This is a genomic window from Labrenzia sp. ATLA3 (assembly GCF_057180185.1).
Genome location: NZ_JBXUKV010000012.1, coordinates 1 through 57,671 on the forward strand (window position 1 = coordinate 1; position 57,671 = coordinate 57,671).

At 59.3% G+C, this 57,671-nt stretch carries 47 protein-coding genes and 1 pseudogene (1 of these 48 running past the window's edge); 19 read left to right on the forward strand and 29 right to left on the reverse strand.

All coding sequences use genetic code 11. The features are described from left to right. Window positions 1-180: 180 nt before the first annotated feature. The 7 genes from AC2A6O_RS27125 to AC2A6O_RS27155 form a co-directional block, all read right to left on the reverse strand. Window positions 181-936: an SDR family oxidoreductase gene (locus AC2A6O_RS27125; protein WP_498931821.1), complete on the reverse strand. Its 756-nt coding sequence runs from the start codon at window positions 934-936 to the stop codon at window positions 181-183. 75 nt (window positions 937-1,011) lie between these two features. Next, window positions 1,012-1,896, reverse strand: a complete 885-nt coding sequence (locus tag AC2A6O_RS27130; protein WP_498931823.1) for a dihydropteroate synthase — start codon at window positions 1,894-1,896, stop codon at window positions 1,012-1,014. Between the two features lie 101 nt (window positions 1,897-1,997). Further along, entirely contained in the window at window positions 1,998-2,396 is a 399-nt protein-coding gene (locus AC2A6O_RS27135) for a dihydroneopterin aldolase (RefSeq protein ID WP_148583178.1), read from the reverse strand. Between the two features lie 130 nt (window positions 2,397-2,526). Further along, window positions 2,527-3,708: a mannonate dehydratase gene (uxuA, locus tag AC2A6O_RS27140; protein ID WP_498931825.1), complete on the reverse strand. Its 1,182-nt coding sequence runs from the start codon at window positions 3,706-3,708 to the stop codon at window positions 2,527-2,529. Window positions 3,709-3,792: 84 nt separating this feature from the next. Continuing rightward, window positions 3,793-4,533 (reverse strand): FCD domain-containing protein, encoded by a 741-nt coding sequence (locus AC2A6O_RS27145; protein WP_498931827.1) that lies wholly within the window; start codon window positions 4,531-4,533, stop codon window positions 3,793-3,795. Beyond that, the gene (locus AC2A6O_RS27150; RefSeq protein WP_498931829.1) at window positions 4,530-6,350 is read right to left on the reverse strand and encodes a glycoside hydrolase family 2 protein; all 1,821 of its coding nucleotides are present in this window, start codon (window positions 6,348-6,350) and stop codon (window positions 4,530-4,532) included. Before AC2A6O_RS27150 ends, AC2A6O_RS27145 begins: the two co-directional genes overlap by 4 nt. Before the next feature lie 40 nt (window positions 6,351-6,390). Beyond that, window positions 6,391-7,371 (reverse strand): TRAP transporter substrate-binding protein, encoded by a 981-nt coding sequence (locus AC2A6O_RS27155; protein WP_498931831.1) that lies wholly within the window; start codon window positions 7,369-7,371, stop codon window positions 6,391-6,393. A 248-nt stretch (window positions 7,372-7,619) separates the two neighbouring features. Between AC2A6O_RS27155 and AC2A6O_RS27160 the strand changes: the two genes are divergently transcribed. From AC2A6O_RS27160 to AC2A6O_RS27180, 5 genes and pseudogenes are all read left to right on the forward strand, one after another. Beyond that, complete coding sequence (locus AC2A6O_RS27160; protein WP_148583173.1) at window positions 7,620-8,144, forward strand: TRAP transporter small permease; 525 nt, start codon at window positions 7,620-7,622, stop codon at window positions 8,142-8,144. 25 nt (window positions 8,145-8,169) lie between these two features. Beyond that, window positions 8,170-9,471, forward strand: coding sequence for a TRAP transporter large permease (locus tag AC2A6O_RS27165; protein WP_148583172.1), 1,302 nt, complete (start codon window positions 8,170-8,172; stop codon window positions 9,469-9,471). 8 nt (window positions 9,472-9,479) lie between these two features. After that, complete coding sequence (locus AC2A6O_RS27170) at window positions 9,480-11,870, forward strand: glycoside hydrolase family 31 protein (RefSeq protein ID WP_498931834.1); 2,391 nt, start codon at window positions 9,480-9,482, stop codon at window positions 11,868-11,870. Continuing rightward, on the forward strand, window positions 11,867-13,303 hold the full coding sequence (locus AC2A6O_RS27175; RefSeq protein WP_498931836.1) for a mannitol dehydrogenase family protein: 1,437 nt from the start codon (window positions 11,867-11,869) through the stop codon (window positions 13,301-13,303). Before AC2A6O_RS27170 ends, AC2A6O_RS27175 begins: the two co-directional genes overlap by 4 nt. A 195-nt stretch (window positions 13,304-13,498) precedes the next feature. After that, window positions 13,499-13,693: pseudogene (locus AC2A6O_RS27180) on the forward strand (DUF6471 domain-containing protein); the annotation flags it as partial. Here AC2A6O_RS27180 and AC2A6O_RS27185 read toward each other — a convergent pair. The 6 genes from AC2A6O_RS27185 to AC2A6O_RS27210 all read right to left on the reverse strand — a co-directional run bounded on the left by AC2A6O_RS27185 (window position 13,667) and on the right by AC2A6O_RS27210 (window position 18,983). Further along, window positions 13,667-14,218 carry a PIN domain-containing protein gene (locus AC2A6O_RS27185; RefSeq protein WP_498931838.1) on the reverse strand — a complete coding sequence of 184 codons (552 nt, stop codon included), beginning with the start codon at window positions 14,216-14,218 and terminating at the stop codon, window positions 13,667-13,669. The pseudogene AC2A6O_RS27180 and the gene AC2A6O_RS27185 sit on opposite strands and share 27 nt — an antisense overlap. Before the next feature lie 22 nt (window positions 14,219-14,240). Beyond that, entirely contained in the window at window positions 14,241-14,687 is a 447-nt protein-coding gene (locus tag AC2A6O_RS27190; RefSeq protein WP_498931840.1) for an excisionase family DNA-binding protein, read from the reverse strand. Window positions 14,688-14,924: 237 nt separating this feature from the next. Next, a complete protein-coding gene (locus tag AC2A6O_RS27195; RefSeq protein WP_498931842.1) occupies window positions 14,925-15,950 on the reverse strand; it encodes a trans-3-hydroxy-L-proline dehydratase in 1,026 nt (341 codons plus the stop codon). 24 nt (window positions 15,951-15,974) lie between these two features. After that, window positions 15,975-17,078, reverse strand: a complete 1,104-nt coding sequence (locus AC2A6O_RS27200; protein ID WP_498931844.1) for a cis-3-hydroxy-L-proline dehydratase — start codon at window positions 17,076-17,078, stop codon at window positions 15,975-15,977. Between the two features lie 22 nt (window positions 17,079-17,100). Next, window positions 17,101-18,033, reverse strand: coding sequence for a 4-hydroxyproline epimerase (locus AC2A6O_RS27205; protein ID WP_498931846.1), 933 nt, complete (start codon window positions 18,031-18,033; stop codon window positions 17,101-17,103). Continuing rightward, on the reverse strand, window positions 18,024-18,983 hold the full coding sequence (locus AC2A6O_RS27210; RefSeq protein WP_498931943.1) for a dihydrodipicolinate synthase family protein: 960 nt from the start codon (window positions 18,981-18,983) through the stop codon (window positions 18,024-18,026). The genes AC2A6O_RS27205 and AC2A6O_RS27210 overlap by 10 nt, the downstream gene beginning before the upstream one ends. A gap of 541 nt (window positions 18,984-19,524) precedes the next feature. Between AC2A6O_RS27210 and AC2A6O_RS27215 the strand changes: the two genes are divergently transcribed. Then, window positions 19,525-20,184 (forward strand): GntR family transcriptional regulator, encoded by a 660-nt coding sequence (locus AC2A6O_RS27215; protein WP_498931848.1) that lies wholly within the window; start codon window positions 19,525-19,527, stop codon window positions 20,182-20,184. Window positions 20,185-20,201: 17 nt separating this feature from the next. On the opposite strand, the gene AC2A6O_RS27220 is transcribed toward AC2A6O_RS27215, so the two are convergent. The 4 genes from AC2A6O_RS27220 to AC2A6O_RS27235 form a co-directional block, all read right to left on the reverse strand. Beyond that, window positions 20,202-20,528: a hypothetical protein gene (locus AC2A6O_RS27220; RefSeq protein ID WP_148583163.1), complete on the reverse strand. Its 327-nt coding sequence runs from the start codon at window positions 20,526-20,528 to the stop codon at window positions 20,202-20,204. 33 nt (window positions 20,529-20,561) lie between these two features. Beyond that, entirely contained in the window at window positions 20,562-21,242 is a 681-nt protein-coding gene (locus AC2A6O_RS27225) for a L,D-transpeptidase (protein WP_498931850.1), read from the reverse strand. Further along, on the reverse strand, window positions 21,239-22,168 hold the full coding sequence (locus AC2A6O_RS27230) for an ABC transporter substrate-binding protein (protein ID WP_498931852.1): 930 nt from the start codon (window positions 22,166-22,168) through the stop codon (window positions 21,239-21,241). The genes AC2A6O_RS27225 and AC2A6O_RS27230 overlap by 4 nt, the downstream gene beginning before the upstream one ends. A 144-nt stretch (window positions 22,169-22,312) precedes the next feature. Next, window positions 22,313-23,677, reverse strand: a complete 1,365-nt coding sequence (locus AC2A6O_RS27235) for an MBL fold metallo-hydrolase (RefSeq protein ID WP_498931854.1) — start codon at window positions 23,675-23,677, stop codon at window positions 22,313-22,315. 388 nt (window positions 23,678-24,065) lie between these two features. Here AC2A6O_RS27235 and AC2A6O_RS27240 point away from each other — a divergent pair, with 388 nt between their 5' ends. Further along, a complete protein-coding gene (locus AC2A6O_RS27240) occupies window positions 24,066-25,229 on the forward strand; it encodes a patatin-like phospholipase family protein (protein ID WP_498931856.1) in 1,164 nt (387 codons plus the stop codon). 18 nt (window positions 25,230-25,247) lie between these two features. Here the strand turns inward: AC2A6O_RS27240 and AC2A6O_RS27245 are convergent, their stop codons facing one another. Then, entirely contained in the window at window positions 25,248-25,937 is a 690-nt protein-coding gene (locus tag AC2A6O_RS27245; RefSeq protein WP_498931858.1) for a TetR/AcrR family transcriptional regulator, read from the reverse strand. Window positions 25,938-26,147: 210 nt separating this feature from the next. Here AC2A6O_RS27245 and AC2A6O_RS27250 point away from each other — a divergent pair, with 210 nt between their 5' ends. Genes AC2A6O_RS27250 through AC2A6O_RS27260 form a run of 3 tightly spaced genes read left to right on the forward strand, consistent with a single transcriptional unit; the run spans window position 26,148 to window position 31,961 of the window. Next, window positions 26,148-27,308 carry an efflux RND transporter periplasmic adaptor subunit gene (locus AC2A6O_RS27250; protein WP_498931860.1) on the forward strand — a complete coding sequence of 387 codons (1,161 nt, stop codon included), beginning with the start codon at window positions 26,148-26,150 and terminating at the stop codon, window positions 27,306-27,308. Further along, window positions 27,308-30,445, forward strand: a complete 3,138-nt coding sequence (locus AC2A6O_RS27255; RefSeq protein ID WP_148583157.1) for an efflux RND transporter permease subunit — start codon at window positions 27,308-27,310, stop codon at window positions 30,443-30,445. The genes AC2A6O_RS27250 and AC2A6O_RS27255 overlap by 1 nt, the downstream gene beginning before the upstream one ends. Before the next feature lie 10 nt (window positions 30,446-30,455). Next, window positions 30,456-31,961 (forward strand): efflux transporter outer membrane subunit, encoded by a 1,506-nt coding sequence (locus tag AC2A6O_RS27260; protein WP_498931862.1) that lies wholly within the window; start codon window positions 30,456-30,458, stop codon window positions 31,959-31,961. A 103-nt stretch (window positions 31,962-32,064) separates the two neighbouring features. Here the strand turns inward: AC2A6O_RS27260 and AC2A6O_RS27265 are convergent, their stop codons facing one another. Next, complete coding sequence (locus AC2A6O_RS27265) at window positions 32,065-32,955, reverse strand: LysR family transcriptional regulator (RefSeq protein ID WP_498931945.1); 891 nt, start codon at window positions 32,953-32,955, stop codon at window positions 32,065-32,067. Between the two features lie 99 nt (window positions 32,956-33,054). Between AC2A6O_RS27265 and AC2A6O_RS27270 the strand changes: the two genes are divergently transcribed. The 3 genes from AC2A6O_RS27270 to AC2A6O_RS27280 all read left to right on the forward strand — a co-directional run bounded on the left by AC2A6O_RS27270 (window position 33,055) and on the right by AC2A6O_RS27280 (window position 37,386). Further along, window positions 33,055-34,617, forward strand: a complete 1,563-nt coding sequence (locus AC2A6O_RS27270) for a proton-conducting transporter transmembrane domain-containing protein (protein WP_498931864.1) — start codon at window positions 33,055-33,057, stop codon at window positions 34,615-34,617. 15 nt (window positions 34,618-34,632) lie between these two features. Continuing rightward, window positions 34,633-36,987: a YbcC family protein gene (locus AC2A6O_RS27275; protein WP_498931866.1), complete on the forward strand. Its 2,355-nt coding sequence runs from the start codon at window positions 34,633-34,635 to the stop codon at window positions 36,985-36,987. 105 nt (window positions 36,988-37,092) lie between these two features. After that, complete coding sequence (locus AC2A6O_RS27280; RefSeq protein ID WP_498931868.1) at window positions 37,093-37,386, forward strand: hypothetical protein; 294 nt, start codon at window positions 37,093-37,095, stop codon at window positions 37,384-37,386. A gap of 22 nt (window positions 37,387-37,408) precedes the next feature. Here the strand turns inward: AC2A6O_RS27280 and AC2A6O_RS27285 are convergent, their stop codons facing one another. From AC2A6O_RS27285 to AC2A6O_RS27315, 7 genes are all read right to left on the reverse strand, one after another. Continuing rightward, the gene (locus AC2A6O_RS27285) at window positions 37,409-38,095 is read right to left on the reverse strand and encodes a hypothetical protein (protein WP_498931870.1); all 687 of its coding nucleotides are present in this window, start codon (window positions 38,093-38,095) and stop codon (window positions 37,409-37,411) included. Window positions 38,096-38,404: 309 nt separating this feature from the next. Next, window positions 38,405-39,955, reverse strand: a complete 1,551-nt coding sequence (locus AC2A6O_RS27290) for a caspase family protein (RefSeq protein WP_498931872.1) — start codon at window positions 39,953-39,955, stop codon at window positions 38,405-38,407. Window positions 39,956-40,276: 321 nt separating this feature from the next. After that, complete coding sequence (locus AC2A6O_RS27295; RefSeq protein ID WP_148583150.1) at window positions 40,277-41,617, reverse strand: HlyD family type I secretion periplasmic adaptor subunit; 1,341 nt, start codon at window positions 41,615-41,617, stop codon at window positions 40,277-40,279. A 42-nt stretch (window positions 41,618-41,659) separates the two neighbouring features. After that, window positions 41,660-43,606, reverse strand: coding sequence for a type I secretion system permease/ATPase (locus AC2A6O_RS27300; RefSeq protein ID WP_498931874.1), 1,947 nt, complete (start codon window positions 43,604-43,606; stop codon window positions 41,660-41,662). 12 nt (window positions 43,607-43,618) lie between these two features. Continuing rightward, window positions 43,619-45,643, reverse strand: a complete 2,025-nt coding sequence (locus AC2A6O_RS27305; protein ID WP_498931876.1) for a hypothetical protein — start codon at window positions 45,641-45,643, stop codon at window positions 43,619-43,621. A gap of 151 nt (window positions 45,644-45,794) precedes the next feature. After that, window positions 45,795-46,550 (reverse strand): hypothetical protein, encoded by a 756-nt coding sequence (locus AC2A6O_RS27310; RefSeq protein ID WP_498931878.1) that lies wholly within the window; start codon window positions 46,548-46,550, stop codon window positions 45,795-45,797. 127 nt (window positions 46,551-46,677) lie between these two features. Further along, a complete protein-coding gene (locus AC2A6O_RS27315; protein WP_498931880.1) occupies window positions 46,678-47,391 on the reverse strand; it encodes a hypothetical protein in 714 nt (237 codons plus the stop codon). Between the two features lie 729 nt (window positions 47,392-48,120). Here AC2A6O_RS27315 and AC2A6O_RS27320 point away from each other — a divergent pair. Both AC2A6O_RS27320 and AC2A6O_RS27325 read left to right on the forward strand, forming a co-directional pair. Next, window positions 48,121-48,840: a helix-turn-helix transcriptional regulator gene (locus AC2A6O_RS27320; RefSeq protein ID WP_162529995.1), complete on the forward strand. Its 720-nt coding sequence runs from the start codon at window positions 48,121-48,123 to the stop codon at window positions 48,838-48,840. A gap of 2 nt (window positions 48,841-48,842) precedes the next feature. Further along, the gene (locus AC2A6O_RS27325) at window positions 48,843-49,352 is read left to right on the forward strand and encodes a hypothetical protein (RefSeq protein ID WP_286192552.1); all 510 of its coding nucleotides are present in this window, start codon (window positions 48,843-48,845) and stop codon (window positions 49,350-49,352) included. Window positions 49,353-49,478: 126 nt separating this feature from the next. On the opposite strand, the gene AC2A6O_RS27330 is transcribed toward AC2A6O_RS27325, so the two are convergent. Then, entirely contained in the window at window positions 49,479-50,972 is a 1,494-nt protein-coding gene (locus AC2A6O_RS27330; RefSeq protein ID WP_498931883.1) for an aldehyde dehydrogenase family protein, read from the reverse strand. 2 nt (window positions 50,973-50,974) lie between these two features. Further along, window positions 50,975-52,081 (reverse strand): mandelate racemase/muconate lactonizing enzyme family protein, encoded by a 1,107-nt coding sequence (locus AC2A6O_RS27335; RefSeq protein WP_498931884.1) that lies wholly within the window; start codon window positions 52,079-52,081, stop codon window positions 50,975-50,977. A gap of 129 nt (window positions 52,082-52,210) precedes the next feature. On the opposite strand from AC2A6O_RS27335, the gene pdxR reads away from it, so the two are divergent. The 4 genes from pdxR (at window position 52,211) to AC2A6O_RS27355 (ending at window position 57,014) form a co-directional block, all read left to right on the forward strand. After that, a complete protein-coding gene (gene pdxR / locus AC2A6O_RS27340; protein WP_498931886.1) occupies window positions 52,211-53,698 on the forward strand; it encodes a MocR-like pyridoxine biosynthesis transcription factor PdxR in 1,488 nt (495 codons plus the stop codon). Window positions 53,699-53,818: 120 nt separating this feature from the next. After that, window positions 53,819-54,076 (forward strand): hypothetical protein, encoded by a 258-nt coding sequence (locus tag AC2A6O_RS27345; RefSeq protein ID WP_498931888.1) that lies wholly within the window; start codon window positions 53,819-53,821, stop codon window positions 54,074-54,076. An 8-nt stretch (window positions 54,077-54,084) separates the two neighbouring features. Next, a complete protein-coding gene (locus tag AC2A6O_RS27350) occupies window positions 54,085-55,707 on the forward strand; it encodes a GMC family oxidoreductase (RefSeq protein ID WP_498931890.1) in 1,623 nt (540 codons plus the stop codon). Window positions 55,708-55,715: 8 nt separating this feature from the next. After that, window positions 55,716-57,014 (forward strand): NAD(P)/FAD-dependent oxidoreductase, encoded by a 1,299-nt coding sequence (locus AC2A6O_RS27355; protein WP_498931892.1) that lies wholly within the window; start codon window positions 55,716-55,718, stop codon window positions 57,012-57,014. 22 nt (window positions 57,015-57,036) lie between these two features. Here AC2A6O_RS27355 and AC2A6O_RS27360 read toward each other — a convergent pair whose 3' ends face one another. Next, window positions 57,037-57,671, reverse strand: the 3' portion of a protein-coding gene (locus AC2A6O_RS27360) for a LysR family transcriptional regulator (RefSeq protein ID WP_498931894.1). The gene runs 313 nt beyond the window's last position; the window shows 635 of its 948 coding nt (coding positions 314-948); its start codon lies off the right edge, out of view; it ends in the stop codon at window positions 57,037-57,039.

Consider the following 57,671-nt stretch of genomic DNA (forward strand, 5'->3'; position numbering starts at 1 on the left):
TTAAGGTCACAAAACCCTGTCGCCAGCGACGTTGCCGCCGTCGATGAACCGGGTTATACGCACCTCACCCCAACCCGTCAACAACCGTTTTGAATTTTTTTGAAAGAAAATTCGCACCCCTGCCCGGCCGGTGGATATTAACCTTTCACTAACCATGAAAAGCCCCGGAATTGCTCAACTTCACCCGATTGGGGAATTTCCGAAACCCATCAGCCGCTGTCCGGCGTCCACCACCAGCGTATGTCCGGTCACCTGTTTCGCCGCTGCCAGATAGATCACGGCGTCGACCACATCGTCCGGGCCAAGCCCCGCCCCCAGCGGCGTCAAATTCTGTCGGGAGTCAAAGTTTTCCTGTGTCTGGTCACTCGGCAGGATCAGGCCAGGCGCAATCGCATTCACCCGGATTCCTTTTGGCCCCAGATCGAATGCTGCCAGCCGGGTCGCGCCATCGAGCGCGTACTTGCCACAAAAATAGCTGAACCGTTCCGGCGACGCCGACAGCATCTGAGTATCGAGCATGTTCACGATCGCCCCACCCTCCGGAAGCGGGTCCTGATTGGCGAAAGCCTGCATCAGAAACACTGGCGCTGCCGCATTGACGTTCATCAGGAACTGCCATGTGTCGATCGTCAGGCCTGACAGGTTGTCGGTGTTGAAAGCCGATGCGGAATTGACCAGCACACTAACCGGTCCTCCCAGCGCTGCGGCGGCCTCGCCGATCAGTTCGCCCGCTGTTTCCGGCCTGCTCAGGTCTTTCTGCAACAACACGGCCTTGCCACCTTCCGCGACAATCTCGTCGTGAAGGTCCTGCGCGCCTTCAGCGGAGGAGTTGTAATGGAGGCCCATGGCATAACCCTGGTCCGCAAGACCTCTGGCAATTGCCTTGCCCAATCGCTTTCCGGCGCCTGTGACCAGGGCGATCCTGTCGTTTGCCATTTGCATTCCTCCGGATGGCTCGAGTTGTCTCTATCCGCCCTTGTGCAAGTCTGGCTGAAAGGGCCGGGCAGGTCTTCAGGCGAAGTCTTGCAGGTTCAGGACCGGCTGCACGCGCGGCACTTCGTGGCTGCGCACCAGATTGGCCTTCGACATGACCGCAAGAGTGGCCGCACTGGTCTGCGCCACCCGCACCTCATCGCGGAACAGATAGACGGCCCCCGTCAACTGCACCGTCACCGGCCATCCGAGCTCGCGCAAGCGGAAAGACTGAAGAATGCTGTCGGTCTGATACCGGATCCGGTCCGGCCCGTCCGGCAGATGCAGCGCAAAGCCGAAACCGGGATCGACCCACAGCCGCTCGATCCCGGCTTCCGTCGCCAGATGGATCCGTTCGCGGAAAAACGTGAGCTGGTGGTCGAAGATATCTTCGGCCGGCGGCAGGTAATCCTCTGAACGGGCATTCTTGCCCGGTGTGTAACACAGCACGATACCGGCCTGATGTTTGGCAATCGCCTCGTAAAAGGCCGGGTCGTCGACGCGTCCCGTCAGATTGACCACCCCTGCACCGGCTTCCAGCAGGGCGACGCCCACTTCCGGATGGTAGGTTTCGACGGAGACGAGTATGCCTTCTTCGGCGAGCGCCTTTACAACAGGGCGCATGCGGTCGATCTGCCGTTCGGCCGCAACGATGTCCGCTGTCTCGCCGGTCGATTCAGCGCCGATATCGACCATCGCCGCCCCCTCCAGCGTCATGCGCCGGCCGCGATAGAGCGCTGCCTCGAAGGTATGACAGACCGTTTCACGATAGGTGCTGTCCGCCGACAGGTTCAAAACGCCCATCTGATAGGTGCGATCTTCGAACCTGCGGCCGAATTTTTCGAATTCAAAGGTTTTGATCGGCGCTTCAAGAGCGTCTCGATATTTGAGCCACAGCGGCAGCAGGCGGTCGGCGGAAATCATGTAAGGCAGGGCTCCCGGTGTCGAACCTCTTGCCCGGCAAAATGCCAGACAGGATCAGGCAGGTTTCTGGGCAGATAGGAAAAAGCGGCAGCAGGACAAGGTTATCGGGACGGCCGGCGGCGCTGAATGCGAATGCCAACGCCGGCCGCTTCCTCGAAGATGTCCGGCTTGGTGACCTTCACACTGACGTCTTCGACCAGTTCATTCGTCAGAACAAACTCCGCAACGGCTTCGGCCCAGTCCTCGACAAGATCGATATGGCCGCCTGAGGATGCTTTCTGCTGGATGAATTCAACCGCGTCGGCATAGGAGACGAAGGCACCGGTTTCACGCACGATCCGGCGGTAGCCGGCCACTGTCTGCATTTCGATATCGAAGCAGACGGTTTGCGTCCGGTTTTTCTCGCTGTCCAGGATACCGATCTGCGCTGCGACTTTCAGTCCTTCGATGAGGATGACATCGCGTCCGTCCTCGGCAAGGGTATCGCCATTCATTTCCATTCAGGTCTCCGGGCTTGCAGGCATCACCGGCTCCATCGCCTCCGCCGTGAACTGTGTCGGGGCGTGACCCCAGCACAGGGATGTAACCGGATACTGCGCGCGGTCAAGCGCTCCGCCTTGCCCGGAAAACCTATTCCACCGCTGTGCCGAAGGTGTCCAGAACATCCACGGCGCGTATCACTCCGCGCAGCTCCGCCAATCCACGCAGCCGTCCGATTGCCGGATATCCAGGTGTCGACACGCCATTGAGGTCGTTCAAAATGCGGTGTCCATGGTCAGGCCGCATCGGAATGGCCCGGCCCGTCTGATGTTCCACGCGGCGCAGGGCACGAATGATCGCAACCATGTCGAGATCACCCTCAAGATGTGCGTCCTCATGAAAGCTGCGCGGATCCTGCTCCCGCTTCGTTGCTCGAAGATGGGCAAAGTGGATCCGCTCGCCCAACGTTGTCACGATTTCGGGAATATCATTGCCTGCACTGACACCGAGCGAACCGGAGCAGACGGTAAAGCCGTTTGCAATCGACGGGCTCATGCTCGCGATGCGTTGCAGATCTTCAAGTGAGCCAACAATCCGCGGCAGGCCGAAGAGCGAGCGGGGTGGATCGTCTGGATGGATCGCCAGCACGGCGCCTTCTTCCTCGGCGGCGGGCACGACGATTTCAAGAAATGTCTGAAGGTTCCGGAAAAGCTCTTCCCGGCCGATACCGCGATAACAAGCCAGGCGTTCGCGAAACGTGTCGAGCGTGTAGCTTTCTTCCGAACCGGGCAGCCCCGCAATGATATTTGCGGTCAACCTGCCCCGTTCCTCGTCGGACATTTGCGCGAACCGTTCTTCAGCAAGGGCAAGGTCTGCCGCGTCATAGTCGGCCTCAGCGCCCTCGCGCTGCAGGATGAACAGGTCGAAGGCCGCATAGGCCGCAAATTCGAACCGCAGAGCGGTCGCCCCGTCGTCAAGTTCGTAATAAAGATCCGTCCGGGTCCAGTCCAGAACGGGCATGAAATTGTAGCAGATCGTCTTGATACCCTGGCGCGCCAGCGCCCGGACCGTTTCCGCCCAGTTTGACGCCTTTTGTTCCCAACCGGGCGCCCCGGTCTTGATATCTTCATGCACCGGGATGCTCTCGGTCACGGTCCATTCCAGACCGGCAGCCTCGATCATGTCGCGGCGGGAAGCGATTGCCTCTTCCGGCCAGAGAGATCCGTTCGGCATGTCATGCAGGGCGGTGACGATGCCGCGTGCGCCTGTCTGGCGGATATCCCTCAAGGAGATAGGGTCCTGCAGACCGAACCAGCGCCAGCTTTCAATCATCGCCTAAAGTCTTTCTTGTTGTTGTCGCTGAAGCGTCTTGCGTTGGGAAAAGATGTTGGCCCGGCACTGGTGAGAAGGCGGCCCTCAGGGCGCGGCCCGGGCCGGTGTGTAAAGGTAACCATCGAAATCCGGGTCGCCGACATCGGAAAGTTCCAGCAGGGTCAGGCGCACGTTTTCCAGATGCTGCCACATGGCCTGGCGGGCCTTGTCCGAATTGCGATGCCGCAGCGCTTCCAGAATTTCCGCATGATCGTCCAACCATTTTGTCCGATAGCTGAGATCGAAAATGCGGTCGTGCAGCCGCGCCCACATGGAGCTGTTTTCACGCTTGTTCCAAAGATCTTCGACGTGGTCGACCAGAACGCTGTTCTGGGTAGCCTCGGCGATCTGCCGGTGAAACTGCCTGTCAGCGGTATAATCTTCTTCGCCGTTCTCGATTGCCTTTCGCTCCAGGTCGAGCGTCTCGCGCAATTGAATGATGTCGCTTTTGGTAATCGCGGTGGCGGCAAAACCCGCGATGCTGCTTTCCAGAAGCTGGCGGGCCTGCAGCAATTCAAAGGGTCCGTAGTCGGCCTTGGGAACATGAAGCGAAATCTTTTCACCGGCCGCCACATAACTGCCGGAGCCCTTGCGCACATCCAGATAGCCTTCGATTTCCAGAACGATAAAAGCTTCGCGTACCAGCGACCGGCTGATGCCGAGTTCTACGGAAATCTGCCGCTCGGTCGGAAACTTGTCGCCGGGCCTGTAGCCCTCCTCCTCGATACGCCTTGCGAGAAGTTCGGCGATTTCCTGGTACCGGCGTTTTGCAACATCGCTGGTCATGAGGCCTTCCTTGCACCCTCCCCGGCCGTTGCAATCTCGCGATAATAGTCGGCCAGGATATGGAATGCTTTTTTCTTGGTTTTCTTGTCGGCGGCAATCAGCCCTTTGTGATTATAGCCGTTCTGGAAAATGTTCTGGCGCCGCTCGACACGAAAGTCATACAGGATCCACGGCGACATGCCTTTGATATAATCAAGTTCACGCAGCGTAGCGATCTGCTTTCTGTAGACTTCGGCCATATAGTCTTCGCTGAAGAGGCCTGTCCTGGGGCCCTTTTCGCCGATAACCCCATCGGCGCCGGTTTCCGAGATCACCACCGGACGGTCCGGGTCGGAGTTCTCCCCGATCGCGGCAAGGTCGTCGAAATTCTCTTCGTACCAGCCGTAATACTCGTTAACGCCGATGATATCGATATGCGCGGCCAGCCTGTCCTCGATCCGGTTGCGGGCATGGTTCACCAGACAGGCGGCAGACGTCAGCCGCGTCGGATCCAGCCGGTTGCAGGTTTCCGCCAGGCCTTTCATGAAGGTGAGACGGTCATCGGTGTCCGGGTTTTCGTTCCCGACAGACCAGATGATGACGCTTGCCCGGTTGCGGTCGCGCTTGATCAGCTCCGACAACTGGTTTTCAGCATCCCGGTAGGTCGCCGGATTGGCGAAATCGATGGCCCAGTAGACCGGAATTTCTTCCCAGAGCAGAAAGCCGAGTTCGTCCGCGATCTGTGCGGCCCGCTCATGATGGGGATAATGCGCCAGGCGCAGATAATTGCAGCCGAGCTCGCGCGCATGCTCAAAACGGCGGCGCAGATCTTCTTCACTGGTCACCTTGCCGAGGGTTGCATCATCCTCATGCACGGAAATCCCGCGCAAGAACAACGGCGCCCCGTTCAAGAGAATATCCGTGCCCATGCGTTCTATCTGGCGAAAGCCGATCCGGTCGCTCACCCGGTCTTCACCGCAAGTGAGACTGACATCATAGAGGACAGGTGTTTCCGGGCTCCAGAGCTGCGGCCGGGCGGCGATGTCAATCGCGCCCTTGCCCTCGGCATCCAGCGCAATCACCTGTTCGACGCCGAGACCGGGGATGGTCAGGGTGCCGACCTCCGCCTGCGGGCCATCCACTGTCACTTCGACCCTCAGCGTAGAGTAAGTGCCATCCGGCACCAGATAGACAAAGAAATCCTTGATCAGGGTCCTGGGCGTTTCGAAAAAGGAAACCTCCCGGTAGAGCCCGCCATAATTGAACCAGTCGGTATTGCGCATCGGCACGCGGTCGCGTGTCCGGGTGTTGTTGACACAAGCCATGATCCAGTTGCGGCCGGTCTTCAGCTTGTCCGTCAACTCGACACAGAAGGGCGTCGATGCACCGTAGTGGTTGCCCAGGAATTCGCCGTTCAGGAAGATCTTGCAGTCATAGCTTGCTGCACCAAACCGGAGAAACTGTCGCTTGGATGTATCGACGGTCTCAATGTCGAGAGGCCGCGTGTACCAGGCACTGCCTTCGAAGAAATACCATTTCTCCTTCACCATCGCCCAGTTGGAAGGCACAGGCACCGTTTCCCCCATGTAGGGGTCATAGTCCCAGGGCTCCGTGCGATCCGCAGGGGCCTCCGGCAGCATGGCGAACCATTTCTGCCGAAGGCCGGTGTCGAGAAGATCAACGCAGAAAGTCCACTCGCCATTCAGGCTTTCCGATGCCCGCCCGCCCATGAAGATCAAGCCGTCATGATTCAAAGACTGCGTGTTGAAGGGCACGTCGTAGTCTTCGTCATGCAGCGCCTGCAAGGCGTTGTCGGCGAGATGGGAACGTTCGAGCATCAGTCAGGTCTCCGGAGGGACTTTCGGGTGTTGACGGGTGTTACTTCGCTGCTGCTTTGATGCGCTTGATCAAGTCGGCAACGACCGGAGACTTGGCCGCCGCTTCCTCATGCATCGGCAGAACGGCTTCGATGAACGGGCCTTTTTCCACTTCGATGAACTCCACGCCGAGCTCATTCTTGGCCGTCTCGACGGCTTCCGCGCTCATGGTGTCCCACTGGTCGCGGTGGAAATCCATGGACTCGCGTGCAGCCGTGCGCATCGCGTCCTTCTGCTCGTTGGTCAGATCGTTCCAGGAGTTGGTGGAGATCATCACGACGGACGGGATCATCGTGTGACCGTCGTCGGAATAGAACTTGGACACTTCACCATGACGGGCGGAGGTCAGGGCGATCGGGTTATTTTCCGCGCCATCGACCACACCCTGCTGCAAGGCACTGTAAAGCTCGCCCCAGGCAATCGGGGTCGGGTTGGCACCGAGCAGCTCGACCATGCGGATGGCGGAGGGGCTCGGCTGAACGCGGATCTTCATGCCCTTCAGATCGGCCGGGGAATGGATCGGCTTGTTGGCATAGAAGGAGCGTGCGCCTTCGATGTAATAGGCAAGACCGATGAAGCCCTTGTCTTCGGAGGAAGCCAGAATGTCCGCGCCGATGTCGCTTGTCAGGACGTCGTAGTAGTGATCCGCGCTGACGAAGATATAAGGCAGGTTCAACGCGCCGTAGGCTTCGTCGAAGGCTTCCAGCTCGGAAGCGTTGGAGCGCGCCATATCAAGAGAACCGTTTTGCATCAGCTCCATGGATTCGCGCTGCGTGCCGAGCTGGGCATTGGCGTAGATGCGGATTTTCAGATCGCCGTTTGTCAGCTCTTCAACACGGTCAGCCATGAACTGCATCGACTTGTGTAGCGGGTGGTCTTCCGGGTTGTTGTGGTTGAGGCGAAGCGTCTTGGCACTGGCGGCAGAGCTCAGAGCGACGACGCCCGCGGCCAATACGGCCGCCAGCTTGACGAATTTCGACATGGTTTCCTCCCAATTGCAGCTTTAGGCCGCAGAATATGCGTTCCTGAGTGGAACGGATCGGTTGGCCGCGGGACTTGCAGGGCCAGACCGCCGCGGACGCCGAATTGTTCGTCCAATTTTCAAAATCAGTCAACCTTTTTCGGGAAATTGGTTGACCAATTTAATTTCCTGACGCATGTCTTAAGATGTCGGAGCCCACGCCGCGCCTGTTGCCGCGGTAGAAACGGGCCCTGCGCGGGAGGAATATCGTGACAGTCATTACCAAAGGCGTGGACATGCTCCTGCGCCTTGTCATTACCATCGCCTTCGCCGTTTTGGTCGCCTGCGTCGTCTGGCAGGTCTTCTCACGCTACGTGCTGCAAAGCCCAAGCACGGTGACCGACGAAATGGCCCGCTTCCTGTTCATCTGGGTTGCCCTGCTGGGCGGGGCCTACACCTTCGGCCAGCGCCGTCACCTTGCCATCGACCTCTTACCCGTCATCACCACCGGTGTTCTGCGCCTTCTGGTCAATTGCGGCATCATTGCCGCCATCGCGGTCTTTGCCGGGGTGGTCATGGTGTACGGCGGTCTCGATCTGGTCAGCCGCACGCTGGAAACCCAGCAGGTTTCACCGGCACTGCGCCTGCCCATGGGCCTTGTCTATGTCGCGATCCCCTTCTCGGGTGGCTGCATTCTCTACTACTGCCTGACCTTTCTGGGCGACCTGTTTCGCACCGGCCGCGGCCCGAACGACCAGGGCGACGCCGCCAGCATCGGCGGCCCTTTGGACTGACACCTGACCGGGAACGAGAAATCTCATGGATATCCAATCTGTCCTCGTCCTGTTCGGGACGTTCGCCTTTCTGATGATCCTCGGCGTGCCGATAGCCTTCGCCATCGGTCTTGCCGCCTTTGCCACCTTCCTTCTGTTCATGTCGTTCGACCAGTCGGTCTATATCGTCGCGCAGCAGGTTGCCTCGGGCCTCGACAGCTTCACCCTGCTGGCGATCCCGTTCTTCATCCTGGCAGGTAACATCATGAACCGGGGCGGCATTGCCCTGCGGCTGATCGAATTCGCCAAGGTGCTGGCCGGCCGCCTGCCCGGCTCGCTGGCGCATTGCAATGTCATCGCCAACATGATGTTCGGCTCCATCTCGGGCTCTGCCGTTGCCTCCGCCGCCGCCGTCGGCGGCGTCATGTCTCCGCTGCAGAAAAAGGAAGGCTACGACCCTGCCTTCAGCGCCGCGGTCAACATTGCATCCTGCCCCACAGGTCTGCTGATCCCGCCGAGCGCCACCTTCATCGTCTATTCGCTGATCACCAACGGCACATCCATCGCCGCGCTCTTCGTTGCCGGGTACATTCCCGGCATCCTGATGGGGCTCAGCCTGATGGTCGTGGCCGGCATCATCGCAAAGCGTCGGGGCTATCCGGTCGCCGAACGGCCAAGCGGCAAGGAGGTGATCGCCAAGACGCTGGATGCCATGCTGCCACTCGGCCTGATCGTGATCGTCATGGGCGGCATCATCGGCGGCATCTTCACCGCAACCGAAGCCTCCGCCGTTGCCGTGGTCTATACGCTCTTCCTGGGTGTGATCTGGTACCGGGAAATTTCACTGCGTGAACTGCCGCGCATCATCCTGGAAAGCGCGATCACGACATCAATCGTGCTGCTGATGATCGGCTGTTCCATCGCCATGTCCAAGGCAATGGCCTTTGCGGATATTCCCTATTCGATCTCCGACACGCTGTTGAGCCTGTCCGATAATCCGCTGGTGCTGCTGCTGATCATCAATCTGGCACTGCTTGTGGTCGGCACCTTCATGGACATGACCCCGGCGCTGCTGATCTTCACACCGATCTTCCTGCCCGTTGTAACGGATCTCGGCATGGACCCGGTGCATTTCGGCGTCGTCATGACCTTCAACCTGTGCATCGGCATCTGCACACCGCCGGTCGGGTCGGCCCTCTTTGTCGGCTGCTCGGTGGGGGGTGTGAAGATCGGCCAAGTGCTCAAACCCATGCTGGGCTTCTACGTGGTGCTGGTCGCGCTTCTGCTTCTGGTCACTTACGTGCCTGCCCTCAGCCTGTTCCTGCCGCGCCTTCTCCTCGGCTACTAGGATCTGTCATGAAAGCCCTCAAGAACTGGCGATACCTGGAGCGCTCCAGCGCCGGGATCGCACTCGACGTCGAGAACCGGCACCGCCTGACGGTGACGGTTCTCGAGCAGACCCTCATTCGCGTCACCCTGTTGAAGGACGGCGCCTACCGGCTCGACCGGACATGGGCCATCGCACCGCAAGGCGACGTTCCATTCGAGGGCCGCTCACGCGACGACCTGACCGGCTTTTCCTGCCCGGACTTCCATCTGGAGGAACAGGACGGCAGGCTGGTTCTGGAAACGGACACCCTGCGCCTGACAATCGATACGCCGCTGGCCTTCACCTGGGAGAGCCGGCCCACTGCCGGAGCCCCCTGGCAGGAGATCGCCCGCGACCGGCCGCAGGACGCCTACATGATCGGGCGGCGTGACCAGCGCAACCACCATTTCATGCGGCGCACCCCAGACGAGCGTTACTATGGCCTTGGCGAAAAATCCGGCAGTCTGGAGCGCAACGGCAAGCGGTTCGAGATGCGTAATCTCGATGCCATGGGCTATGACGCGCGCTCGACCGACCCGCTTTACAAGCACATCCCCTTTACCATCACCGACAAGGGGCCGCTCGGTGCGGTCGGTCTTTACTACGACACGCTGGCCCCCTGCTGGTTCGATCTCGGCAACGAGAAGGACAACTACCACCTGCCCTTCCGCGCCTTCCGCGCGGCCGATGGCGACCTCGACTATTATTTCAGCTGGGGCCCAAGCATTCTGGACGTCGTCAAGCAGCACCACCGGCTGACTGGCGGCACCGCCTTCATGCCGCGCTGGGGGCTCGGCTATTCCGGCTCGACCATGGCCTATACGGATTCCGAAAACGCACAGGAACGGCTGATGGAGTTCCTCGGCAAGCTGTCGGAAGAAGACATGCCCTGCGACAGTTTCCAGATGTCTTCCGGCTATACCGCCATCAAGGGCAAGCGCTACGTTTTCCATTGGAATACCGACCGCTTTCCCGATGTCGAGACCATGACCCGGGCCTATGCTGAGGCCGGTATCAACCTCATCGCCAACATCAAGCCGGTGCTTCTGAACGACCACCCGCTGTTCGGGGAAGTCGAGGAAGCCGGTCTGTTCATTCGCGACAGCGAAACCGGGGCGCCCGAGCAATCGCCTTTCTGGGACGGTTACGGCTCCCACCTCGATTTCACCAACGCGGACACCGTGCGCTGGTGGCAGCAAAACCTGAAGGACAAGCTCTTTTCCAAAGGCATTGCCAACACCTGGAACGATAACAACGAATATGAAGTGTGGGACGACGAAGCCATCTGCGCCGGTTTCGGCAAGCCGATCCCGGTCAACCTGATCCGGCCTCTGCATAGCCAGTTGATGACGCGCGCGTCCTATGAAGCCCAGGTCGCCGATCAGCCCAAAAAACGGCCCTATCTGATTTCCCGCTGCGCCTGCCCCGGCACGCAGCGCTATGCCCAGACCTGGACAGGCGACAATTACACAAGCTGGGACACGCTGCGCTGGAACATTCCCATGGGTCTCGGCCTCAGCCTCTCCGGCTTCTACAACATCGGCCACGATGTCGGCGGCTTTGCAGGCCCGCGTCCGGAACCGGAACTGTTCCTGCGCTGGGTGCAGAACGGCATCTTCCATCCACGCTTCACCATCCATTCCTGGAACGACGACGGCACGGCCAACGAAGCGTGGATGTATCCGGAGATCACGCCGCTCGTGCGCGACGCACTGAAAGTCCGGGCGCAGCTCATCCCTTATCTTTACAGCCTCCTGCACCTTGCCGTGACCGAGGGCGAGCCGATGCTGCGGCCTCTGTTTCTGGATCATCCGAACGATCCCGCCTGCCGCGAGGCCGAATTCGACTTCCTGTTGGGCCGGGACCTTCTGGTGGCAACGGTGGTCGAGGAAGGCGCTACCTCCCGGCGGGTCACACTGCCCGCCAACAAAGAAGGCTGGTGGGCCTTTGACGGCAGCACCTGGTACGAAGGTGGTCAGGTGATCGAGGTGCCCGTTGCTCTCGACACCATTCCGCTTTTCGTCCGGGGCGGCACGGTTCTGCCAATGGCCGCCGCAAACCTCAGGACGACACCGTCTTCCGACACATCGCGGGTCTGGCGCATTTATCCGCAGCCAGAAGGAGCACTGGACCAGAACACGCAGTTTTACGACGATGACGGCGACACGGTAGAGGCGCTTTCAGGTGACAGCTGCCTGACCCGGCTTTGCCTGTCCCGCACGGCGGATACGGTGCGGCTGGATTGGCAAACCTCCGGCAACTGGCAACCTGCCTTCGACACAGTCACCCTTTGGCTGGCCGGCACTGGCGCGCTGACCGTCAACGGAACCGAACGCAAAGCCGGCGACAATATCGACTTCAAGGTGAGCCCGTCATGACCAGCACCAAGCACTCGATTAAAACGGTCGACTACGACCGGACAAAGCTGCGCGTTCGCCTGCTGCACATCGGATTCGGCGCCTTTGCCAAGGCGCATGTTCTGGTGTTTCACGATGAGATGCTGCGCCGGACCAAAAGCGACTGGGGCGTTGCGGTTAGCCGGCTCAATTCCGGCGCGGACGACCTGACGCGCCTCGACGAAGCCGACAGGATCTACACGGTCGGCGAAATGTCCGGCGATGACCTCTCCCTGCGCCAGGTCGGTGCCATCTGTGCGACGGTCCACCCAAAGCGCGACGGTATCGATGCCGTGCCGGACCGGATCGCAGACCCGGACCTTGCCGTGATCACGCTGACGATCACCGAGAAGGGCTATTGCCTGAAGGACGGCAAGCTGGACGAAGACAACGCCGGCATCCGGCAGGATCTTGCAACGCCAGAAACCCCTTCCACCGCCATCGGCGTGCTGGCGGAAGGTCTCAGGCGGCGACAGTCAGCCGGTCTCGCCGGCTTGACGATCCTGTCGTGCGACAACCTTCCCGCCAACGGCGAACTGTGCCGCCGTGCGGTTCTGGATTTCGCGGTGCGGCTGAGCCCTGCCCTGGCGGCCTGGATCAAAGACAATTGCACCTTTCCCTGTTCCATGGTGGATCGCATCACCCCGGCAATGACGGACAATTCCTTCGAGACCTTGGAGAACGCTCTTGGCCACAAGGACCGGAACGGCATCCTGTGCGAGACGTTCCGCCAATGGGTGATCGAGGACCGGTTTGCGGGCCCGCGACCGGACTGGCATCTGGCCGGCGCCGAATTCGTTGACGATGTCGCCCCGTTCGAAGAGATGAAACTCCGGATGCTGAACGGCAGCCACTCGTTTCTCGCCTATCTTGGCGCGCTGGCGGGCAAGGAAACAATTGCCGACTGCATGGCAGATCCCGTTTTCCGGCAAGCTGCCCTGGATCTCATGCTGAGCGAACAGGCCCCGACGCTGACTGTCCCGGACGGTGTCGACATCAAGGCTTATGCCGAGGCCCTGATCGCGCGGTTCGAGAACACTGCCCTTCACCACAAGACCACCCAGATCGCCTCCGACGGAAGCCAGAAACTGCCGCAAAGACTGCTGGCGCCGATCCGGCAACATCTGCAGGACGGCAGCCCCTGGACACTTTCCGCACTCGCGGTTGCCGGGTGGATGCTCTATTGCCGCGGTGTGTCGAAAACTGGCTCTGCACTGCCGCTGAACGACCCGATGTCCGGCAGGATCGAAGCCATCGTAAGGGAAGCTGACGGCCTCGAATACGTCGACAAGATGCTGTCGCTTTCGGAAATTTTCGGCGATGACCTGCCGCAGTCAGAGCCGTTTACCAGCGCACTCAAGTCCGCCTACCAAAGGCTGCAATCGACCGATATCGCGTCGGCTCTGAAAGGCTAGATGCACAGAGAAAAGTTACGCAGGCGGTGCGGGAAAATTTAATCCACATTTGCAAGGGTCTATATCGTTATATAGGGGTTATTTCTCGGAGAGTTGGTGATGTTCATCGATAGTCCTGGCACCAACAAAGTCACAGTTACCTATACAGAGCGGGCCAAGAGCATACTGAAAAGTTAGCTATAACGGCGCCACGAAACGTATGCCGAACTTGCGAATAAATTGACCGCTATCGGTATGAAGGAAACTGAGCACAACATATCAAAGAAGATAAGCAGCAGCAGCTTCAAAGCCGCATTTTTCAAGATATGCATGGACGAATGTGACTGCACCGCGCTCAGTCAGCTTAGTGTCTTAATTGATGCGCTAAATTACAGACCTATAGTCTCGTAATTCTGCGATGGTTTTTGGAAGTCCCTGTTTCTCTAAGGTATCAAGGTAATCGTCGGCAGACTTTGTCGGATTTTTAAGGCGCGCTCTGCAACGTTGAGCAGATATGACGACACCTGGTGTGTTTAGTCCGAATTGATGAAAAAGAAACTCGTCAGGATGCAATATCTCAATATTGAACTGAGCAATATATTCTTTTGGGAAGTCCTTTAGATTGAATGTGATGATTGAATCGCATTTGGCCTGTATTGCGGCGGCTAATACGTGCGCATCATTTGGATCTGGCAACGTCAATCCGGCGCATAAATTTTGGTAGTTTTCTACCGTGCTATCCGGAACGGCCCGTTTCATGAGCGTTTTGGTTCGTTCTAGTTGCTCTAGCTTAAGATCATTTCTATTCGCTAAAACATTTTGTATCCATTCAGCATGGATTTGATCTGTCCATTTTGCGCGGAACATTCCAGCACCCGCTGCGAGTTCCATCAAAAAATCTCGCAGCGGTGCCGGATATAGAACGCATGCGTCCAAAAGTACGGTGTATCGGGATTTGTTAATAGCCCATCCCCAATTCCTGAGATTGCGCTGCTAGCTCTTCCATCACCCGCCTACGTTCTTCTTCTTTCTCCCGACGATAGGCTTCTAGATCACTAAATTTTACACGACGGTGTGTACCAACCATATTGAACCTTATCTTGCCCTCTTCGAGCAATTTGATCAGGAAAGGCCTAGACACGCTTAGATGATCGGCAGCCTCTTGGGTCGTTAGTTCCGCATGTACTGGTATGAGCGTAACAGCATTGCCTTGGGCCATTTCTGTAACAAGATGGTACAAAAGATCTCCCACCGCCTTTGGCAAGCGCAACATCTCCCCGCCATCCACTTGGACACGCAACTCCACACCCTCGTGCTTAGTGCGCGAAAGATAACGGCTAACCTCTGCAGCCAATTCCGCATCGTCGGCCGATGGCAATATCGGTCGTTCAAGTAGCTGTGTCATGGTAGTTCCCTCGTTGCGTTTCACATATATCACCCCGATTCACCAATCGCAATAATCGAAATAACCGCAATAAATAAATGATAATTTAATTTGAAAGTTCCAAGTCGAAAAACGAAATCCGATTTGAACAAAAAGTGAAATATCACCGGAAATGATAACCACATCAAATGTGGCAACCTTCTGCATAATATCTCGGGAAACCGGCTACCTGCCTCTGACCTCACCAATCTCCAGCCATCACGCACCCCATGTGTCGCTGAGCTTGTAGCCGCCCGGCCAGGGGTCGCTTGGGTCGAGCATGTGTTGGTGAATGCCGGTGATCCAGCCGCGGCCGGAAATTTCCGGAACAATTCCGGGCCGGTCTCCCGCCATCTGTTCCGATACGATCCGGCCAGTGAAGGTGGATCCGATGATGGAAACGGCTTCAAAGGTGTCGCCGATTTTCATCTGGCCTCTGGCCGCCATCAGCGCCATGCGGGCGGAAACAGCTGTGCCCGTGGGCGAGCGGTCGACCTTGCCCGGCTGGATGGCAACCGCGGACCGGCCGGTGAGGCCGGTTGGGGTGTTGGACAGAGGGCCGCAAAAGGCACAGAAGGAGATGTGGTTCCAGTCGGCGTTTTCCGGGTGGGAAAAGCCGAGCTGTTCGTTGGCCGCGTTGGTGATGCGCACCCCCAGGCGGGCAATGTCCTTGGCCTCGTCTTCAACGATGCTGAACCCGAGCGCCTCCGCATCGACAACCACGAAACTGTCACCACCATAGGCCGTATCGACCGTCAGCGTGCCGAGGCCTTCGACCTCCAGCGGCACCGACAGCTTGTCGGCGAAGCTGGTGACATTCTGGACAAAGATGCGCTCCGCCTTGCCGTTACGACATTCGGCTCTCACCCGCACAAGCCCGCCGGGCGCTTCCAGAACCAGTTCCGTGATCGGCTCGATCATCGGCACAATGCCGCCGTCGAGCAACACGGTGGAGACGCAGATGGAGTTGGAACCGGACATGGGCGGCGTGTCTTCCGGTTCCATGATGATGAAAGCGGCATCCGCCTCCGGATGCCTGGGCGGCACAAGCAGGTTCACATGGCGGAAGACGCCGCCGCGCGGTTCGTTCAGAACGAAACTGCGCAAGGTCTGGTCCCTGGCAATGAAGCTGCGTTGCTCCCAGAGCGTTTCGCCTGGTGGTGGCGCGACACCGCCGACGATCACATCACCGACCTCACCTTCTGCGTGGCAGGAAATCACATGGATGGTCTTGCTGCTGCGCATGGGTCTGCCTTCCACTGAGCCGGCTCAGGAATAGCGGGCAACGGGTTCGCCAAGAGTATCGAAAATTGGCGCGATGCCGAGACCCGGCAGGTCGGAGGCGGTCATGCGGCCGTTGACGCGCTTCGGTGCACCTTCCGCGATATCGACGGTGCCGTAGCTGTTGAAGTCCGTTGCCGAGAAGGTGAATTCCGATGGGGTCGAGCGGGCCAGATGGGCAATCGCCGCCGTGACGATGTCTCCACCCCAGGTATCCTCAATGGTCATCGGAATGCCGTGGGCAATGCAGAGATCGCGCATGAGCTTGGCCTTGGTGAGGCCACCGACCTTGGAAATCTTCAGGTTGATGCAGTCCATCGCGTCTCCTGCAATGCCGCGCACCAGCGTGTTGGGCCCGTCGATCACCTCGTCCAGAATGAAGGGCAAGGCCGTCCGTCGGCGGATGGAAACGCTTTCCTCATAAGTGAGGCAAGGTTGCTCGATATAGACATCGAGCGAAGACACCGCCCCGACAACACGTGCAGCTTCATGCCGGGTCCAGCCGGTATTGGCATCGGCCACCAGGAGATCTGATTTCTTCAAGACGGCGCGTGTGGCGTGGATGCGGTCGATATCGTCATTGGCATCGCCGCCAACCTTCAGCTGGAACTTGGTGTAGCCTTCCGCGGCATAACCTTCGATCTTCTTCGCCATGATCTCCGGGGCTTCCTGGCTGATCGCCCGGTAAAGCACAACGTCGTCCTGCGCCGCGCCGCCAAGCAGAGTGTAGAGCGGCTGACCTGTCGCCTTGCCGAGCAGGTCCCAGCAAGCGATATCGATCGGTGCCTTGGCATAGGGATGACCGCGCAGGGCAGCATCCATCACCCTGTTGATCTCGCCGATATTGAGCGGGTCCTTGCCAATCAGGTGGGGCGCCAGTTCCTGCAGCCCCGACCGCACGCCAAGCGCGTAGCTCGGCAGATAGGCCGAGCCGAGCGGGCAGCACTCCGCATAGCCCTTGAGGCCTTCGTCGGTTTCGATCTCGACAACGGTGCTGTCGAACACCTCCACGAAATTGCCGTTGGACCAGTTGTAACGCCCTTCTTTCAGCGGAAGATCGACCTGAAAGACGTTGATGCCCGTGATTTTCATGAAGTTCCTCCTTGAAAGGGCCTTACAGGCGTATCCCCGAGCGGTAAGGGTCCGCCGGATTGAAAATCAGCCTGGCATCGGACGTAACGTAGGCCTGTCCGGTAATGGTGGGAATAACGCCGCCGCCCGGACCGGGCTGGTAGCTCATTTTGTAGGTGCTGCCGATGACGCTTTCCTGCACGTAGTCCTGGCCCGGGGCCAGTGCACCATCGGCGGCAAGGCAGGCAAGCTTGGCCGAACAGCCGGTGCCACAGGGCGAGCGGTCATAAGCACCGCCCGGACACAGCACGAAGTTGCGGCTTTGCGCCGCCGGATCTTCTGCGGGACCGAAGAGTTCGATATGGTCGATCCAGGCACCGTCCTTGCCGGTCACACCGACCTTTTCCAGCGCAGTTCGGATTTTCAGGGTCAGATCCGTCAGCGGACGGATGTTCGTGCCCGTCAGGGCAATCGGGGTCTTCTTGACGAGGAAGAACCAGTTGCCTCCCCAGGCGACGTCGCCCGTGACCGGCCCCACCCCTTCCACCTCGACCGTGACATCCTTCGCCAGCCGGTAACTCTCGACGTTGACCACGGATACCGTGTTGGCGTCGATCAGGTCGATCTCGACCACGCCGACCGGCGTTTCAAACTTGTGCCGTCCAGGATCGATCCGCCCGAGATGGGCCAGGGTCACGCCAAGGCCGATTGTGGCGTGGCCGCACATGCCGAGGTTCTGCAGGTTGTTGAAGTAGATCACGCCGGCAGCACAGGCCGGTTCGGAAGGCGGCACCAGCAGAGCCCCGATGATGGCATCGTGACCACGCGGTTCCAGAACGACAGAGGCACAGAAATCGAGATGTTTCGCCTCCAGGCGGGCCGCCCGCTCCGCCAGCGTTCCGGATCCAAGATCCGGGCCGCCGTCGAGCACGACACGGGTCGGCTCACCCGCAGTATGGCTGTCGATTACGCGCATTCGGCAATCACGCCCCCTTTCGTGCTCCAGTCGGCGTACCAGGACCTGAACAGCTTGTACTGTGCTTCGGCATAATTGCGCTGCGCATCACTGAGAGCATCAGTTTCGTTGAAGTGCAGCCGGTATTCGTCTTCACCGTTCAGCACCATCAGGTGCTTGTAGTAGAGCACAAGGTCCGGACCTTCATCGAAGCTGGAGAGAACGGCCAGAGCTTCTTCCAGTTCCTGCGCCCGTAGGCGCGCGTCCGCGTGCCCTTCGGCAGCCTTTTCGCAAAGCGCCACAAGTTGCAGAACCTCCTTCGGAAGGGCATTTCCGATGCCGGTGATCGCACCAGTGGCACCGCAATTGACGAAGCCATGGTAGACAGCGGTGTCGACACCGACCATCAACGTCACCTGATCGTCCTGTGAGGTGATGTTTTCAGCCGCATAGCGCAGATCTGCCAGGCCGCCGAACTCCTTGAAACCGACCAGGTTCGGGAATTCGCCGCGCAGATCGAAGAAGAGATCCGCGCGGGTGGCAAATCCATAGTAGGGGCTGTTGTAGATCACCGCGGGCAGGCTCGGGACCGCTTTCAGAAGAGCGCTGAAGTGGTGGCGCTGCGCGGAAATGGAACTGCCACGGGACAAAACGCGCGGGATAAGCATCAGGCCACGCGCCCCGACCTTTGCCGCATGGACGGCGTGGGCAACGGCGCATCTGGTGTTGACGGCGCCAGTTCCAACGACAACCGGAACGCCGGCCTTCACCAGGCGTTCAACGCCTTCCATGCGCTGTTCATCCGTCAGGAGCGGCCAGTCGCCCATGGAGCCGCAATAGACAACGGCCGACATGCCGGCCTCTATCAACTCCTTGCCCTTCTTCACGAGAGAATCGAAATCCGGCGACCGGTCGGCCTTGCACGGGGTCATCAGCGCGGGCATGCATCCGGAAAAGACATTGGACGTCATCATTCACTCCTGAATAGGCCAGACCTGACGGCGAATTCCCGCACCAGAGGTCTGGCGGTAAGATCTAGTTGCGCCGTGCCGGCGCATGTTGGCAAGAAATTTTCGGCTGTTCCCTGTTTCCCGCTTCAGGTTGACCAAAGACCGAACCCGGTAGCCGATCAAGTTTGGCTACCTTGATTTGATGTCCCCCTGACGTCCAATTCCCCCCAACGCATCCTTGACGGGCAGCACGACACTCTTTTCGGTGTCAGGGCCATTCCCGACCCTGAAACGTACCCAGGCAACTCTCAACACCGCAGACCTTGAACATCGGCCGTCTTTTTCAGTTTGCTGAATGGCACCTCTTCGGAAGACCTGGCGCGCCATGCCACGCACCGGCGAGAAACAGTATCGCGAACCGTTTCCTTTGCTTGCGATCAACGACATCACTCATTGATAGGTCAAATTGGATCCAATATTCAATATATAATATTGAAAATCATTTTCGCTTCACCAATCGGGGCCCATCCCGTAAAACGTGGCCTCAAGGAGATGTGGTCCTATGAAACTGAAAACGATGGATATTTCCGCGACCGCCTCGGCGTCGTCGATTGTGTTCGACGCCCTGCGGAAAGCCATTATCGAGGGCCAGCTCGAAGAAGGGGAACCTCTCCGGCAGGATGAGATCGCTCGCCTGTTCAACACCAGCCGCATTCCCGTGCGCGAGGCGATTTCGCGGCTGGAGGAACAGGGGCTCGTCAAGACACAGCGCTACAAGGGCGCGGTGGTCGCGGGTCTTTCACCGAAGGAAACAGCGGAAGTCTTCGACCTCAGGGCCCTGGTGGAACCGGAAATCATCCGCAATGCCGTGCCGCTGATGTCAAAGGAGCTTCTGGATGATGCGCGAGTGAAATGTGCAGCCTTCTCCTCGGCCACCGACCCGATGACCTACGGCGACCTCAACCGTGATTTTCATGAAACGCTCTACAGCGCCAGCGACCTGAAATTCTTCCAGGAGATCGCCAACAACGCGATTGACCGGGTGGAACGGCAAATCCGGGCTCAGCTGGTCATGTCCAATGGCATGGAGCGGGCAGGACGCGAACATTTCGCCATCCTGGAAGCCTGTGAAAGAGGCGACGCGGACCTCGCCTCAAGGCTCATCCGGGAGCATATTCACGGCGCCAAGGCTTCGCTCCTGAAGCATCTGCCGAAGGCATGAACTGGTCAGGGTCCCGTTCAAACGGGACTGATGGACTGTACGGTGCCGGTTTCATCGATGACGCAAACCGCCTGCCCGCCGTCGAAGGTCAGATTCACCTGATAGGCGGTCTCGCCCGAAGGCATGGAACTGACGGGCAGAACATTGCCACCGGCGACTTTCAGCTCTTCAGCAGTCTTCGAAGCACACAGAAGCTGCAGATCCGTCGGCGCGGTTTCGCCCGACGAGCGCACCGCACCGGCGGTCGGGGCCTGATTGGAACTGGTGTTGCAGCCCGCAACCACGGAAAGACCGAGCCCCGCAGCAAGAAGGGCGGCACATTTCCTTGATACAATCTCGTTCATTCCACTCGTCTCCCCACCCATCACCGGCAGATCTCACACGCCCTTGTAAAGCGCCGCCCCCTGCATCAACACAATCACCTTCGCGCCGACTTCCACGCGGCTGTAGAGATCCGCAACATCCTCATTGTTGAGGCGGATACAGCCGGACGAAATGTTGAGACCGATCGTCCAGGGCTGATTGGTGCCGTGGATACGATAGATGGAATCCTTGTTGCCGATATAGAGATACATCGCGCGGGCACCGAGCGGATTGTCCGGTCCGCCCGGCATCCCACCCGCCCATTTGGCGGATTCCGGATCACGGGCAATCATTTCGGGCGGCGGTGTCCATGTCGGCCACTCCTGCATGCGGCCAATCTTGACGATACCGGCCCAGCCGAAGCCGTCGCGGCCAACACCAATGCCATAGCGGATCGCCTGGAAGTTGGGTTGGACCAGATACAGGAAGTGCCGGTCGCCATCGATGATGATGGTGCCGGGCTTTTCCGCCGTGCGGAAGGTAACAACCTGTCGCCGGAACTCCTCAGGCGACTGGCCGTGCCGGTTGTAGAATTTTGCCGCCGCGCGCGGCGTGTAATCCACCCACTTGCGTGTCGTCGGATCATAGATTTGCGTCTGGAACGATTGCGCCAACGCCACCCCGGCATAAGCCAGCACGACAACGGCTGGCAGCCAGCCCAGGACGGCGCGAAATGCGCTCGGCAGCTTGATCATTTGGTCCACTCCCCGATCCTGTCCGCATTCGCGGCAATCCAGTCCCTCGCAACCTCTTCGGCAGGCTTGCCTTCAACGACGACAGCATAGCTCATTCCGGTCACATCCTCCGGCGTCAGCTCCATTTTCGACAGGAAGGAAGCCACGTCCGGCATGCCGCTTTCCAGAGTGGTTGCAAAGGCGATCTTGAAACTGGAGGCATCCCAGGCGGTGTCGGCATGAGACTTTGCCAGCCAGTCGTTGTCCTTGGCCCGGGTGACGATTGTCCAGCGCGCAGGGTCATACGCCGGTTCCTCAAGCGTCACGACGTCATGAAGCTCAAAAACATGATGCGGGCCATAACAGTAGAAGACCATGGGTTTGCCGAAGGAGACCGCCGCATCGACGGCCGCCATGGCGACATCTTCCGGCATTTCCAAAAGCGCCATGGTCTGGTCGTAGCCATAGGAATGCGCGCGAATTCTCTCGATCTCCGTCGACGACCAGCTTGGCGCGCCAATCCAGATCTCGCCCTTGCCGTCACCGTCGCTGTCGAATTGCGCCGCCATCTCCGGCTTTGCGAGATCGGCAACCGCCTTGATGCCGGTTTGCTCGACCGTTGCCTGTGTCGCGCAGATATTCTGCGTGGCTGCTACGCTGTTAGGACTGAGAGACAGAACATGTTTTTCCTCGCTCAGCCTGGTCGCCATCGCCGACAGGTTCGGAAACCAGACTTCCGGGTGAACCTGGATTTCGCCCCTGCCGATATCGGCAAGAATTGTCAGCGTCCCGCGCTCGCGCAGTTCCGTTTCAAGACCGAGACGCTCATTCAGAACATCGTGGATGATATGGGCCGTGACCTGCGCCGACGGCCAGGCAGGCACACCGATGACGACGGCATCAGCCTTGACCGGAGTGGCGGCGGCAACCGCCAGAAACGAGGACATGAGTATTGAACGCCACACAGCCATCACTCCCTGCGCACGTGGATCTCTACCATAAACACCGGGACAAATCTTACGCAACGGCAAATAGCAAAGACAATTTATTCCCCAGCCTCCGCTGCAACGCGGGAGTTCGCAGATATGGCCTCAGTCAAGCAGAACGTCTTCCCGGTAATCAGGCAGCCAGCAGGGCCAATCCAGCTCGCTTTCGATCCTGTAGCGCAGGGCATCGGCGGCATCCGGTTCGCCGTGGGTGATGAAAGTCATTTTCGGCGGCCGCGTGAAATTGCCGAGCCACCGCAGGATCTCATCCGCATCCGCATGGGCCGAGAGCATGTGCAGATTGCCGACCTCTGCACGGATCGGCACGTCGGACCCGTGGATTCTGACGCTCGTGGCACCGGACGTTATCTTCGCACCGCGCGTCCCGGCTGCCTGAAAGCCCGCAAACAGGATCATGTTGCGATGGTCGGGCGCGTAATGTTTCAAATGATGCAGCACACGGCCACCGGTCGCCATACCGCTGGCCGAGACAATCACCTTGGGCATGCGGTTCCGGTCGAGATCCTTGGATTCCTCGACATCCGCAACGTAATGCGCCGCTCCGTTCGACCAGTCGCATTCTTCCGCTGTCAACCGATGGTCGTCCGGGTGTTTGCCGTAGACGTTGGAGGCATTAACCGCCATCGGACTGTCGAGAAAGACCGGAAGATCCGGAATTCGCCCCGCCTTCTTGAGGCTCTGGATGTGGAACAGCAGCGATTGCGCCCGGCCAACGGCGAAGGACGGAATGACGACCGTGCCCCCGTGCCGGGCGGTCTTTGTGATGGCCTCGGCCAGAATATCCTCGGCATCCAGCTTTTCATGCCGCCGGTTGCCATAGGTGGATTCGACCAGCAGATAATCTGCCTCGCGAATGGGTGACGGATCGAACATCGTCGCATTGCCGTAGCGCCCAAGGTCCCCGGAAAAAACAATCCGCGTTCCGCCCCAGGTCAGTTCAACGATGGCCGCTCCCAGGATATGCCCGGCCTTGCGGAAGGAAACGCTGAAGGCGTCAAGCATGTCGTGCGCTTCATTGAATGCCACCGGCCGGAACCGGTCCAGCGACTTTTCCGCATCCTTTTTCGTGTAAAGCGGCAGGGCCGGGCGATGCTTGGAGAACCCGTGCCTGTTGGCGAACTCCGCATCCTTTTCCTGCAAAAACCCGCTGTCGGGCAGAAGGATCGCACACAGGTCCCGTGTTGCCTGGGTACAGACGACCGGCCCCTTGAAGCCGTTGCGAACCAGCAGCGGCAGATAACCGGAATGATCCAGATGGGCGTGCGTCAGGATGACCGCGTCAATTGTTTTCGGGTCGACGGGCAGCGGCGCCCAGTTCTTGAGCCGCAACTGCTTGTAGCCCTGGAACAGGCCGCAATCGACCAGCACGCGGACACCGTCCTTTTCGAGCAGATACTTTGAGCCCGTAACGGTGCCAACACCGCCCAGAAAAGTCAGTTTCACGCTCATTGTGCTGCATTCTCCCCATCGTTCGCGAAAGGTTCAGGTTCAACGCCTCACCTGCCCGCGCAGTTCGGGAAGGGCAGTTTGAATTCAGGCATGAAATCAGAAACTTGCGCAAGTGTCCCTTTGTCACGGAGATCACGCGATATCGCAGCGCAGCAGTTTTTTGCCTGTTGAAGACCACCAGATCTGGCCGGAAATTTCCGCCTGAGCGAACGAGCACATTGAAAAATGCTGCATTGCAACATATCTTAGTCATCTGATGCACCGACAGGCCGTGAATGGTTTACCGCCGATCGCCGCTGACAAGCGGCCGGGCATCTAACTCAAGCAAAAAACATCATGAGGAAACGTTTCGGGGTGGGACCAAACTTCGTGGAAAGGAACACGGACCTTGAAACAGACCGTTTCACACAGCCCTTCAAGGGCGCGCAGGACACGCGTAAACCTGGCACTCCAGGGTGGCGGTGCCCATGGCGCCTTCACCTGGGGCGTCCTGGACCGTCTCCTGGAGGAAGAGACACTTCAGATCAACGCCCTTTCGGGCACCTCGGCCGGCGCAATGAATGCGGCGGCGCTTCTGACCGGCCTTGAGAAAGGCGGACATGAGGAGGCACGCGCAGCACTGGCAGGCTTCTGGAAAACGGTTTCCAAGCGCAGCCGGTTTACCCCCTTCAACATGACGACATCCAGGGCAGTGCTCGGTGGATTGGGGATCGATTTCGAAAAACTGCCGTTTCTGTTCGGCGCAGGCATGTCATTCCTGTCGCCCTACGATCTCAACCCGGCAGGCTTCAATCCCTTGCGGGAAATCATCGAAGAAACCATCGACATCGAAGCGATCGCCCACTCCGAAATTGCGCTGCATGTCACGGCAACTCACGTCGGTTCGGGTGAAGCACGCATCTTTTCCAACGACTCCATCAGCGCCGACGTTCTTCTGGCCTCCGCCTGCCTCCCTTCCCTCTTCCACGCGGTCGAGATCGATGGCGAGCACTACTGGGACGGCGGCTATACCGGCAATCCCAGCCTGATGCCTCTCGTGCTGGAATCGGGGCATGCCGACCTGCTGCTGGTGCAGACCAGCCCGACCGAACGCGTCGCCCTGCCACAGGATGCCCGGCAGATCGCCGCGCGTGAAAAGGAGATTTCCTTCAATGCGCCCTTGATCAAGGAATTGCGGCTTCTGGCTGAACTGCAGCACCAGGCCGGCACAAAAGCGCCGTCCGTCCGGCCGGGTTTCCTGCCGAGCCTGACCGGACGTACAGCAAGTGCGGGACGATCCGGCTCCACGGGTGAAGCCGACCGCCCCACAAGCTCCATCGCCGATCTGCGGGTCCACCGCATTGCCGGTGCCGTCATGAATAGCCACAGCGACCAGTCGAAGCTCAACTCCACCTGGCCTTTTCTGGAGCAATTGCGCGAGGAAGGCCGCAGTGCGGCCGACGAGTTCCTGCAACACCATGGCGCGCAACTCGGGCGGCGGTCTACCCTGGACCTCAGCCAATGGCTGCAACGACCGGATGCCGCTCCTCTGCGAAAGGCAAAGGCCTCCTGAAGCGCTCCTCCTGAACGGTCAGCGTGGCAGCAGGCCGTTCAGGATGAGCTGAATCGTGTGGTTGAGATAAGTCCGAATATCCGACACGCCAGTGATCACGTCAGGCGCCCTGGGGCGGAACAGCCGGGCCGCGATGAGGACATCCAGAAGATATTTCGCCGTGTCCCGGGAAGACTGGGTCACGATCCGGCCCTTCTCGACTTCCTCCTCCACCCAAGCCGTCACCACGTCATGCAGTTCGCTGCCGCAGGCCCTTCTCAAAAGCACGCCCAGCTCCTCGTTGGCGACGGCCTCCACATAGAACAGGCGCATTTCGGCAGCTTGCTGAAGATGTTTTTCGTCGCTCTGGTCAACCTTGAAAAGCGCCTTGAGGGCCTCTTCAAGCGTCTCGGCCTCTCGCCCCGCCGGAATATCAAGGAGGTTGGCGCGGTGGCGCATGGCAAGTTCCGCGAACAGTTCGATTTTCGAGGGAAACAGCTCGTAGAGTGTTCGCTTCGAGATACCGGTGTTCTTGGCGACCAGCGCCATGGTGGTGCCGTTGTAGGAATGTTTCTGGAACGTGCTGAAAGCAATCTCGACGACACGCGCTTTCAGCGTTGCCTCGTCGTGAACCTTCTGGCGTCCACGCTGCCGCTGTTCAGCGCCATCGTCCTGGCACGCCGGACAGGTTTCCGTTGCTACGTCTGTATTTCCTGAAGAGCTCATCATGTCTCCTCCCCTCAATACGCACAAATACCGAATTTCGATTGACTAGGGAACCTCTGACATAATATTGGTACCCAAGAGTTTTCTAATGCTCCTCAGCATTTGCGACCAACGAGGTTCCTCCCGGAAATGACGTGTATCCCTCTCGGTTCGAGCACTGCGTTCCTGTGCTCAGCGAAGAAGCCGTTTCGTGCTTTTCTTTTCGCCTTTCTGATGTCCTCCAGCCTGGCGTCCGGTGGTGCTCAAGCCCAGCAGATGGGAGGTGCCGCGCCCAAGCCGGAAGTCGGTGTCGTTGAGCTGCAACCGGAATCGGTGGCAATCACCGCCAAGCTGTCAGGCAGGATTGCAGCCTCCCTGGATGCGGAAGTCCGTCCGGAGGTTGGCGGCATCATCAAGGAGCGGCTGTTCAAGGAAGGCACGGAGGTAAGCGCCGGGGACGTGCTCTACCGGATCGAGGACGATCTCTACAAGGCAGCGCACGACAGCGCCCTGGCCGCCCTTCAAAGAGCGGAAGCCGCCCTGCCGAGCGCCCGGACCAAGGTCGAACGTTACGAGGAACTGATCACGCAGAACGCGGTCGCCAAGCAGGAGCTGGATGACGCCAAGGCGGCCCTTGCCCAGGCGAAAGCAGACATTGCCTCGGCGAAAGCCAGCGTGCAAACCGCAAGGATCAATCTCGACAACACCGTGATCAAGGCACCGATTTCAGGCCGCGTCGAAGCGTCGACGCTGAATGTCGGCGCCTTGGTGACCGCCAGCCAGCCGGCGCCACTGACCATTATCCGCCAGCTTGATCCGATCAATGTCGACGTCACCCAGTCGAGCACCAACCTGTTGAAGTTGCGCAAGGCTGTGCGCGAAGGCCGCATCAAGCTGTCCGGTGAAAACGTACGGGTGCGTCTGCTGCTGGAGACGGGTGAAGAATACTCGGAAACCGGCAAGCTGGAATTCTCGGAAGCGCACGTGGACCCAACCACGGGCACCTATACGCTGCGTGCTGAGTTCCCGAACCCCGACCGGCTTCTCCTGCCGGGCATGTACGTTCAGGCGATTGTCGAGGAGGGCATCGCCCAGAACTCCTTCCTGGTGCCGCAGCGCGCGGTGTCGCGCAATGCCAGGGGCGAACCGACAGCCCTGTTTCTCACCCAGGACGGCAAGGTGGAAGAACGCGTCCTCAGGGTGGAAGGCGATATTGGCAACAACTGGCTGGTCAACGAGGGCATCTCGCAGGGAGACAAGGTCATCGTTGAAGGATCGCTGTTCGTGCGGGCAGGCCAGGAAGCCACCGGCACTCTGGTGACCATTGACGAAGCAACCGGGGAGGTGGAAAGCCGCGGTGAGGCGGTGAAAAACACGGGTGAGACTTCCGACTGATGTCAGCTTTCTTCATCGACAGGCCGATTTTCGCCTGGGTTATCGCCATTGTCACCATGCTGGCAGGCGCACTGGCCATCACCACCCTTTCCGTTTCACAATATCCGCAGATCGCGCCGACCACGGTCAACATCAGCGCCAACTATCCCGGTGCCGATGCAGCGACGGTTGAAAACTCGATTACCAAGGTGATCGAGCAGGGCATGTCCGGAATCGACTATCTGGACTACATGACCGCAACCTCGTCGAACACCGGTTCGGCCCAGATCTCGCTGACATTCTCGTCCAAGGCCGATCCGGACGTTGCCCAGATGCAGGTGCAGAACAAGCTGCAGCTCGTCTCCAGCCAGCTCCCGCAGATCGTGCAGAACACCGGCATCACCGTCACCAAGTCGACCTCCGGCTTCCTGATGGTGCTTGGCTTCGTTTCGACCGACGGACGCCTGACCTCCACCGACATTGCCGACTATGTCGACAACACGCTGAACGACACGCTGAAACGTGTCGAGGGTGTCGGGGAAACCCGGCTGTTCGGTTCCGGCTATGCCATGCGCATCTGGCTCGATCCGACGAAACTGCTGAAATACAACCTGATGCCGAGCGATGTCAGCTCCGCCATTCAGGCCCAGAACACCCAGGTTTCCGCCGGTCAGCTCGGCGGCCTTCCTCAGGTCGAAGGTCAGCAGCTCAACGCCACCATCACAGCCTCCAGCCGCCTGCAGACGGCCCAGCAGTTCCGCGACATCATTCTGAAAAGCTCCGAAGACGGCTCGGTGGTCCGCCTCAACGATGTGGCCCGGGTGGAAGTCGCCAACGAAAGCTACAGCACCTCGGCTTTCTACAACGGCATGCCGGCCTCCGGCCTTGCCGTCTCGCTCGCGACCGGCGCCAACGCCATCGATACCGCCGAGAGGGTGCGCGACACCATCGACAGGCTGTCCTCGACGCTGCCCGCCGGGGTCGAGGTGGTTTACCCCTATGACACCACCCCCTTCGTGAAGCTCTCCATCGAGAAGGTGGTTCACACGCTGCTGGAAGCGGTCGTGCTGGTGTTCCTGGTGATGTATCTCTTTCTCCAGAACCTGCGCGCGACCATCATTCCGACACTCGCCGTGCCGGTGGTTCTGCTGGGCACCTTCGGGGTGCTCGCCCTGTTCGGTTATTCGATCAACACATTGACGATGTTCGCCATGGTGCTTGCCATCGGGCTATTGGTGGACGACGCCATCGTCGTGGTGGAAAACGTCGAACGCGTGATGGCCGAGGAAGGCCTGCCCCCTCGCGAGGCCACCCGCAAATCCATGAAGGAAATCACCGGCGCGCTGATCGGCATTGCGGTGGTGCTGTCCGCCGTGTTCGTGCCGATGGCATTTTTTGGCGGGTCGGTCGGTATCATCTACCGGCAGTTCTCGATCACCATCGTCTCGGCCATGGTGCTGTCGGTCTTCGTTGCCCTCATCCTGACGCCTGCGCTCTGTGCGACCATCCTGAAAAAGGGCGATCACGGTCATAGCCGTGGCCCCTTCGCCTGGTTCAACAAGGGTTTTGATGCCAGTGCAAACGGGTATCGCGCAGCCAATGGCGGCATCCTGAAACGCGGCAAGCGCTTTCTCGTATTGTTCATCGCCATTGGCGTTGCCATGGGCTGGATGTTCAACCGCCTGCCGAGCTCCTTCCTGCCGCAGGAAGACCAGGGCATTCTGATTGCCATGGTCAACCTGCCCGTGGGCGCCACCCAGGGCCGGACACTGAGCGTACTCGACAAGGTGCGCACCCACTTCATGGAAAACGAACCGGACGCGGTCGACAGCGTCTTCACGGTCGCCGGCTTCGGTTTCGGCGGTCAGGGCCAGAACGTCGGCCTTGCCTTCGTCCGCATGAAGGACTTCACCGAGCGTGAAGACCCGAGACTTGCCGCCCAGGCCGTCGCCGGGCGCGCCATGGGGGCCTTCTCGCAGCTCAAGGACGCTCGCGTGTTCGCGCTTGCCCCGCCTGCCATTCAGGGCATGGGCAACACCAACGGCTTTTCCTTCTACTTGCAGGACATCAACGGCGCCGGTCATGAGCGGCTGATGGAAGTTCGCAACCAGCTTCTGGGCATGGCCGCCCAGTCCGGCAAACTGGCGGCGACACGGCCCAACGGCCAGGAAGACCAGCCGCAGTTCAAGGTCGACATCGACACGCAAAAGGCACGCCTGCTGGACCTCGGCATCCCCGACATCAACAACACCTTGTCGATTGCCTGGGGCTCCGACTACGTCAACGACTTCATGGACCGCGGCCGCATCAAGCCTGTCTACGTTCAGGCCGATGCTCCGTTCCGCATGCAGCCGTCCGACCTGAACCTGTGGCACGTTCGCAATTCCAATGGCGACATGGTGCCCTTCAACGCCTTCGCGTCCTCGCGCTGGGCCTATGGCTCACCAAGGCTTGAGCGCTTCAACGGCGCGTCCGCGGTGGAACTGCAGGGCCAGGCGGCTCCCGGCGTCAGTTCGGGCGATGCCATGGCGGAAGTCGATGCACTTGTTTCCCAGCTCCCGACAGGCTTCATTCACCAATGGACCGGCCTGTCCTATCAGGAACGGCTATCGGGTGATCAGGCCGCGTCGCTTTACGCGATCTCGATCCTGATCGTGTTTCTGTGCCTTGCCGCGCTCTATGAAAGCTGGTCGATCCCCTTCGCGGTGATGCTGTCGGTGCCCATCGGTATCTTCGGCGCATTGGCCGCAGCGCTCATCTTCGGGCAGACCAACGACGTCTACTTCAAGGTCGGCCTGCTGACGACCATCGGGCTGGCGGCGAAGAACGCCATCCTGATCGTGGAGTTCGCCATCGAACGTCAACGCCAGGGCAAGGACCTGCTGGAGGCAACGCTTGATGCCGCCCGTCAGCGGCTCCGGCCAATCCTGATGACGTCCTTCGCCTTCATTCTGGGCGTGACGCCGCTTGCACTCGCCACGGGTGCAGGCTCGGGCGCGCAGAACTCCATCGGCATCGGCGTCATGGGCGGCATGATCTCCTCCACCTTGCTCGGCATCTTCTTCGTGCCGCTTCTCTTCGTCACCGTCCGGCGCATCTTCAGCCGCAAACAGACGAACGAAGCCGCTCCCGATACGACAGGCAGCACAGCCCATTGAGAGAGTTTCCATGACCCTTTTCAAACCTGATACCGGCCCTGCCTGCGCCGCCCCCTCTCAACGCCGCAAGACCTGGCGGCGGCTCGGTGCGGGCCTGATGGCGGCAACACTGCTGAGCGCCTGTTCCGTCGGCCCCGATTACCAGCGGCCGGACGTCTCCGTCCCCGCCAAGTGGCGCAATACCACCAGCGAAACACCCGCGTCCGTGCCTCAGCTTGCCAACTGGTGGACACAGCTGGGCGATGCACAGCTCAACAGCCTGATTGCGCTTGCGGTTCAGAAAAACCTGGACGTCCGCACCGCCAAGGCCAAGGTGCGCGAAGCGCGGGCCAGCTACAAGCAGGCCTCCGCCTCGCTTTTTCCCAGCCTCGACGGCGCGGCCGGACTGAACCGGTCCAAATCGAGCGGGTCGGACAGTGTCAACACGCTGTGGAACGGCGGCTTCGATGCGGCCTGGGAGATCGACATCTTCGGCGCCAATCGCCGGGCGCGGGAAGCTGCCAAATACGGTCTCGACGCTGCCGAGGAAGAGCTGAGGGCAAGCCTCCTGACCCTGATCGGCGACCTTGCCACAAACTATGTCGAAGCCCGTGGTCTCCAGCAGCGGGTGAAACTGGCGCAGGACACTGCAAGGTCGCAACATTCCTCGGCCAACCTCATTCGCAAGCGGTTCCAGGCAGGCTCGTCCTCCGGTCTCGACGTTGCCAATGCGGAAGGCCAGGCAGCATCGACCGAGTCCAATATTCCGGCCCTGAAGACGGCTCTCGCCGCCTCCATGCACCGCTTGAGCGTCCTGACCGGTCAGCAGCCAACCGCCCTCACCGACCAGTTGTTGAAAAGCAGCCGTATTCCCACACCGAAGCTGCCGATCCCTGTCGGTATTCCGGCAAGCATCCTGCTGACGCGCCCGGACGTACGCCTGGCAGAACGCAAGCTTGCGGAATCGACGGCGAAGATCGGACAGGCGACGGCAGCGCGCTATCCCTCCGTCAGCCTGACCGGTTCCATCGGTACGGCGGCGGCCGATTTCGGCGATCTCGGCAAGAATTCGTCGATCAGCTGGGCCTTTGGCCCATCTCTCTCCGTGCCGATCTTCAATGCCGGCAAACTGGCGGCAGGCGTGGAGATTGCCGAAGCCCAGCGCGACCAGTATTTCCTCGCCTATCAGGCTTCGGTGCTGACAGCGCTGGAAGACGTCGAAAACGCACTTGTCGGCCTTACGCAGGAACGCAAACGGGTCGCCAGCCAGGCGCGCGCAGCAGCGAACTTCAAGTCGGCGGCGGAACTGTCCAGATCGCTCTATCAGACCGGTGCGGCCAGCTTCCTTGACGCTCTCGACGCGGAACGCTCGACCTACTCTGCCCAGGACACGCTCATCCAGAGCCGTGTCCGCCTGACCACCTATTACATCGCCCTGCAAAAAGCACTCGGCGGCGGCTGGACCGGCAAGGTGGAAACCGACAAGCCGGAAGTGGTCGACAAGAACACCGGCCCGCATCTGTCCGTGGCTTATTGAGGGTGCGCTGATAATTCCGATCTTTGTCGAACAGACATCGGAGGAAAGGCCTTTCGGCCAAATTCGAAACAACCAGGACTGAGCAAGGGCCAACCGCCCCTGCTCAGTCCTTTTTGCTTTTGAACGCCTTCAGCAAATCGGCGACCAGCGGGTTGGGGAAACGCCGATGCAGCGTAACGGCGAAGAACTCCTCCTTGAGCCCTTCCAGCCTGCCCAGTTCGATAAGCCGCCCGGAGGCCAGTTCGTCTCTGACGACGATCGGCGGAATGACGGCAAGCCCCGCATGCGCACGGGCAAGCAGGCGGATCATCGCCATGTCATCGGCTTCCGCGGCAACTTTCGGGGAAAGACCCAGTTGCTCCACCATCGCGTCGAAAGAGGCCCGCAGGGCCGACTCCGGTGTCGGCAGGATCAACGGCTGGGACGACAGCAGCTCCGGCATCGGCCGCCCGACAAGTCCGGACGCGGTCGCCGGACCGACCAGGCTGACCGGCTGCTCGGACAGCCCATGCACCAGATAGGGGCTGGATGCATCGCGGGCCGGCACAAGGTTTGTCAGAACGACATCAATCGCCAGCGCTTCCAATGCCCGCAAAAGGTCTCCCTGCGCTCCAGAGCGAAGCACCACTTCGACATCCGAACGCCCGATCAGGGGTTCGATAAAACCGATCTGAAAGTTTCGCGACAGCGTTGCAAGGGAGCCGACCCGCAAAGCCCTGCGCTCTGTGCCGGTGTTGCGGAGCGTCGCCGTGAGGTCATCCGCGGTGCGGAAGATCGCTTCCGCGTGATCAAGGGCGATCCGGCCAGCCTCCGTCAGCACGAGACCTCTGCCGCGCCGTTCGAACAGGTCGTGACCAAGGGCGGCTTCCAGCGTCTTTATCTGCGAGGAAAGCGCCGATTGCGAGAGGTTCAGCACCCGGGCCGCGCCCGTCAACGTTCCATCCCGCGCAACTGCCCGGAAAAGCCGAAGATGATGAAGGTTCAGCACGACAATACTTTCAAAAAATAGAACGATTTCGACGATAATATGTAATTTTTTGCAAGAAAGCGAGACGGTATACCCACGACGTCTTTCAGCGCCCGTGAGGTTCCCATGTCGCACCTGTTTCCCCTGCCCCTTCTGGCCCCGATGCTTCTGCTGGCCTCTGCTGCCCTGTCGACAGTGCGTCCCGGCCGCCGCCCGGGGTCCTATCCCAAGGTCTCGGAAGCAAGCGCATTCATCGCCTTTCTGATTGCACTCGCGGGCCTTGCGCAGCTTCTGATTTTCGGAGCATCCGAGGCGGTCCTGTTCGAGGGCCCGTTCGCGCTTGCCGTCAAGCTCGATGCGATCAGCGTGACGATGACGCTGCTGGTGGCTTTCATCGGCTGGGTGGTGATGCGCTATTCCCGGACCTACCTCGACGGCGAAGCGCGCGAGGGCACTTTCCACGGCTTGATGCTCAGCGCCCTGGCAGCTGTCCTGATGGTTGTCCAGTCGGGCAGCCTACTGGTGTTGCTGCTGGGGTTTGTGGGGATCGGTCTTTGCTTGCGCAGGCTCTTGCTGTTCTACCCGCAGCGCGCCGCCGCCCAACGGGCGGCAACCAAGTTCGCGCTTGTCTGGCATGCGGGAGATGTGTCCCTGCTGCTGGCCGCTGGACTTTTGATGCTCAGCGCCGGTTCGACCCAGATCGGGCAGCTCTCTGAAATCGTCGGCACCCACCTGTCACTGACCGAGCACCTGGCCGTCACCTTTCTGGTGCTGGCAGCCGCTCTCAAGACCGCCGCCTTCCCCCTGCACGGATGGCTGACAGAGGTCATGGAAGCACCAACCCCGGTTTCCGCCCTTCTTCACGCCGGCATCATCAATGCCGGCGGGTTCCTGCTGATCAGAACGGCCGATCTGGTTCAGGCCAGTCCCGGCGCCATGGGCGCGCTCGTCGCACTCGGCGGCCTCACCGCACTCTTCGGGGCCGTGGTGATGCTGACCCAGAGCGCGGTGAAGACTGCCCTTGCCTGGTCCACCATTTCCCAGATGGGTTTCATGCTGCTGCAATGTGGCCTCGGCCTTTGGCCGCTGGCGCTGCTGCACGTGGTGGCGCATTCCCTCTACAAGGCGCACGCTTTTCTCTCCTCAGGCGGCGCCGTTCTGGCGGTTGCCAAATTGCGGCGGCCCGGCCCCATCGCGGTCCCGAGCGTTGCCAACGTTCTGCGGTCGTTCGCAATCGCCCTTTTCCTTTATGCGGTTGTTTCCGTCGCCTTCTCGATGGTCGCCGGACCAAAGACCCCTCAGGCGCTTGCCATCGGAGCGATGCTGATCTTCGGCGTGGCCTATCTGGTCGCCCAGGGCCTTGCAGACGCAGCCCCCACCGATCTGACGTACCGCACGTCGTTGTCTGCCATCGTCGTTGCCTTTGCCTATTTCGGCTTCCAGCAAGTCGCCAACCTGCTGTGGGGCGCAGCCCTGCCGAAGGCGCCGGTCGCCGGTCCGCTTGAATGGGCACTGATCGTGCTGGCGGTTCTTTCCTTCGGCGTCGTCGCCGTGGCCCAGACGCTGTTTCCTCTCTGGTCCCATCACCCGTCCACGTCCGGCTTGCGCATTCACATCGCCAACGGGCTCTACCTCAACGCGCTCCTGGACCGCTTCATCGGCGGATACCGGGTTGCGAAATCCAAGTAAGACGAGGCAGCACAGATGTTTATCAAACACACACAATTCGCCTCGGCGCGGGTTTCAGACATCCTGGCGGCTGGAACGGCAGCCATTCGGGCGATCCCGCCGGCCTTTCCCCTGGACGCAACCGTTGCCGTCAATCCGTTCCTCGGACAGACCGGGGAAGATCTCGCAGAGGCGTCCGTGCGGCTGGCCAGAACAGCAGGCGTCAGCCTGACCCGGCCCAGAAGCAGCTTTGCCGCCGATGTCGCCAGTGGCCGCATCACTGACACAGACCTGCTTGCTGCCCTCGCAGCCAGCAAAGCCGACACCAAGCCGGAGGATCTGGCACAGCTGAAGGCGCTTCTCCAGCAGGAGCCATCCGTGCCGACGGCGGCACCGACGATTGCCGATCTCGCAGCTTCGGTTTCGGGCATCGATTGGCCATCTATCATCGAAAAGTCGGTCGGCCTCTGGGCGGCCGGTTATTTCGACCGAGGGCAGGCGCTTTGGTCTCCGGCTCCAGGTGAAGGCGCCTATGCTGCCTGGCGGTCCTGGGCGAGCCGCGACCTGACACCGGAAATCGCAGGTCTGCCGGGCTTCTGCTCGCATGTAACCGCATCGCCGGATACCTCCGAGCAAGCCATCCTGCAGGTAACCGGCAGGCTGGCGATCAACGTTCCGGCGGCCGAGACCGTGTTTCACCGGCTGCTGATGGATTTGGGTGGCTGGGCGCAGCATGCGCGCTGGCTGCTCTGGCAGGCCGAACAGGACGGCAAGACGGATGGAACGCTTGGCGACCTTCTGGCCGTGCGGCTGATTTGGGAAGAAGCGCTTTTCAACCGGTTCCCGGCTGTTGCCGAACAATGGCAAGCCACATTGCAGCTCCATGAGGTCCCTCTTGTTCCGACGCAGGATCAGGTTGTCGACGCCATTTTGCAGGATGCGGCCGAACGGGCCTACCAGCGGTCTCTTGACCAAAGCCTGACCAACATGGCGGCTAGCACCGGCACCCGGCCAGCGCTTCAGGCGGCGTTCTGCATCGACGTGCGCTCGGAAGTCTTTCGGCGGGCACTGGAGAACCAGAGCCCCTCGATCGAAACACTTGGCTTTGCCGGCTTCTTCGGCCTGCCCGCCGCCCACCGGGACCACGGCTCGGATGTTCAGGAGAACCACCTGCCGGTGTTGCTGAAACCTGCGCTCACCTCGACAAGCCACGGCTCTGCGCAAGAGGAAAAGACGGCACGCATCGGTGCGCGGGCCGTACGGGCCCTGGATAGGTTTCGCCAGGCCGCCGTCTCGTCCTTCGCCTATGTGGAGGCCGCAGGCCCGCTGTATGTGACCAAGCTGATAAAGGACTCCCTTGGCTTCCCCGCAAAAAGGGCCGATTGCCCTCCCGCGCCCAGGCTCGATCCGGCGCTCGATGCCGAAACCAAGGCTGCAACGGCCGCTGCGGTTCTGAAGGCCATGAGCCTGACAAAAGATCATGCGCCGGTTGTGCTCCTGGTCGGACACGGAGCCAACGTCAAAAACAACCCTCATCAGAGCGCCTACCATTGCGGCGCGTGCGGCGGCTATTCGGGAGAAGTCTCGGCACGGCTGCTTGCAAACCTGCTGAACGACACGGAGACCCGCGCGGGGCTTGCCGGCCATGGCATCGAACTGCCGGACGACACCTGGTTTGTCGCGGCCCTCCACGACACGACGACCGACGAAGTTACGCTGTTCGACAAGGACCACCCCGGCCAGATCGACGGACACGACCTTCTGAAGACGTGGCTGAAGCGGGCAGGCGTTGAAGCCCGGGCGGAACGCGCCTTGCGCCTGCCGGGTGCCAAACCTGCTTCCGTTGCGGCCAGAGCGTTCAACTGGGCCGAAGTCAGGCCTGAGTGGGGCCTGGCCGGCTGCGCGGCATTTGTCGCCGCCCCCAGGAATGTAACCTCGAAAGCGAACCTGGATGGCCGGGCGTTCCTGCACAGTTACGACTGGCAGTCTGACAAGGACTTCAAGACACTAGAGCTCGTCCTGACGGCACCTGTTGTCGTCGCGAGCTGGATCAGCCTTCAATATTATGGCTCAGCGGTCGCCCCGGATGTTTTCGGTGGTGGCAACAAGCTCATTCACAATGTTGTCGGCGGTATCGGTGTCGTTGAAGGCAATGGCGGCCGTCTGCGGCCCGGACTTCCTGCACAGGCCCTGCACGACGGCGAAAAGGGAATGCACACCCCGCTGCGCCTTTCGGTTCTGATCGAAGCCCCCGAAGAGGCGATCTCCAACGTTCTGGAGGCGCACCCGGAGGTTCGGATGCTGTTCGACAACGGCTGGCTACATCTCTTCGCGCTCAGGGACGGGCAGATGAGCACCCGGTATCAGCCTGGCGGCACCTGGACGCACTAACAGACAGTGGCCGGCTTGCCCTGGCACAGCCGGCTACCCGTGCCGGAATTGAACCCTATGGCTGTTCAGGCGTTCTCAAAGGAGAGCTATCCATTGGAGGACAAAATGCATCCACATAGAAATGCCCGGGCGACCGCGACTTTGGCTGCCGCAATGCTCCTTGTTTGCGGCTCAGCGCTTGCAGAGGAAACACCTGAGGACTGCCAGGTTGCCCCCGGGGCGAAGGCGCAAGACAGGGTCCCAACTGAATCGGAAGAAACCGTAACCCTGTCAGACTGCAATGGCATCTTGAAACCGGCGCCGGTCGGCGATCGAGAGCTGGTTGAACCTGCTCCCGATGCCGGTGAAACGCCGATCATCTCGCCGGACGAGATTCCGGACCAGCAGCCGGCGGATTGAAGCTCCGCCGGTGCAGGACAAATTATGAGCGCAGCAGACGCTTCGTGGACCCGACAGCGGTCGCGATCTGGGAATAATGCGTCTTGCGTTTTTCGGAGTTTCCGGCCGAGCGCAACAGCTTGGTGACGCTCTCATCGATGGCTGCCGACGCTTCGCTGCGGGCCTTGGAGAGGTTGGCCTTGGAAACGGCACGATAGCTGCGCTGCCCCACGGACGCGCGCGGTGCGCTGCGATCCTGATACTTTGAAACGATTCCATCAAGCTTGCGCGAGAGGCTTCGCAGTTCCCGAGCCGCGTCGCGATAGTTGGGACGGTTCTCGATTGTCGAGGCGGCACGTCCCAGAACGTTTCTCAGACAGTCAAAGCGGTATTCGGGCCGAATGGAATTCTGGCACTCGTTGGTGCCGTTCTGAATGATCCACACCACACCACGTGTGATCCTGTCATCCAGGTCGTAAGCCGAACTGAGGTTTGGATCACGTTCCTGACGATCAACATCATAGGAAGGCCCAACCGGTTCCGAATAGGTATCGGAATATTGCGATTGCACAAGTAACAGATCCTCCAGAACGGACTCCAACGGGTCCTTCTGCACAAGGGTCTGACCACCCGGCACAGCGACGGCATAGGCCGGCACGACTGCGGCAGTCACGGTTTGCCCGGCAAGTACAACGGCCGCGACACCGGCAAAAAATCTGCTTTTAAACATGAATTCCCCCAATCAAACACTTCGAACAAATCGCCAGAGACAATGTATCGGGACGGTCAGTCATCGCCTTTGATGCCACGACTGTAATTAAGAAGCTGAAAAACCTGCAAATAACATGAAGAAAAACGTCTGCACTGCTATCACTGAAATCAGGGACCGATAATTCCCGACTCGTTTCTTTTGATTGCTCTTTAGAATTTTAAACCCTTGAAACAATAGAACAAGACAAAAAATTCCCTAACGTTAATTTTCGGGATCGTCGCTGATGGTCCTGCCTCGGTCCACCTTCGGCAAGAACAGGCCCTTGCCCTATTCGGAAAGCCCGTAAGCCTTCCGCAACCCTCTTTGGGTCTGCGGGCCGAATTGACCGTCGATGGTCCCTGTGTAGAACGCGCGTTCCGACAATTTGCGTTGCAGGGACCGGCGTGTCGTGTCCTTGAACATCTTCGGGTTTTCCGAGAGCTGGTTCAGGACTTCCTCGTTTCCCGACCGCAAGGCGCGGTAAAGATATTCCGCAGCATCGTCCGGCTGCTTGCCGTCGACAACGCCGTCATCGATCAGGGCCGCATAATTGAACATGGCTTCCGGATGCCGCTGGTCGGCGGCCTGCCCGAACAGTTCGATTGCTTTTTTGGGATCACGCGCGATCCCAAGACCGCCCTGATAATAAAGGAACCCGAGATCGTTGATGGCATCAGCAAAGCCCTCGTCTGCGGACTGGCGGAACAGCTCCAGCGCCTTGTCGACATCCTGCTCCACACCGATGCCGCGTTCATACATGCGGGCAAGTTCGAACATGGCTTCAGGATCGCCCGCCTCAGCTGCCTTTTCCAGAAAGGCCGCCGCGCGGGAAGGGTCGTAGCGGTCCTCGCTCGGGTTGAGACGCATATAGGCAAGGCCCTTCAGCGCCCTGCTGTCGCCTTCCCGTGCCGCGACCTGCAACTGCTCTTCCTGACTGACCTCAAGACGCCCCCACGCATTGCGCCGGTCAACTGCCGCAAGCACATTGACCTCCTGACTGCCGCCCGCCAGAAAATAGGGCTTTCCGGACAGCGATCCGTAGGTGTGCGGCTCCTGTGCGTTGGCAGTGGATTTCAGCACGGAATCGCGCACCTGGCGGAAGGCGAGGCCTATTTCCAGGTCCCGGACCTTCAACGTCCGGGCCAGCGCTGATGCAAACGGACTGTTGTCGCCAGCCCCGTCCAACGCAACGGCGCCGGCTTCAGCCGCATAGGCCACAAGGGTACCGCGTTCGGGAGAAGGTGCCGCCAGTCCGCGGCTTTGGACGCCTTGCCGGACGGTCAGCGTCTGCTCTCCGCCCGCATCTGCAAACGGGTCGTTCCGGCAGGAATCCAGGATCACGATCCTGAGCTGGCGCGCCTTGTCGACCGCTTCCAGAATATCGTCGAGAGAAACGGAGGTGTCGGCAACCTGCTGCCGGCTGCCCGACTTGGCGTCCGAGGGAACGAGGAAGTTGCGCCCCCCCACTTCAATCCCGTGTCCGGCAAAATAGACAAGGGCAACGTCAGCGGTCTCCGCCTCGAAAGCAAAACGGTTCAGAAGGTCCCGGAACTCTGCAAGGCCGATGTTGAAATGCTCGGAGACTTCGAAATTCAGTTCGTTCAAAGTGTCCGAAATAAGCTTGCCGTCATTGGTGGTGTTGGTCAGGTCGGGGGCGTTCTCATAACTGGCGATCCCGACCACCAGCGCCATGCGCCGTTCCGCAAAGGGATCCGTAGCCGCATGAGCGCTCACACCCGTGGCAAGCAACAAGGTCATCAGGCACCAGACGGCCAATCCGTTGATATTAAGAGCTTTCAACAGCAGTTCGACCCGGTTTCGCATTTGGCGCAATCGCATGAAACACCCGTTTCCGCATCGAAACTCAACGCCGGAAACACCGCTGGTATAATTGAAGGAATGCCTTGCGAAGACAAGCCTTTCTTTTCGTTGCGTCATATGCCCGGGGCTACCGTCACCTGACGGCCGTACCTTGCGAAACTGGCCTTGCAAAACTGGCCTTGCGAAAAAAGGCCGGTCCGCGTGAAACGAACCGGCCCAAGGCGGACATTGCCTGAAGACCACATCAGACAATCCGGATTGGCAGCTCCTCATGAACGGAGCTGCTAAGGCTTTTCCGGGACCGCGCCCTTCCAAAGGAAAGGGGCACCGTCCTGGCGCTTACTCCTCGCGGAAAGCGCGTGACATGCTGTCGACAATCGGTTTCGTCAGATACTGCATGAAGGTCCGCTCGGCGGTCTGGATCATGATTTCCGCGGGCATGCCGGGTGTCGGAACGAAGTTCAGCACCCGTGTGAGTTCACCTGGAGCAATGCCGATGCGGGTGACATAGACTTCCCGGACCATACCGGTGCTGTTGTCGGTGATCGCATCTGCCGAGACATATTGCACTTCGCCTTCCAGCACCGGGGTCGTCCGCTGATTGAGGGCGGACAGGCGAATAGTCGCCTGCTGACCGATGTGAACACTGTCGATGTCCGTTCGTGAGATCAGGGCCTCGATGATCAGCGGTGCATCGGAGGGAAGGATTTCGACAATCGTCTTGCCGCTTTCGATAACGCCACCGGCCGTATGATAGTGCATGCGCACAATGGTGCCAGACACCGGGGCCTGGATGACGGCCCGCGCCAAAACGTTGCGCACCTTGCGGGATTGTTCTCTCGCCGCATCCAGTTCCGCCTCGATGGATTGCAGGTCGTCGAGCACCTTTTCGTTGTAGGCGGCCCGCGTCTGCTTGACCTGCTCCCGATGCTGCAGCACCTGGGCGTTGGCCTCCTGCATGGCCGAGGCCAACCGTCCGATCTGGCCTTCGGCTTCGGCAATCGCTCTTTCAAGCGCGTTCAGGGTCGGCTTCAGCAGAAGCCCCTTTTCGAAGAGAAGTTTCTTGCCCTTGTGCTCTTCCTTCAGGATCGCAAGCTGCTTGATCATGGAATCGTGCTGTTCGCGATACCCGTCGTGGCGGTGCTGAAGGGATTCGATCGTGCTCTCCAGGATACGAATGTCGCTCATCAGCTTCGCCTGAGATCCCAGAAAGCTCAGCTTCTGGCCGGCGATGATGGTGGCAATTTCCTTGTCGTCCTTGTGATCGAGCAATGATTGCGGAAACTCGACCTCTTCCTGCCAGAGATATTCCGCGCGAAGACGGGCGTTGATCGCCTCGAGCCGAGCCAGCTTGAGCCTGAGCTGCCGTTCATTCGCCGATGCCACGGTTTCGTCGAGAACAACGATCGGGTCGCCCTTCTGAACGCGCGCGCCTTCCTGCACCAGGATTTCCTTCACGATCCCGCCTTCGTAATGCTGAATCTGCTTGTTCTGTCCGGTTGCGACAAAGGTCCCGCTTGAAATCACGGCGGCAGCCAGCGGCGCGGTAAAGGACCAGGCGGCAAATCCTCCGATGAAGAACACCAGCAGGAAAACCCCGATCAGCGTGTGCCAGTAGATCGATCTCGGCACCGCCGAATACCAGTCCATCGGTTCGTTATGCGTCAGAGCGTTGCTCATATTTCCCCCCAGGCCTGAGCCGTTCCATGCGGCTACCAGCGCTTATCCTTGTTTCTGAACCGCTTTTTGCTTTTTCCTGTCGGCAAGGAGTTCAAGAACCTCGTTGCGGAAACCGAACATGCTGATGGAGCCATCCGCCAGAACAAGGATCCGGTCGACGCATTTCAGAAGGGACGGTTTCTGGGTGACTGCGACAACGGTGATGCCCTCGGCCTTGGCATGCGCCATTGCCCGCGCAAGCGCTTCGTCACCATTGGTGTCCAGATTTGAGTTGGGTTCGTCCAGAACCACGAAACGCGGATTGCCGAAGAAAGCCCGGGCAAGCGCGATGCGCTGCTTCTGCCCACCGGACAGCGGCGCACCGTCCGCCGCAACGACGGTTTCATAGCCATGGGCCAGGTCGGAAATCATGGCATGAACGTCCGCAAGGCAGGCCGCTTCGTAGATCTGCTCGTCCGAAGCATCTTCCCGCATACGGCCAATGTTCTGCTTGATGGTTCCGGGAAAAAGCTGAACGTCCTGCGGCAGATAGCCGATGTTTTCACCCAGTTGCCGCTGGTTCCAGTTGCGCAGATCCATCAGATCCAGACGCACTGCGCCCGATGTCGGCAGGATCGACCCCACCAGCATCTTGCCGAGCGTTGTCTTGCCTGCGCCCGAGTTGCCGATGATTGCAAGGGAATCGCCGGCCTTGAGCGAAAAGGTGATGCTGTTGAGCACGACCCGTTTGGTGCCCTGGGGCACGTAAAGCAGACGCTCGACATCAAGCCGGCCCTGCGGTTTCGGCAGGACGAGACGCTCGGAATTGAGCGGCGAGGACTTCAGCAGTGTCGAGATCCGGCTATAGGAATTGCGCGACAGCAGATACTGGTTCCAGCCTTCGATCGCGCCTTCGATGGGCGACAGAGCCCGGCCGCCAATAATGGAAGCGGCAATCACCATGCCCCCGGTCAGCTCGCCCTGAATGGCGAGGAAAGACCCCCACCCCAGCATTGCCACCTGCGTCAGCAGCCGAACTGCCTTGGTGATGGAGGCCGATATGATGTTCCTGTCCTGTGCACTCACCTGCGCACGCAGCGAAGCAGCCGTATCACGCCCCCAGAGGTGGACAGCTTCCGGGATCATGGCCAGGGCATTGATGATCTGCGAATTTCTGGACATCGCATCCAGATGCAGGTTCGCCTTGCTCTGGTTCTGGTTGGCGTCGCTGAAATGGCGGGACGTGATCTTCTGGTTGATCACCGCGATCACGAGCAGGATCACGCAGGTTCCCCCCACGATCATCCCCAGATGTGGATGAATAAGGTAGATCGCCACCAGGAAAAGCGGTGCGAAGGGGCCGTCCAGAAACGCCATCATGGTCCCGGACACCAGGAAACCCCGCAGTTGCTGCAAGTCGTTCAGGATCTGGTACTCCTTGCCATTGCTGTTGAGGGAAGCCCGCGCGGCGGCGGCAAGGATGGGCGAGCCCAGTTGCGATGCAAGCTCAACCGCAGTGCGCATCAGGATGAACCGGCGGATGGCATCGAAGGCTGCCTGCAACAGAACCGCCCCGATGATGACGCCGGTCAGCATGACCAGAGTGTCGAGCGAGCGGCTGGTCAGGACCCGGTCGGAGATCTGAAACAGATAGACCGGAATGGACAGCACCAGCACGTTGATGACGCAGGAAAACAGCATGACGATGAGAAGATTGCGCCTGACGGCGGCAATGCCGTTATCAAGTGCGTTTGAAAGATCGGGGGGAGTCGTACGGCGGTGGAATTCGGGCTTCTCCCCCTTGCCTTTGCCGGCGCCGGTTCGTCCGGGTTTGCGCCCGTCCATCGGTTTTGCCGGGACGTCTTCCGCTTTCAGGGTCGGCTCGCCGGCGGCAGCGGCTTTCGCGCCCACCAGCCGTTCATCACCCCTTTTGGCATCCGGCCCCAGAACTTCCGGTTCACCGGCACGGCTCGCCCGCTGCCCATCGGCAACATCATAAGAAATGGTCATGTGCGGTCTCCCCTAAGCAACCATGGTCGCCATCGGATCGACACAAACCTCGTCCGGCATCTGGTTCAGATTGACTGTTTCAAAGCTGTTGTCGGCATCGGTCAGCATGCCATCTGCCAGAAACACCACGGCCTCGGAGGCCAGATGTGCCCCGCCTTCGTCCGGCTGCGCCACATCTGCTGTCAGGATCTCTGCCTGATAGAGCAAGGCTTCAGAATAGGTTTCGCCACCGACGCGAACGACGGTGTCCACACTGGCTTCCTGGATCACCGCGGCGTTGTAAAGCAGATTTGAATCGCCATTGATGCTGGTGTCTTCGCTGGCGACATCCACCCCGAGCGTGGCGATACTGTCGCTGTCGCCCAGGATATTGACCTGTTCGAGATAATTGATGTCGTAGACGTCGCCGGAGACATAAAGCACGTTCAGCATGTTGACCGGCGAGGCCTCACCGCTGAAAGCCCCTGACAGGAAGTCGCTGTCGAGATCGTCCTCATCGGCAGTCGCCAGACGGTTCGCACTCACCGGGTCCAGGTCGACGACGGTGTTGTTGAAATTGGAAACGATGTAGGCCTCGTTCCACAGCAGATTGTCGATCTCTCCGTCCGGCCCAGCCAAGGGTGCGTCACCCGTTCCATCCGAGATGATCTGGTCGAAATTGACCAGAACGTTGGTCTGGCTGATCACATTGGCCGAATAGTAATTTCCGCCGATGAGGATCATGTCGAAAAAGGTGCTGAGTTCCGTCAGGTTGAGGCCGTTCGTCAGAACATTGCCGCCGGATGTGATCATCGTGCCCGAATTGTCTTCCTGGTAGACGATGGTGTCATTGTCGACCAGGTAGTTTGTCTGGGTCAGCCAGTTCACAAAGGTCATGTCACCGTCGTGGAAGGTAATGTCCCACAGGGCATGATTGCCGATGGAGGTGGCGTCCACCGGCAGATCCGATCCGGTGTTCAGGATCGACGCGATGTTGTAGCTGCCGGTAGTCGGGTCTGACGCCAACGCGCCAAGCCCGGCCAGATGCGGCGAGGCCAGAACGTTGGTCTGGCTGATGATGTCGAGATCGTAGTAGTCGCCGGCAACAGCGATCGTCGCGGCCTTTCCCCAGACATCCAGCACAACGGCCTGATTGATCATCGTGTTGTTGCCGGTGCTGATTTGCAGCGATGCGGAACCTGCCGCTGTTTCCTCCAGCAAGGTAATCTGACCGGAGGCGCTTTGCGGCCCATTATCCGTAACGTCCTCGGCCAACCCATCGGCGTCCTCGTCCGGAGCGCGGCCCTTCAACTGCTTGATGACCTCATCGAGGCGGGCCGCTTCCTCGACAACGACACCATTCTGGTAAAGTTGGCCGGTCTCCTCCCCCGTCACAAGAACCTGCTGTCCGACACCTGGAGCCCCTGTCTGCATGGCCTTGGCCGTTTCCGCCCAGGCCTCGACAGTCGCGCTCAGGTTGCCTGCCGGATTGTCCGCTTCCGAAAAACCGAACCTGCCCGTAATTCCGGCGGCCTCCAGCGCATCGACAAAAGCGGTGAGCGAAGGCGCCTCGGCATCAAAACGATAGGAAAGACCAGTATTCGACAGATAGTCGTTGTCATCCAGCAGGTTTTCCGACCGGGACAGCACCGCAAAACTGTTGGGAAGCACTTCGTGGTGGTAGGTTATGAAAATCACGCCGCCCGTCAGTGTGATGGTATAGGGATTATAAGTCCCTTCGTCGGGCGGCAGGGTCAGGTTTGCCCGCATGCCGATGCCGTCCCACTCGTAGAAATTCAGGGCGGCGGGAATATCATCGAAGAGGCGGTAACCGTTGAATTCGTAATGGATATTCGGGTTGAGATCGAGCAGCTGATAGTCTGGCCAGACCGTTAGCAGCGCCTCCATCGTGTCGCCCTGCTCAGCCTGTTCCGCAGCCAGTTGAGCGGCGCGGAATTCCAGATATTCGAGGCGGGCCCGCGCCTCCTCCAGCGACATGGCAAAGCTGCCTACAAAATGTGAAATCGCCTCACGCGTAAGGTCGTCATAAAAAAACATGTCAGCCCCCGAAACGGAGTGAAGGGTTTTATTCGCGGTCGAACTCGCGCGAATTAAAAAACGAGAGGCCGCGTCCAGGAGGCGCGGTGCGAATGGCGCCGCGCCTCCTGCTATCTTCAGGAATAAAAGATCAACTCAGATGTGGAGCGCATCAGCTGCCCAGAGAGCCCAGGTCTTCACCGGTCATGATGTTATCCATGTTGCCCCCGACAATGGTCATGTCGACAGAGTTGTTCAGGATGTTTTCGCCCTGGACCAGTGTGTTGGTGAACGCCGTTGCATCGTTGGAAGCAGAGGCTTCGGCCGCATTGAGGCCCTGAACCAGAGCATCGTCGTCGGCAATGACCTTGACGCTGCCCGACCCCAGATCGTCGATTTCCAGATTGCCATCCAGGTCGAGCGACATGCCGTGGAAACCGGAATGACCGAACCAGTTGGCCGTATGACCACCGAAAGCACTCATTTCAGCATCGATGCTTCCACTGCCGCTGGAACCGCCTGCGGAAATACCATCGTCGGTCGTCGAATCGCCGCCCTTGGCATTCAGGGTCTGGTTGAAGTTGGCCCCATTGGTTGCCGTCGTGTTTTGAGCCGTATCGTTGTCTTCGAGCTGGTTGGTGTTGTTGAGCACGACGCCTGCGTCATTGCCCGCGCCATTGAGAGCTTCGTTCAGAATGTCCTCAACGCTGATGTCATCACCGGGAGAGTAGTCAATGCTGCCATTGACGCTGACGAGCATTTCGTCGACTTCAGCACAATCTTCCAGGTCGATGTCCACGACATCGTCATCGTCATAGACGAAGCCTTCTTCGAAGTGCATATCGACTTTGGCCATGTTGACGATCTTTGATTCATCGATTGCATCGAAATCAGAGTAGTTGAATTGAGTTCCACGCTTACCAGACATGATAAAAGTCCTTGTTCAAGGCGGTGATCCAGACCTCGTTAAGGCTAACGATCACACCGCATTCTGACTTGGAGACAGGCGCAGCCGGATATTCAGAAACAGGAATCCGCAGCGCCTCGCAAACATCTTAGAGGTCGTCTTCACCAACGCTGTCGGTATAGAGATCACCACCGACGATCGATGTATCGACCGAGTTGTTGAGGATGTTCGCGCCTTGCACCAGCTCGTTGACGAATGCCTCGGTTGCGTTGGCGGCATTGGCTGCAGCCATCACTTCGCCGATCACCGTCGCGTCATCGAGGGCATCCACGGTCATGGAAGAACCGCCGAATGCCAGACCGTCATCCGCCACAGAAGAACCGCCGGTCGCGGACAGTTTCTGCGTGAAAGCAGCGTCGTTGGCGACATAGGTGCCATTGGCCTGGTCATTGTCTTCCAGCATATTGCTGTTGTTCAGGACAAAGCCGGTATCGTTTCCTGCGCCGTTCAGCGCATCGTTCAGGACGTCTTCGACATTGATGTCGTCGCCCGGATCGAAGTCGATGTTGCCTTTTGCAATCAGCATGTCCCCGACACTGGCGTGATCGCTCAAATCCAGGTCAATGTTGTCGACGTCCGAAGGACCGTTCTCGAAATCAACGTTGATGACGGGATTGAAATCACTGTCGACATACTTGAACACCTGATTGTTTACATCCTGGGTGTTATCGTCGTCAGAGTATTCCCACTCGTAACTCTTCGAGTTGTCGATATTTACCTCGTGATTGTATTCACGAGAGAAATCCGGACGATACGACTTATCGATGTTCAGCTCGTTTTTTTGCCAAACGTATTCGCTCATGGTTCTGTCCTCAGATCGGACAGCTCGGCAGATCGTCTTCTATCGATTTGCATAGAACTGTCATGGTTTAAAAGGAGCGTTTCCACTCCCGATCAAATGGAAAGTGGCAAAACGCGCCACATCAGCCAGACAAAAACAGAATGGCCGCTCCATTTACGCATCGGACGGAAGTCAAATACAGATAACGTATCTCACCGATTATGAGAAATACATAAATTCGATCACTTCCGAGCCGATTAAAACAATGACAGAACAAACCCGGCGCAATAAGCCGGAAATCCTAACTAAATATTAACCCCTTAGTTTTCGTGGGTGTATAGGGACACAGGCCCTCACGTAAAATGAAAAAAATTGAATGATTTTAATGACTTGAATAAGAATAAAAAACTCGGATAAATCGAATTATTAATATAACCTAGGGTAAGCTTGCTATATACAAGTTGTGGGTGAGGAGGAATTCGGATCGGGGGAAATTACAAGAATCACTGTTAGTACTGCGCTTTGGGCGGCATGTTGATTTTAACTCGCCTTCCATTGCCTGAGTCTATCCTTGGTCTGAACAGACAAATAAAAATTTTTATTATTTTCAAATCTGAAGGCGAAAGCCAACGGCAAAATAAGCCGGCTAATTACTTAAAAAGACACGTTTCTCCCAGCCCCTGCTTCTGGCAAGTGCAAGCAAAAGAGGGAACGGTTTAAATTATAGCTTAGTATCTAGGGATGATTGTAATGGCTACTGCGAATTATGAAAAAAAGGGTTCAATCTATTTTGTTGGCGCATCCGAAAAGTTTCCGAAGGAGCTGGAAGGTGTAATCGAACGAGAAATAGACAATGGACGTTTCGTCCGTATCAGTCAGAAAATTGATCTTTACCGCTCGGAACGTCGTGGAGAATTTTCGAAACGGCTTTTCCTCATCGACGAAGGTTTCAGCGCGGAACGCAAGGAGTCGGTTGCCTGCTTGCGGAAGAACTTTCCGGAAGCAAACCTTTGCATGTTGATCAACGACGATCTTTCCTTTCCCTCGATCATCAGCGAATATTTCCAGGAAGGTCTGATCAAGAGCGTCTTACCCATGAACCTGCGGATCGACCTGTGGCTCGGCGCCATCCGTCTGATGCTGAACGGCGGTCACTATCTGCCGGCCGATGCGATCAAGTACATGGGTCACGAACGGCCTTCCAGTGCGGCTCCCGCCTTGCAAAACCACAAACAACGCGGTCGCACCATGAACCAGTTCAGCAAGCTGACCCGCCGGGAAACCGAAGTCCTGTGCCTGATTTCAGAGGGCCACCAGAACAAGATTATCGCCGACAAGCTGTCCCTGTCTGAACACACGATCAAGCTGCATATTCATCACATCATTTCAAAGCTCGGCGTTTCCAACAGGACGGAGGCCGCGGCAATTTTTATTCAGAAGGAAAACCATTCACCCAGTCTTGAGGCCTGAAGATGAGCGCCGCCGAAATGTCACCAATGGCGGATGAGTTCCAGACATTTCTGACCCTCATGGGCCGCCTGAATTACACATGGACCAACACGGAGAGCCTGTTGATCCACATGATCGCCGGCCTTGCCGGTGTCACCAAGGAAGTTGCAACGGTCATCTTCCTGACCCTCAACACGTCGCGCGCCAGAATTGATCTGGTCGAACGGCTGGCCAAGCTGGACACCCAGACGCCGGATATGAGGGAAGGCGTGCTGGGCCTGACGCGGGACATGCACAAGATATTGAAATTAAAAAATAAATATAATCACTGCATTTATTCTTTCGACAACGGGGGACGCAATGCCTCTACTATTCTCATGCGAATTAGCGACCAGAAACACAAGATCGAATACGGCAAGTCCAGCCCGATCAATTCCCGTGAAATCACGCTGGTCAGGGAGACGATCCAGAAAACCCAGGCGTTGAACAAATCGCTGTGGGAGTTCTTCAAGCTGCGCAGGTTTCCGGTCTGAAGCTGCCGCCAACTCCGCTTCCTGGACGAAAAAAGAGGCCGGATCAGCGAACCGAACCGGCCTTACAGGGGAGGTAACACGGCAATTGAGCCGGCTTGGATCAACCCTGATCCGGGCCGCCTTTCTCTAACCGATCCTGGCAGCGACGCTCTTGGTCTTGCAGTAGCTCTTGAGCCCCTCCAGACCTTTTTCGCGGCCGAAGCCAGATTTCTTGTTACCTCCAAACGGCACTTCGATGCCCCCGGCAAAATACTCGTTGATGAAGATCTGCCCCGCGTCGATCTCGCGGGCGAGCTGATGGGCTTGTGCAAAATTCGAGGTGTAGACGCCGGCGACCAGTCCGTACTGGCAGTCATTGGCCAACGCCAGCGCATGATCGGCATCTTCAGCCACCTGCACCGTCAGAACCGGCCCGAAGATTTCTTCCTGGGCCAATTCGTCATTGGCGGCAACATTGTCGACGATTGTCGGCTGATAGAACCATCCCTTGCCGCTTTCCGGATCGGCGGCGATCGCGCCGCCCGTTACGACATCTGCCCCGCGCGCCTTCGCACGGTCGACAAAGCCGGCGACCTTCGCAAGATGCTCCGCAGAACTGACCGGGCCGACATCCGGATTGGCAAGGCCATGCCCGAGCTTCAAGGCGCTGGTGCGCTTGACCAGCTCTGCGACAAAATCCGCGTGGATGCTTTTCTCGATGACGAGACGGGATCCCGCCGAGCAGATCTGCCCGGCATTTTCATAAATCGCGCCGAGTACACCGGAGAGCGCCTGTTCCCGGTCGCAATCCCCCAGCACCACCACCGGCGATTTGCCGCCGAGTTCCAGCACCACGCGGGTGATTTCGTCAGCTGCCGCCTTCATCACCGCCTTGCCCGTCTGCACCGATCCGGTGAAGGTGATGTGATCGACATCCGGATGGGACGTCAGCGGCGCACCGGTTTCGGCGCCTGTGCCGGTCACGACATTGCAGACCCCGGCCGGCAATCCGGCATCATGCAGGATCTTCGCCAGAAGCAGCGCCGTGAAGGGCGTCTGTTCTGCCGGCTTCGCGACGACAGTGCAGCCTGCTGCAAGCGCAGGCGCAAACCCGCGTGCGGCCGTGGAGATCGGAAAGTTCCACGGAATGATCTGAGCCGTCACCCCGACCGGCTCGTGAATGGTGTAGCCGACATAGTTCGGGCCGAGCGGAAAGCTGTCGCCCTGCTGCTTGTCGCAGGCACCTGCGTAATACTCGAACGCCCGGGCCGCACCGCGCACATCGCCTTCTGCTTCCTGAAGCGCCTTGCCGCTGTCGAGCGTTTCGGCAACAGCCAGAAGATCGAGGTTTTCCAGGATCAGCCGGGAGGCCTTCAGAAGAATGCGGGACCGTTCCGCCGGTGCCATGTCGCGCCAGACCGACTCGAAAGCAACCTTTGACGATTGGACCGCCTGATCGACATCCTCGGCAGTTCCGGCCGTGAAGCGGGCAAAGGCTTCGCCCCGACCGGGATCGAAACTTTCCATGGTCCGGTTATGGGACGGCTGGGCGAAGCGGCCGTCAATGAAATGGCCGAGCGGCAGCACCTTCAGCGTGCCCGTAGCCTGATATTCCGCGATGAGTTCACTTGCTGCGGGCATCGTTAGCCTTCCAGGGAGCTGATCTTGTAGGTGGATTTGGCCAGCCATTCCGGGCTGATCTCGACACCCCAGCCCGGCGCGTCGGTTACCATCGCATGGCCGTCTGAAATCTCGAACGGAGATGAGGTGAACAGATCATACTGCCACGGATAATAGTCCGCTTCCTCGATGGAGAATTCGAGATACTTGCCCGCGTTCGGGATCGCCCGCAGCAGATGCATGGTGAACAGTGTCACCAGCGACAGATTGGCCGCATGCGGCGTGCAGGGGATCCCGGCTTCATGTGCCATCCGCGCCACCTGCAAGGTGCGGACCATGCCGCCGAGATAACACACGTCCGGCTGAACGATATCGACAACCCGGTCATCGATCATACGCTGCCAGTCCACCAGCGAGCAATCCTGTTCCCCGCCCGTTACGTCGATGCGCAGCGCATCCGTCACCTGCTTGGTCTGGTCGTAATGCCAATAGGGGCAAGGCTCTTCGTAATGGGAAATTCCGTTGGCTTCCAGAAACCGGCCGATCTCGATGGCTTTGGACGGCGAGTAGCAGGAGTTTGCATCGACCAGCAGCTCCGTACCATCGTCAAAGGCCTTGCGCATGGTCGGGACAATCTCTTCCGTCCGACCAGGCCACTCGTCGCGGTCACGTCCGCATTCGGCGCCGATCCGGAACTTGAACGCGGTAAAGCCATTCAGGTCCTGCTGTTTCTTCAGCCGATCCGCTTCGTCCTTCGGCGTGATATCGCGCTTCATCGACGACCCGTAAGCCCGCACCTTGCCCGGAGTTCCGCCGAGCAGTTCACAGACCGACTTTCCTTCCAGCTTGCCGCGCAGGTCGAACAGCGCCGTGTCCAGACCTCCCATCGCCCGGCGCAGATAGGAACCGGGGAATTTGTGTTCCCGCTCCGGAATGATCCCCATCAGATGTTCGATGTCATAAGCATCTTCACCCAGTGCGTATGGCGCCACCTGACGATGCACGACTTCGGCAGTGATATCCGCGTAATAAGGAGCAACCTGTCCCCATCCGGTCGCGCCACTCTCGTCAGTCACGCGGACAAAGCAGACAAACTCATTTGTAAATGTTTCTATTGATTGTATTTTCATCGTGAAATCAGGTCCTCGGACGGGCGGTCGCGACGGATAAGTGTTGGCTCAGGACCGACCCTTATCCAGAATTGGACTTGATAAAAGGTCCGTTTTGCGCAAACTCTCATACCAATTTGAGGGAACGCGATGAAACGCCATGCCGGTGCAGTGCTCTCGTCGATCAAGATCGACAAGACGGCCGAAAAGAAAATTTCGATCCAGCTCTACATGGCGCTGCGCGACCTGCTGCTGACGGGCGCCCTGACCCCGGGCGACCGTATGCCGGCAACACGTACCCTGGCACAGGAAATCGGTGTTTCCCGTACGACGGTGATCGACGCCATCGACCGCCTGACCGCGGAGGGCCTGCTGGAGGCAAGGGTCGGCGCCGGCACCTATGTCAGCGAAGCACTGAACGCCCGCCTTGCACCGAAGCTTTCACAGGAAGCCAACGACATCACCCCTGTCGTGCCGCGCCTTTCGCACGCGTCCCGCCACGCAATCCCGGACTTCACCTTGCGCTCGCGCCTGCCACACAAATCGCAGGCCTTTGTCACCGCGCTGCCCGCGCTCGACGCCTTTCCCATGGCACAATGGGCGAAGCTCTCTGCCCGGCACTGGCGCAAGGACCGCGACCACATTGCCGGTTATGGCGAACCCTTCGGCTACATGCCGCTGCGCCGTGCCATCGCCCGCCAATTGAATGCGTCCCGGGGCATCAAATGCGATCCGGAACAGATCTTCATCACCAACGGCGCTCAGCGGGCCTTCTCCCTGATCGGCGGCATGCTGGTCAATCCGGGTGAGCCGATCTGGTTCGAAAATCCGGGTGCCATCGGCGCACGCAACGCTTTCGTTGCCATCGGGGCAAGGCCTGTTCCGGTTGCCGTCGACGAGGAAGGCCTGTGCATTGAAGACGGACTGGCAAAGGCCCCCTATTTCCGGCTTGCGTTCGTCACACCATCCCATCAGCAACCGCTGGGTCATGTCATGAGCCTGTCACGCAGGCTGGCGCTGCTGAAGGTCGCCAACGAAGCCGATGCCATGATCGTTGAGGACGATTACGACGGTGAGTTCTATTTCGGCGACCAGCCGCCACCGACCCTCAAGAGCATAGATACGCATGGCCGGGTGATCTACGTCGGCACGTTCTCAAAATCCCTGTTCCCGGCCCTCAGGCTCGGCTTCGCGCTGGTCCCGGAAGGTCTAGTGGAAAGCTTTGAGCGCGTCTGCCTGACCTGGCTTTCCGGCGTTCCGACGGTCACCCAGGCGATTGTTGCCGAATTCATGGATGAGGGCATGTTCGCAACACATATCCGCACCATGCGCCAGCTTTACAAACACCGCCACGACACCCTGATGGCGGAGGCAGCCGACCTTGCCGGAGATATCGATCTTCAACCGGCCAGCAGCGGCTTTCATACTGTTGGCTTTGTGTCGAACAGACACGATGAAGACAGGATCGTCAGCAAAGCGGCGAAACTCGGCATCATCACCGCACCGCTCTCCCGGTATGCCCTTGGACAGATACCACAGCGCGGTATTGTGCTCGGCTTTGGCAGCTCCGGGCAGGAAGACATTCGCAAAGGCATGAAGGTTCTCAAGAAAATCCTGCCCGGCTGCAGTGCCGGGTGAGGCGCCGCCCCGCTAATTGGACTGAAAAATTATCTGCAATGGATATATTTTACAGGCCAATTCCAACCTAGGCTTCCTTCCGGTTGGTACGCTGAGCGCATTCAGGAGGACGTCATCCATTTGGAAACAACACGAACCGGCCTGATGCCTGTCGCATTCGGGCAGCTCTCCTTCATTTCGCCCACGACGTCGCCGGCGCTCACCTCCCGACTGAAGAAATTCGGCGTGACCATGACAGAAGCAGCCTTCAAACCGAGCGCAAGCCGGACGCCTGGTCTGCGCGAGGTCACGCTGCCCTTGCTGCGGCCAACCATGATCGCGGACGGAAGCGTTGCGCCGCTGTCGACTGCCATCCAACCCGACAAGACCTTTCGATAGGAGCATTCATGGCCGAGTTCGACTTTGTCATTGTCGGCGCGGGCTCGGCAGGCTCGGTGCTTGCCGACCGGTTGTCGGAAGACGGCAAATACACAGTCTGCCTGCTGGAGGCCGGCGGTTCGGATCTCAATTTCTGGATCTGGATGCCGATTGGCTATGGCAAGGCTTTCTACAATCGCAAAATCAACTGGATGTACCACACCGAGGCCGATCCCGGCCTGAACGACCGTTCCGGCTACTGGCCGCGCGGCAAGGTGCTGGGCGGTTCCAGCTCCATCAATGCCATGGTCTACATTCGCGGCCAGCATGCGGATTTCGAGGACTGGAAGGCCCTCGGCAACACAGGCTGGGGCTGGCAGGACGTTCTGCCCTATTTCAAACGGTCGGAAACCAACGGCAACGGTGCCGACGCCTATCGCGGCGGCGATGGCCCACTTTATGTGTCCTCCATGGACAAGGAAGTTCATCCGCTGTGCGAAAACTTCCTGGCGGCCAGCGAAGAGGCCGGCTTCAGCCGCAATCCGGATTTCAACGGCAAGACCCAGGAAGGTGTCGGCCTTTACCAGGTAACCTCGAAAAACGGGTTCCGCATGTCGGCAGCCCGCGCCTATCTGTCCCGTGCGAAAAAACGGCAGAACGTGTCCATCCTGACCAGGGCACACACAACCCGGGTGATCCTTGAGAACGGACGGGCCACCGGTGTTGCCTACAGCCAGGGCGGGACCGAACAGATCATCAAGGCTCGCCGGGAGGTGATCCTGAGTGCCGGTGCCGTCAATTCTCCGCAGATCCTGATGCTGTCCGGCATTGGCGATGGTGCGGAGCTGCAGGCAAAGGGCATAACCCCCACCGTGCAAAGCCCGGCCGTCGGCAAGAACCTGCAGGACCATCTCGGCCTCGATTACCTCTACCGGTCCAAGGTGCCGACGCTGAACCAGCTGCTTTACCCGTGGTGGGGAAAGCTCGCCCAGGGGATCCGCTATGTCCTGACCCGCAGAGGTCCGTTGTCGCTCAGCGTCAACCAGGCCGGTGGGTTCGTTAAAAGCAATCCGGATTGTGAACGGCCGAACATGCAGCTTTACTTCTCGCCTGTCAGCTACACCAAGGCACCAAAAGGCAAGCGCCCGCTGATGAATCCGGACCCCTTCCCCGGCTTCCTGCTCGGCTTTCAGCCGACGCGGCCGACCAGCCGCGGCCACATCTGCCTGCGCTCGGCCAACCCGTTCGACATGCCGGAGATCCACCCCAACTCGCTCAGCACGAACCGCGACCTCACCGAAATGATCGAAGGCAGCAAGCTGATGCGCAAGATCGCCGAAAGCCCTGCCATGAAATCGGTCATCGACGATGAAATCACCCCCGGCCCGGGCGTTCAGACCGACGAGGACATGCTGGCGGATGCGCGCAGCCGGTGCTCCACCGTCTTTCACCCGGTCAGCACCTGCCGCATGGGGCCGGCGCCGGGCGAAAATGTTGTCGACACGCGCCTGAAGGTTTACGGGGTCGACGGACTCAGGGTTGTCGATGCCTCCATTTTCCCGACAGTTACATCCGGCAACACCAATGCACCCGCGATCATGGTTGGCGAAAAAGGTGCCGATCTGATTCTGGAGGACGCGCGAACAGCGTGAGGCGAACAATGACACAGGCTCTTTTTACAGACGACTTCAAGACGACACCCTATTGGCAGGACATCGCCACGAAAGTTCCTCTGCGGGAGACTGGCCTGCCGGAGGAAGTGGACGTGCTGGTGGTCGGCGGCGGCTACACCGGCCTGAACGCGGCACTTCAGACTGCCCGCGAAGGCCTCGGCACGCTGGTTCTTGATACGGAAGACCCCGGTTGGGGGTGCAGCATGCGCAATGGCGGCCAGCTGTCGACGAGCCTCAAGCCCTCCTTCTCCAGCCTGGCGCGCCGCTATGGCAAGGAGCTCGCCACCCAGCTCTGTCTGGAAGGTCAGGCATCGCTCGACTATATGCACGCACTGTCGAGGGCAGAAGGCCTTGAGATGGGCCTGCTGGAGACCGGCCGCTTCCACGGGGCCCACAAGCCGCACCTTTACGAAAGCCTTGCCAAGGACTGTGCCGCCGGGCACCCGGTCTGGAAGACGGATGCCTTCATGGTGCCGAAAAGCGATATGGCGAAGGAGCTTGGAACAGAGGCTTATCACGGCGGCATCGTCAATCCGCGTCATTGCAGCGTCGATGTCAGCAAATACCACCCCTCGCTTCTGAGCAAGGTTCTGGCCGAAGGCGCAATGGTGCGCGGCAAGTGCCGGGTGATGTCCCTTGAACGCGAAGCCTCAGGCTTCAAGGTTCTCACAAGCAGCGGTCCCCTCAAGGCGGGCAAGGTCATTCTGGCGACCAATGGCTACTCCGGCCCCCTTTCGCCATGGTTGCAACGGCGGCTGATCCCCATCGGTTCCTACGTGATCGCAACGGAGGAAATTCCGAGCGAAACGATCGACCGGCTGTTCCCGACCGATCGGATCCTGTCGGACACCAGAAAGCTGGTCTATTACTACCGGCTGTCGCCAGACCGGAAGCGCGTTCTTTTCGGCGGCCGGGTTTCCTTGAGCGAAACAGACCCGCGCAACAGCGCGCTCAAACTCCACCACGACATGACGGCCCTTTTCCCGGAACTGGCCACCGTGCGGATCAGCCATGCCTGGATGGGATTTGTCGGCTACACCTTCGACACGCTTGCCCACGCTGGCGAGGACAAGGGCCTGTTTCATGCAGGCGGCTATTGTGGGTCCGGCGTCGGCATGGCGAGCTATCTGGGCATGCGCATCGGCCAGAAGGCCGCCGGCCTGGAAAAATCCCCCTCCGCCTTCGAGAAGATCCCTTTCCGGACACGGCCGCTTTACCAGGGCAATCCCTGGTTCCTGGCACCGTCCGTGCTGGTCTACCGGCTGCGGGACAGGTTCGGGATCTGACCCCGGCAAAACCGTCAGCCGGTCACCGGTTTGCGCCGCTACCCTGCCGCCCTGACGAGACCTCGCCAGGCTCTGGAATATCGGCCAGCAGGCGCACCAGCCAATCGACGAAAACGCGAACCTTGTTCGACAGATGCCGGTTGGGCGGGTAGACGATATAGAGAGGAATGGTGTCGGCCGACCATTCCGCCAGCACCGGCACGAGGTCTCCGCGCTCCAGTTCCTTCTGCACCATGAAGTCCGGCAACTGAGCGATGCCATGCCCGGCCCGCGCAGCTGCAACATAGCTGCGGGCATCGTTGACCGAGCAGTGATACCGTCCGTCGACCAGAATTTCCTCACCGTCCTTGCGAAAGGTGAGAGGATTCGTGCGCCCCTTGGCGGCAACAAAGTAGCTGACACTAGAGTGGTTCGCCTGCACATCCTCCGGACTTTCCGGAATTCCAGCCCGCTCCAGATAAGAGGTTGCCGCACAGGTGATCAGCCCGATTTCCGCCACCCGCCGCGCAATCAGCGACTGATCGGCCGGGGCGCCCCCGCGCAGGGCGCAATCGACATTTTCCGCCAGATAATCGACCGTCCTGTCACCAATCCCGAGATCGATCCGGATATCCGGATATTTTTCGTAAAACCCGCCAAGCGCCGGAATGACGAACC

Excerpts from the sequence above, each read along its gene's own strand:
- AC2A6O_RS27290 (WP_498931872.1), bottom strand. The coding sequence starts at position 39,955 with ATGCGATTGCGCCAAATGCGAAACCGGGTCGAACTGCTGTTGAAAGCT.
- AC2A6O_RS27300 (WP_498931874.1), bottom strand. The coding sequence starts at position 43,606 with ATGACCATTTCTTATGATGTTGCCGATGGGCAGCGGGCGAGCCGTGCC.
- AC2A6O_RS27130 (WP_498931823.1), bottom strand. The coding sequence starts at position 1,896 with ATGATTTCCGCCGACCGCCTGCTGCCGCTGTGGCTCAAATATCGAGAC.
- AC2A6O_RS27350 (WP_498931890.1), top strand. The coding sequence starts at position 54,085 with ATGGCCGAGTTCGACTTTGTCATTGTCGGCGCGGGCTCGGCAGGCTCG.
- AC2A6O_RS27285 (WP_498931870.1), bottom strand. The coding sequence starts at position 38,095 with ATGTTTAAAAGCAGATTTTTTGCCGGTGTCGCGGCCGTTGTACTTGCC.
- AC2A6O_RS27260 (WP_498931862.1), top strand. The coding sequence starts at position 30,456 with ATGACCCTTTTCAAACCTGATACCGGCCCTGCCTGCGCCGCCCCCTCT.
- AC2A6O_RS27235 (WP_498931854.1), bottom strand. The coding sequence starts at position 23,677 with ATGAGCGTGAAACTGACTTTTCTGGGCGGTGTTGGCACCGTTACGGGC.
- AC2A6O_RS27150 (WP_498931829.1), bottom strand. The coding sequence starts at position 6,350 with ATGCTCGAACGTTCCCATCTCGCCGACAACGCCTTGCAGGCGCTGCAT.
- AC2A6O_RS27200 (WP_498931844.1), bottom strand. The coding sequence starts at position 17,078 with ATGAAAATCACGGGCATCAACGTCTTTCAGGTCGATCTTCCGCTGAAA.
- AC2A6O_RS27295 (WP_148583150.1), bottom strand. The coding sequence starts at position 41,617 with ATGAGCAACGCTCTGACGCATAACGAACCGATGGACTGGTATTCGGCG.
- AC2A6O_RS27280 (WP_498931868.1), top strand. The coding sequence starts at position 37,093 with ATGCATCCACATAGAAATGCCCGGGCGACCGCGACTTTGGCTGCCGCA.
- AC2A6O_RS27315 (WP_498931880.1), bottom strand. The coding sequence starts at position 47,391 with ATGAGCGAATACGTTTGGCAAAAAAACGAGCTGAACATCGATAAGTCG.
- AC2A6O_RS27210 (WP_498931943.1), bottom strand. The coding sequence starts at position 18,983 with ATGACGTCCAATGTCTTTTCCGGATGCATGCCCGCGCTGATGACCCCG.
- AC2A6O_RS27330 (WP_498931883.1), bottom strand. The coding sequence starts at position 50,972 with ATGCCCGCAGCAAGTGAACTCATCGCGGAATATCAGGCTACGGGCACG.
- AC2A6O_RS27305 (WP_498931876.1), bottom strand. The coding sequence starts at position 45,643 with ATGTTTTTTTATGACGACCTTACGCGTGAGGCGATTTCACATTTTGTA.
- AC2A6O_RS27275 (WP_498931866.1), top strand. The coding sequence starts at position 34,633 with ATGTTTATCAAACACACACAATTCGCCTCGGCGCGGGTTTCAGACATC.
- AC2A6O_RS27220 (WP_148583163.1), bottom strand. The coding sequence starts at position 20,528 with ATGAACGAGATTGTATCAAGGAAATGTGCCGCCCTTCTTGCTGCGGGG.
- AC2A6O_RS27135 (WP_148583178.1), bottom strand. The coding sequence starts at position 2,396 with ATGGAAATGAATGGCGATACCCTTGCCGAGGACGGACGCGATGTCATC.
- AC2A6O_RS27320 (WP_162529995.1), top strand. The coding sequence starts at position 48,121 with ATGGCTACTGCGAATTATGAAAAAAAGGGTTCAATCTATTTTGTTGGC.
- AC2A6O_RS27325 (WP_286192552.1), top strand. The coding sequence starts at position 48,843 with ATGAGCGCCGCCGAAATGTCACCAATGGCGGATGAGTTCCAGACATTT.
- AC2A6O_RS27195 (WP_498931842.1), bottom strand. The coding sequence starts at position 15,950 with ATGCGCAGCAGCAAGACCATCCATGTGATTTCCTGCCACGCAGAAGGT.
- AC2A6O_RS27145 (WP_498931827.1), bottom strand. The coding sequence starts at position 4,533 with ATGACCAGCGATGTTGCAAAACGCCGGTACCAGGAAATCGCCGAACTT.
- AC2A6O_RS27165 (WP_148583172.1), top strand. The coding sequence starts at position 8,170 with ATGGATATCCAATCTGTCCTCGTCCTGTTCGGGACGTTCGCCTTTCTG.
- AC2A6O_RS27335 (WP_498931884.1), bottom strand. The coding sequence starts at position 52,081 with ATGAAAATACAATCAATAGAAACATTTACAAATGAGTTTGTCTGCTTT.
- AC2A6O_RS27170 (WP_498931834.1), top strand. The coding sequence starts at position 9,480 with ATGAAAGCCCTCAAGAACTGGCGATACCTGGAGCGCTCCAGCGCCGGG.
- AC2A6O_RS27310 (WP_498931878.1), bottom strand. The coding sequence starts at position 46,550 with ATGTCTGGTAAGCGTGGAACTCAATTCAACTACTCTGATTTCGATGCA.
- pdxR (WP_498931886.1), top strand. The coding sequence starts at position 52,211 with ATGAAACGCCATGCCGGTGCAGTGCTCTCGTCGATCAAGATCGACAAG.
- AC2A6O_RS27255 (WP_148583157.1), top strand. The coding sequence starts at position 27,308 with ATGTCAGCTTTCTTCATCGACAGGCCGATTTTCGCCTGGGTTATCGCC.
- AC2A6O_RS27355 (WP_498931892.1), top strand. The coding sequence starts at position 55,716 with ATGACACAGGCTCTTTTTACAGACGACTTCAAGACGACACCCTATTGG.
- AC2A6O_RS27270 (WP_498931864.1), top strand. The coding sequence starts at position 33,055 with ATGTCGCACCTGTTTCCCCTGCCCCTTCTGGCCCCGATGCTTCTGCTG.
- AC2A6O_RS27250 (WP_498931860.1), top strand. The coding sequence starts at position 26,148 with ATGTCCTCCAGCCTGGCGTCCGGTGGTGCTCAAGCCCAGCAGATGGGA.
- AC2A6O_RS27125 (WP_498931821.1), bottom strand. The coding sequence starts at position 936 with ATGGCAAACGACAGGATCGCCCTGGTCACAGGCGCCGGAAAGCGATTG.
- AC2A6O_RS27175 (WP_498931836.1), top strand. The coding sequence starts at position 11,867 with ATGACCAGCACCAAGCACTCGATTAAAACGGTCGACTACGACCGGACA.
- AC2A6O_RS27205 (WP_498931846.1), bottom strand. The coding sequence starts at position 18,033 with ATGCGCGTAATCGACAGCCATACTGCGGGTGAGCCGACCCGTGTCGTG.
- AC2A6O_RS27230 (WP_498931852.1), bottom strand. The coding sequence starts at position 22,168 with ATGTCCTCGTTTCTGGCGGTTGCCGCCGCCACTCCGGTCAAGGCTGAT.
- AC2A6O_RS27215 (WP_498931848.1), top strand. The coding sequence starts at position 19,525 with ATGAAACTGAAAACGATGGATATTTCCGCGACCGCCTCGGCGTCGTCG.
- AC2A6O_RS27155 (WP_498931831.1), bottom strand. The coding sequence starts at position 7,371 with ATGTCGAAATTCGTCAAGCTGGCGGCCGTATTGGCCGCGGGCGTCGTC.
- uxuA (WP_498931825.1), bottom strand. The coding sequence starts at position 3,708 with ATGATTGAAAGCTGGCGCTGGTTCGGTCTGCAGGACCCTATCTCCTTG.
- AC2A6O_RS27190 (WP_498931840.1), bottom strand. The coding sequence starts at position 14,687 with ATGACACAGCTACTTGAACGACCGATATTGCCATCGGCCGACGATGCG.
- AC2A6O_RS27225 (WP_498931850.1), bottom strand. The coding sequence starts at position 21,242 with ATGATCAAGCTGCCGAGCGCATTTCGCGCCGTCCTGGGCTGGCTGCCA.
- AC2A6O_RS27245 (WP_498931858.1), bottom strand. The coding sequence starts at position 25,937 with ATGATGAGCTCTTCAGGAAATACAGACGTAGCAACGGAAACCTGTCCG.